This window comes from Bacillus sp. IS1 (genome assembly GCF_032461585.1).
Taxonomy (GTDB): Bacteria; Bacillota; Bacilli; order Bacillales; family Bacillaceae; genus Bacillus; species Bacillus velezensis.
Genome location: NZ_JAWCWR010000001.1, coordinates 746,867 through 804,537, shown reverse-complemented (window position 1 = coordinate 804,537; position 57,671 = coordinate 746,867). Strand labels below are relative to the sequence as shown.

General features: G+C 48.5%; 28 protein-coding genes (2 of these 28 running past the window's edge). 25 read left to right on the top strand and 3 right to left on the bottom strand.

The features are described 5' to 3' along the window. The 12 genes from RUW00_RS03415 to RUW00_RS03360 all read left to right on the top strand — a co-directional run. Positions 1-876, top strand: partial view of a non-ribosomal peptide synthetase gene (locus tag RUW00_RS03415; protein WP_280145144.1) — the end only. Its footprint begins 6,774 nt before the window's first position; 876 of the gene's 7,650 nt are visible here — the last part of the coding sequence; its start codon lies beyond the left edge, outside the window; it ends in the stop codon at positions 874-876. A gap of 25 nt (positions 877-901) precedes the next feature. Beyond that, positions 902-11,677, top strand: a complete 10,776-nt coding sequence (locus RUW00_RS03410) for a non-ribosomal peptide synthetase (RefSeq protein WP_315956492.1) — start codon at positions 902-904, stop codon at positions 11,675-11,677. Between the two features lie 18 nt (positions 11,678-11,695). Next, a complete protein-coding gene (locus RUW00_RS03405) occupies positions 11,696-15,499 on the top strand; it encodes a non-ribosomal peptide synthetase (protein ID WP_280145142.1) in 3,804 nt (1,267 codons plus the stop codon). A gap of 74 nt (positions 15,500-15,573) precedes the next feature. Then, on the top strand, positions 15,574-15,954 hold the full coding sequence (locus RUW00_RS03400) for a DUF1360 domain-containing protein (RefSeq protein ID WP_007410116.1): 381 nt from the start codon (positions 15,574-15,576) through the stop codon (positions 15,952-15,954). A 120-nt stretch (positions 15,955-16,074) separates the two neighbouring features. Further along, positions 16,075-17,613, top strand: coding sequence for a glycoside hydrolase family 10-like protein (locus RUW00_RS03395; RefSeq protein WP_280145141.1), 1,539 nt, complete (start codon positions 16,075-16,077; stop codon positions 17,611-17,613). 139 nt (positions 17,614-17,752) lie between these two features. Continuing rightward, complete coding sequence (locus tag RUW00_RS03390; RefSeq protein ID WP_003153894.1) at positions 17,753-18,895, top strand: acyl-CoA dehydrogenase family protein; 1,143 nt, start codon at positions 17,753-17,755, stop codon at positions 18,893-18,895. Positions 18,896-18,939: 44 nt separating this feature from the next. Further along, entirely contained in the window at positions 18,940-20,580 is a 1,641-nt protein-coding gene (locus RUW00_RS03385) for an AMP-binding protein (protein ID WP_280145140.1), read from the top strand. A gap of 21 nt (positions 20,581-20,601) precedes the next feature. Continuing rightward, positions 20,602-21,951: an acetyl-CoA carboxylase biotin carboxylase subunit gene (locus tag RUW00_RS03380; RefSeq protein ID WP_022553258.1), complete on the top strand. Its 1,350-nt coding sequence runs from the start codon at positions 20,602-20,604 to the stop codon at positions 21,949-21,951. Next, a complete protein-coding gene (locus tag RUW00_RS03375) occupies positions 21,948-22,160 on the top strand; it encodes an acetyl-CoA carboxylase biotin carboxyl carrier protein subunit (protein ID WP_236837362.1) in 213 nt (70 codons plus the stop codon). Before RUW00_RS03380 ends, RUW00_RS03375 begins: the two co-directional genes overlap by 4 nt. A 15-nt stretch (positions 22,161-22,175) precedes the next feature. Beyond that, positions 22,176-23,075 carry a hydroxymethylglutaryl-CoA lyase gene (locus RUW00_RS03370; RefSeq protein ID WP_007410122.1) on the top strand — a complete coding sequence of 300 codons (900 nt, stop codon included), beginning with the start codon at positions 22,176-22,178 and terminating at the stop codon, positions 23,073-23,075. A gap of 13 nt (positions 23,076-23,088) precedes the next feature. Continuing rightward, positions 23,089-23,868, top strand: coding sequence for an enoyl-CoA hydratase (locus RUW00_RS03365; protein ID WP_103526838.1), 780 nt, complete (start codon positions 23,089-23,091; stop codon positions 23,866-23,868). A gap of 17 nt (positions 23,869-23,885) precedes the next feature. Further along, entirely contained in the window at positions 23,886-25,415 is a 1,530-nt protein-coding gene (locus RUW00_RS03360; RefSeq protein ID WP_061862263.1) for an acyl-CoA carboxylase subunit beta, read from the top strand. Between the two features lie 54 nt (positions 25,416-25,469). On the opposite strand, the gene uptA is transcribed toward RUW00_RS03360, so the two are convergent. The 3 genes from uptA to RUW00_RS03345 all read right to left on the bottom strand — a co-directional run bounded on the left by uptA (position 25,470) and on the right by RUW00_RS03345 (position 27,442). Continuing rightward, a complete protein-coding gene (gene uptA / locus RUW00_RS03355) occupies positions 25,470-26,060 on the bottom strand; it encodes an undecaprenyl phosphate transporter UptA (RefSeq protein WP_007410125.1) in 591 nt (196 codons plus the stop codon). Positions 26,061-26,134: 74 nt separating this feature from the next. Further along, positions 26,135-27,028 carry a UTP--glucose-1-phosphate uridylyltransferase GalU gene (gene galU / locus RUW00_RS03350; protein ID WP_280145139.1) on the bottom strand — a complete coding sequence of 298 codons (894 nt, stop codon included), beginning with the start codon at positions 27,026-27,028 and terminating at the stop codon, positions 26,135-26,137. Positions 27,029-27,034: 6 nt separating this feature from the next. Next, the gene (locus tag RUW00_RS03345) at positions 27,035-27,442 is read right to left on the bottom strand and encodes a GtrA family protein (RefSeq protein ID WP_017417912.1); all 408 of its coding nucleotides are present in this window, start codon (positions 27,440-27,442) and stop codon (positions 27,035-27,037) included. A gap of 277 nt (positions 27,443-27,719) precedes the next feature. Between RUW00_RS03345 and RUW00_RS03340 the strand changes: the two genes are divergently transcribed. From RUW00_RS03340 to bamB, 13 genes are all read left to right on the top strand, one after another. Continuing rightward, the gene (locus RUW00_RS03340) at positions 27,720-28,487 is read left to right on the top strand and encodes a 6-carboxyhexanoate--CoA ligase (protein WP_022553261.1); all 768 of its coding nucleotides are present in this window, start codon (positions 27,720-27,722) and stop codon (positions 28,485-28,487) included. Then, positions 28,487-29,833, top strand: a complete 1,347-nt coding sequence (gene bioA, locus RUW00_RS03335) for an adenosylmethionine--8-amino-7-oxononanoate transaminase (protein ID WP_280145442.1) — start codon at positions 28,487-28,489, stop codon at positions 29,831-29,833. Before RUW00_RS03340 ends, bioA begins: the two co-directional genes overlap by 1 nt. Then, complete coding sequence (bioF, locus tag RUW00_RS03330) at positions 29,823-30,983, top strand: 8-amino-7-oxononanoate synthase (protein WP_280145138.1); 1,161 nt, start codon at positions 29,823-29,825, stop codon at positions 30,981-30,983. The genes bioA and bioF overlap by 11 nt, the downstream gene beginning before the upstream one ends. Further along, a complete protein-coding gene (bioD, locus tag RUW00_RS03325) occupies positions 30,980-31,681 on the top strand; it encodes a dethiobiotin synthase (protein WP_209388302.1) in 702 nt (233 codons plus the stop codon). The genes bioF and bioD overlap by 4 nt, the downstream gene beginning before the upstream one ends. Before the next feature lie 2 nt (positions 31,682-31,683). After that, positions 31,684-32,703, top strand: coding sequence for a biotin synthase BioB (gene bioB / locus RUW00_RS03320; protein WP_007410132.1), 1,020 nt, complete (start codon positions 31,684-31,686; stop codon positions 32,701-32,703). A gap of 1 nt (position 32,704) precedes the next feature. Next, positions 32,705-33,901, top strand: a complete 1,197-nt coding sequence (locus tag RUW00_RS03315) for a cytochrome P450 (RefSeq protein WP_022553266.1) — start codon at positions 32,705-32,707, stop codon at positions 33,899-33,901. A gap of 303 nt (positions 33,902-34,204) precedes the next feature. Further along, entirely contained in the window at positions 34,205-35,650 is a 1,446-nt protein-coding gene (locus RUW00_RS03310; protein ID WP_280145137.1) for a GntP family permease, read from the top strand. A 24-nt stretch (positions 35,651-35,674) separates the two neighbouring features. Beyond that, positions 35,675-36,376: a CoA transferase subunit A gene (locus tag RUW00_RS03305; protein WP_280145136.1), complete on the top strand. Its 702-nt coding sequence runs from the start codon at positions 35,675-35,677 to the stop codon at positions 36,374-36,376. Between the two features lie 17 nt (positions 36,377-36,393). Continuing rightward, positions 36,394-37,056, top strand: a complete 663-nt coding sequence (locus RUW00_RS03300; protein ID WP_007410136.1) for a CoA transferase subunit B — start codon at positions 36,394-36,396, stop codon at positions 37,054-37,056. A 12-nt stretch (positions 37,057-37,068) separates the two neighbouring features. Further along, a complete protein-coding gene (locus tag RUW00_RS03295) occupies positions 37,069-37,854 on the top strand; it encodes a 3-hydroxybutyrate dehydrogenase (protein WP_014418050.1) in 786 nt (261 codons plus the stop codon). 559 nt (positions 37,855-38,413) lie between these two features. Next, positions 38,414-39,616 carry a bacillomycin D biosynthesis malonyl-CoA transacylase BamD gene (bamD, locus tag RUW00_RS03290; RefSeq protein ID WP_270354188.1) on the top strand — a complete coding sequence of 401 codons (1,203 nt, stop codon included), beginning with the start codon at positions 38,414-38,416 and terminating at the stop codon, positions 39,614-39,616. A gap of 19 nt (positions 39,617-39,635) precedes the next feature. Next, positions 39,636-51,584 (top strand): bacillomycin D hybrid PKS/NRPS BamA, encoded by an 11,949-nt coding sequence (gene bamA / locus RUW00_RS03285; RefSeq protein ID WP_315956490.1) that lies wholly within the window; start codon positions 39,636-39,638, stop codon positions 51,582-51,584. A 44-nt stretch (positions 51,585-51,628) separates the two neighbouring features. After that, positions 51,629-57,671, top strand: the beginning of a protein-coding gene (gene bamB / locus RUW00_RS03280; RefSeq protein ID WP_315956489.1) for a bacillomycin D non-ribosomal peptide synthetase BamB. It continues 10,049 nt past the right edge of the window; only the first 6,043 of its 16,092 coding nucleotides appear in the window; the start codon lies at positions 51,629-51,631; the stop codon falls past the right edge of the window.

Here is a 57,671-nt window from a genome sequence, read left to right as displayed (position 1 = left end):
TCGGAATACGCAAAAAGCAGCAAGCTGATGCGTGAAGAAGAATATTGGCGTTTTATTGAAGAAGAAACAGCCGCCGAACTTCCTTATGAAAAACCGCAGCATCAGACGGGAGCCGACAGCATTCGGCAAACGGTAAGCTTTACGCTTACAGAAGAAGAAACGTCCGTTTTGCTTCAGCAGGTCAACCGGGCCTACCATACCGATACGCAAGATATTCTTCTGACTGCCGCAGCTTTGGCTTTACGGGACTGGACAGGGGGCGGCAGACTGTGCATCGCGATGGAAGGGCACGGGAGAGAGCACATCATGCCGGAGCTCGACATCAGCCGCACCGTAGGCTGGTTTACCTCCATGTATCCGGTGCTCATTGACTTGAATACAGCAGGCTCAGAACTTGGGACGGCGGTAAAAACGGTCAAAGACACACTCGGAAGAATACCGGATAAAGGAATAGGCTACGGCATTTTAAAATACATGACACCGCCTGAACAAAAAACAATCCGCTTCAGACAAGCGCCTGAAATCAGCTTTAACTATTTAGGGCAATTCAACGATACAGAAGATCAGCACACGTTCAGTCTGTCCGGTCTTGCAAGCGGGCACGACATCACGCCGACATGGCAGCGGGAACAAGCGGTGGAAATGAGCGCGATGGCCGCACAACATAAACTTCACTTCAGTTTGAGCTATCCGCCGAGCCGCTTCCGCAAAGAAACGATGGAACAGCTGCTGCAAACTTTACAGCAATATTTGCGTGATATTATGGCGCACTGCACCGGCAAAGAGGAATCAGAAAAAACCGTTAGTGATTTTAGCAGCAAAACGTTAACATCTGATGATTTGGACAGCATAGCGAGTTTTGTCGAGGAACTGTAGAAAAAGGCGACGGGGAGATTATAACATGACAAAAAAGAATGCAATTCAGGATATTTATCCGCTGTCTTATATGCAGGAAGGAATGCTTTTTCATTCCCTCCTGCAAAAGGAATCACAGGCTTACGCCGAGCAGGCCTCCTTTTCAATAACGGGGAAGGTTGACACCCGCGTGTTTGAAGAGAGCGTTCATGCCCTTTTTGAAAGACATGATATTTTCAGAACGATCTTTATCAGCCAGAACGTGTCAGTGCCGCAGCAGGTCGTATTAAAAGAGCGGAACGTCAGCATTATTGAGGAAAATCTCACTAATTTAAATAAGGCTGATCAAATCAAGTATATCGAAGAAGCCAAACGAAGAGACCGTGAGAAAGGGTTTCATCTGCAAAAAGACATGCTGATGCGGGTGACGCTGCTTCAAACCGGAGAATGTGAATATACGTGCATATGGAGTTTCCATCACATCATTATGGATGGCTGGTGTCTCGGAATCGTGCTGAAAGAGTTCTTCCAGATATACGCCTCACGGCTCCGCCGGACACCATTAACGCTTGAGCCCGCTGTGCCGTACGGGACCTACATCAAGTGGCTGATGGAGCAAGATAAAGAAAAAGCCGCTTCGTACTGGGAGCGGTATCTTGAAGGCTTTGAACAGCAGACTGTACTGCCGAAGCAGAAAAAAGCCGGTAAAAGCAGACAAGAGGAAGTGACGTTTTCCTTTTCAAAAGAGGACACTGCTAAGCTGAAAGAGCTGGCCGTGAAAGAAGAGGTCACGCTGAGCACCATTTTCCACACGCTCTGGGGCATTTTGCTTCAGGCGTATAACCAGACAGAAGATGCGGTTTTTGGTTCTGTCATTTCCGGAAGGCCGTCTGAAATCGAAGGCATCGAGCGAATGATCGGCCTGTTCATTAATACCGTGCCTGTCCGGATCAGCAGGGCGGACATCCCGTTTCAAAAGCTGATCAAAAACGTGCAAAAGGACGCTTTGAAAGGACAGGCTTACAGCTATCATCCGCTTTATGACATACAGGCGAATTCACAGGTAAAACAAGGCTTAATTGACCACATTCTTGTCTTTGAGAATTATCCGATTGAACAGGAGCTTGATGTGCTGAACAGCAAGGGGGACACGAAAGACCTTTTTCACATCCATGATTTCAGCATGGAAGACGAAACCAATTACAGTTTTTACCTGATGGTGGCGCCGGGTGACGAGATTCATTTAAAAATGAGATACGATTCAAGCGTGTATGACCGCCAATTTATCGAAAATATCAAAGGCCATTTGGCACACATCGTCTCCCAAGTTCTCGACAAACCGGACATCACGCCGGACAAGCTTGAAATCATCACTCCAGGGGAAAAAGCGCAGCTGCTTGCGCCGATTTCTGAAGAGACCGAAAAGCCTGAATATGCCACGGTTCATGCAATGTTTGAACGGCAGGCCGCAAAAACACCGGATCAAATCGCGATTCGGTATGAAGGTGAGTCAGTGACGTACAAAGAGCTGAACGAATCGGCTAATAAGCTGGCACGCCTGCTGAAAAAACGCGGTTTAAAGCGGGAGGAGCCGGTAGGCGTCATGCTCGGCCGTTCCCCTTCTTTAGCGGCGGCCGTTCTCGGTATTTTAAAAGCGGGCGGCGCCTTTGTCCCGATAGATCCGGGCAGTCCAAAGGAGCGTATCCGATATGTTATTGAAAACAGCGGCTGCGTCCATGTTGTAACAGAGCGGCATCAGTCAGTCCCCGCGGAACAAGCGCTGCAAGTTACATACATAGAAGACGCCGGGACGGAAGCGGACGGAAGCAATGTGCAATCCATTAATACGGCGGACGACCTCCTTTATATGATTTATACATCCGGTACGACAGGGAAACCGAAGGGTGTGCTGCTCGAACATAAAAATATGGCCAACCTGCTTTCTCACCAATTGACGAACACAGACATTGATTTTTGCACAAATGTGCTGCAGTACGCATCTTTGGCGTTTGACGTCTGCTATCAGGAGTTATTTTCAGTACTCTTGAGCGGCGGCACCCTTTGTATCGTGCCGGAATCAATCAAACGGGATGTTTCTCAGCTGTTTTCGTTTATTGATCAGCACAACACGGAAGTTGTGTTTTTCCCGACTGCGTTTGTCAAGATGCTTTTCAATGAAGAAGGTTATGCACAGTCTTTTCCCCGCTGTGTGAAGCATGTCATTACGGCCGGGGAGCAGCTGACCGTTTCGCGTTTGTTCAGGCAGACGCTCCGTTTACACGGTATGCATCTGCATAATCATTACGGCCCGTCAGAAACTCATGTGGTTTCAACGTATACGATTTCTGCGGGAGATGACATACCTGAACATCCGCCGATCGGGAAACCGATCCATCATAACAAGATGTATATTCTCAGCAAAAACAGGCAGCTTCAGCCTCTCGGAATTGCGGGAGAATTGTATATTTCCGGAGCGAATACAGGAAGAGGCTATGTGAACAATCCGGCGCTGACCGAAGAGAAATTTTTGCCTGATCCGTTCAGAACAGACGCCGTCATGTACCGGACCGGAGATTTGGCAAGACTGCGTGCGGACGGCCAAATTGAATACATCGGCCGGACAGATGATCAAGTGAAGATCAGAGGGTACCGGATTGAACCGAAGGAAATTGAAACCGTCCTGGCAAATCATCATGCCGTGAAAGAAGCTGCCGTTCTGATTCAAACGAATGAGTCGGGCGAAAATGAATTATGCGCTTACTGCAGCGTCTCACAAGCGACTGATCCTTCTCAGCTGCGAAGAGATTTGGCTAAAGAGCTGCCTGATTATATGATTCCGGTCAAATGGGCTTTCGTTGACTCGATTCCGCTCACTGCGAACGGAAAAGTCGATCAGCGGGCCCTTCCAGAAGCTTCGGCGTACGCAGCGGGCCGTCGATATACAGCTCCTCGGAATGTGACCGAGCTGAAGCTTACCCGTATATGGGAAGAAGTGCTTCAAACCGGCCCGATCGGCGTTCACGATCACTTTTTCGAGCTTGGCGGCCATTCATTAAAGGCGACGGCACTCGTTGCAAAAATAGCTAAAGAGTGCAGTGTGCAAATCCCGCTGAGCGATGTCTTCAGCCATCCGACTGTAGAAGAACTCGCCAAAATCATCAGTGAAGCAGAAGAGAACCCGTTCGCATCCATAGAAAAGACAGAAACGAAAGAAACATATCCTGTCTCATCCGCCCAAAAACGGATGTACGTCCTTCACCAGCTTGAAAATGGCGGTGTCAGCTATAACATTCCAGCCGTTTTAGAGGTGAAGGGGCCGTTTGACCGAGACAGGATGGAAGCCGTGTTCAAGGAATTGATCCGGCGGCATGAACCGCTCAGAACGTCCTTTGAAGAAAAAAACGGCCTGCCCGTGCAGAGGATTCATGACGAAGTGCCGTTTGCATTTACAAAAGAACAATCAGCCGAAGCGTTTATCCGGCCGTTCGATCTCGGCAAAGCGCCCCTTTTCCGGGCGGGATTTGTCCAAATAGAAATAGACCGGCATCTGCTTTTAGCTGACATGCATCATATTATTTCAGACGGCGTATCCGTCAATCTTTTGATACGTGAATTCAGTGAGCTGTATGCTGAGAGAAGTCTGCCGCCGTTACGGATTCAATACAAAGATTATGCCGTCTGGCAGCAATCATTTATGGCGGGCGCCGCATATCGGAAACAAGAGGAGTACTGGCTGAACCGGCTTGCCGGTGAGATTCCCGTGCTTGAATTGCCGGCTGATAAGCCGCGTCCCCCGGTGCGGAGCTTTTCCGGAGACCGGGTGTCATTTGTCATCAGCGAAAAACATACAGCACAGTTGAAAAAGCTGGCGAAAGAAAACAAATGCACACTGTATATGACGCTGCTTGGTGTGTACACGGTTCTGTTAGCCCGTTTAAGCGGACAGGAAGATATGATCGTCGGGTCTCCGATTGCAGGAAGGCCTCATGCCGACCTTGACGCCGTTCTGGGCATGTTTGTCAATACGCTTGCTTTCAGGACGCGTCCCGACGGAAGCATGACATTCAAAGAATATTTAAAGGAAATTCGCCAAACAGCGCTTGAGGCTTACGAACATCAGGATTACCCGTTAGAAGAGCTCGTCGATAAGCTCGGTGTGCCGCGGGACATGTCCCGAAATCCGCTGTTTGACACAACATTTGCGCTGCAAAATATGGAACAGCAGAAGCTTAGGGCAGCCGGACTTGAACTGCAGCCTGCAGACGTCAGCCTGCCGATTTCTAAATTTGACTTATCGCTGTACATCTCTGAAAACGCCGGTGAATTGTACTGCCAGTTTGAATACAGCACCGATTTGTTTAAGAGAAAAACGATTCAAAAATGGGCGGGATTTTTTACGACACTTGCCGAAAACGCCGCGGCTGATCCGGGCTTGGATTTAGACGATATTTCTGTTTTGACAGAAAAAGAAGAAGCGTCTCTGCTTCAAGATTTCAGCCCCTTGCAGAAAACAGCGTTTCCGCTTCATCAGCCTCTTCATGATCTGCTGGAACAGCAGGCGGAAAAAACGCCGGACCGTCCGGCGATTTTAACTGATGACATTTCGATTACGTATCAGGAACTGAACGAAAGGGCAAACGAGCTTGCGCATCAGCTGATCAAGCGGGGGATAAGGCTGGAGGATAAAACTGCCATTATGGGCCGGCGTTCTCCTGACATGCTGATCGGCATTTACGCTGTCTTAAAAGCAGGCGGTGCATATCTGCCGATTGATCCGGATTACCCCAAAGAGCGGATTCGTTTTTTACTGAAAGACAGCGGCGTGAGATTCTTACTGGCAGAACCAGAACTTTTGGCCGCAGATCTTTTTGAGGGAGAAATGATCTCTCTGAAAAGCGGACAAACAGGAAACCCGGAAGCTGCGGCCAACCCTAACGTTCCGGTAAAACCTGATTCATTGGCTTATATCATCTATACATCCGGTTCTACGGGACGCCCAAAAGGCGTGCAGGTTGAACATCGGTCAGCCGTAAACTTTTTATACTCACTGCAAACGCGTTATGGATTAAGTGATTCTGACATCATTTTGCATAAAACATCATATTCTTTCGACGCTTCGATTTGGGAGCTGTTTTGGTGGCCGATCGCGGGAGCTTCTGTTTTCCTCCTTCCGCAAGGCGGCGAGAAAGACCCTGAAATGATACTGAACGCATTGGAGAATAACCGCATAACGGCGGCCCATTTTGTGCCATCCATGCTTCATGCTTTCTTGGAATATATAAATTCCAGAAAACAGCCGATCAAAAAGACCTGCTTAAAAAGGGTTTTTGCCGGCGGCGAACAATTGGGCCCGCACCTGGCTTCCCGTTTTTATGACCTTCTGCCGGGAACGGAATTGACAAATTCCTACGGTCCGACGGAAGCGACAGTAGAAGCGGCGTACTTTGATTTGCCGCAAGGAAAAGAATTTCACAATGTTCCGATCGGCATTTCCGGACATAACATGCGGCTGTATATTTTAAATCAAAAGAAACAGCTTCTGCCGCCGGGCTGTATCGGAGAGCTGTACATCGCGGGGACAGGGGTGGCCCGCGGCTATCTGAACCGGCCTGAGCTGACGGAGGAGCGTTTTCTCGATGATCCGTTTTATCCGGGAGAACGCATGTATCAGACGGGAGATATCGCACGCTGGACAGAAGACGGCCTTGTTGAATGGCTCGGACGTTCAGACGGACAGGTGAAAGTCCGCGGCTACCGGATTGAACCGGGGGAAATCGAAGCGGCGATCCGGCGCATCGACGGCATTCGTGAGGCGGCGGTCACCGCCCGGACCGAACACGGAGATACCGCGCTTTACGCCTATATCGAAGGACGGGAAAGCGATGACGTGCGGGCGGAGCTTGCGACACGCCTTCCGGCCTACATGATGCCGGCTCAGTTCATAGAGATGAGCGAATGGCCGGTCACGCCGAGCGGAAAGCTTGACCGCCGCGCGCTGCCGGCTCCCGGCGGAGCGGCAGACAGACAGGCGTACACCGCCCCGCGGAACGTCACGGAAATGAAGCTTTGCGCCCTTTGGGAAGAGGTGCTGAAAAACGGCCCCGTCGGCATCCGGGATCACTTTTTTGAGCGGGGCGGCCATTCGTTAAAAGCGACAGCTCTTGTCTCCCGCATCGCCAAAGAGTTCGGTGTTCAGGTGCCGTTACAGGACATCTTCGCCCGGCCGACGGTGGAAGAGCTCGCTTCGGTTATTCAGGACTTGGAAGAGAGCCCGTATGAAGCGATTCAGCCTGCGCAAACTCAGGACACCTACCCGGTGTCTTCGGCGCAGAAACGGATGTATGTGCTCCAGCAGCTTGAAGACGGCGGTGTCGGCTACAATATGCCGGCTGTGCTGGAACTGACGGGCCCGCTTGACCGCGGCCGGCTGGAGGAGACGTTCCGGCAGCTTGTGGAGCGGCATGAGTCGCTCAGAACGTCCTTTGAAACGGGGCCTGACGGCGAACCGGTGCAGCGCATCCATGACAGCGTACCGTTTCAGCTGGATGAGGCCGAGTCAGCTGACGCATTCGTCCGGCCGTTTTGTCTGGAGGAAGCGCCGCTCTTCCGTGCGGCCCTCGTGAAAGAATCGGATGAACGTCATCTTTTATTAACGGATATGCATCATATTATTTCTGACGGTGTGTCCGTCAACACCTTGATTAAAGAATTCGGCGAGCTGTACGCAGGCCGTTCGCTTGCGCCGATGCGCCTTCAATATAAAGACTATGCCGTCTGGCAGCGGTCGTTTCAGGAGAAAGAAGGGTACCAGAAGCAGGAAGCCTACTGGCTGAAGCGGCTTGAAGGCGAGCTTCCGGTGCTTGAGCTTCCGGCTGACAAGCCCCGTCCGGCTGTCAGAAGCTTTGCGGGCGGCAATGTATCGTGCACGCTTGACGCCGAAACGGCATCCGGCCTTCACCGCATCGCCCGGGATCACGGCTCCACTTTGTATATGGTGCTTCTCGCCGCGTACAATACGTTACTCGCGCGCCTAAGCGGGCAGGAAGACATCATCGTCGGCTCGCCGATTGCCGGGCGTCCGCACAAAGACCTTGAACCGATTCTCGGCATGTTCGTCAACACGCTCGCCATCAGAACGGAGCCGAAAGGAGACAAACGGTTCACCGATTACTTGGCGGAAGTCCGCCAGGCGGCGCTTGAGGCGTATGAGCATCAGGACTATCCGTTTGAAGAGCTTGTGGAACGGCTCGGCGTACAGCGGGACACAAGCCGCAATCCGCTGTTTGACGCCATGCTTGTCGTTCAGAATATGGAGCATGAGGAACTGCTGTTGGACGGTTTGCATATTCAGAATGCGGACGTGTCCCGTCCGGTTTCCAAATTTGATGTCACTTTGCAGGCTTCTGAAGGCGGGGGACAGATTCATTTTCTGTTTGAATATGCGGCGTCATTATTCCGGAAAGAAACGATGCAGCGCTGGGCTTCCCACTTTATGACGATGCTTGAACACATTGTCCGTGAACCGGAAACTTCTATACAAGCGATCAGCATGCTGACTGCTCCGGAACGGAACCGGATTCTTTCGGACTTTAACGGCATGGCGGATCAACAGCTGCCTGAAAAAACAGTTCATGAACTGTTCATCACCCAGGCGCGAAAAACACCGGATGCGGCAGCCCTTATCAGCGGGGAAACTTTAATCACATATAAAGAATTAGATGAATGGTCGAATAAAATCGCCAGAGCTCTGCAAAAACGGCAGATCGGACCGGATGCCGCCGTCGGCATTGTGATACCAAGATCACCGGAACAAGTCGCGGCAGTCTTCGGGGTTTGGAAAGCCGGGGGCGCCTACGTCCCGATAGACCCTGAATATCCGGAGGAACGCAAGCAATATATCATCTCAGACAGCGGCACAGCGCTTCTCCTTACCGTACACGGCGCAATAGATCAAGTGCCTGATCATTTTAAAGGTGAAGTGCTCGCACTGGAGGATATCCAAGAACAAGACGCATCACCGGTTCAGTCATTATCAGCACCGGAAGATTTGGCTTACATCATTTACACGTCCGGGACGACAGGCAAGCCGAAAGGGGTTATGGTCGAACATCGTTCCGTCAGCCAAACCCTTCAATGGCGGAGCGGATTTTATGATCTGAATGAGAAAGATACGATTCTTCAGCTCTTTTCATTTTCCTTTGACGGGTTTGTAACAAGCATGTTCACACCGCTGATTTCCGGTGCGAAAGCGGCCGTTTTAGCTGAAGATGAAGTGAAAGATATTCTTGCTATTAAACACTATCTTGCATCTTACCGCATCACTCACATGATCATTGTTCCCGTGCTGTATCGCACACTGCTTGACGTACTGGAGCCGGGTGATGCCGAGTCTCTCCGGATTGTCACATTAGCGGGAGAAGCCGTCGACCAAAACGTTATCAGCCGCAGTTTATCAGTTTGTCCACACACTGAGCTTGCCAATGAGTACGGCCCGACGGAAAACAGCGTCGCCACTACAGCGGCAAGACATATAGAACAAAGTGAGAACATCACGATCGGCCGTCCGATTGAGCATTCACACGTTTATATTTTAAACGGAGATCACCCGCAGCCGATCGGTGTAACGGGAGAACTTTGCATCTCGGGTTCCGGCCTTGCAAGAGGATACCGCAATCTTCCTAAGCAAACGGCCCAATCCTTTGTCCAAGACCCGTTCCGGAAGAACCGGCGCATGTACCGCACGGGCGACCTGGCAAAATGGCTGCCGGACGGCACGCTGCAATATATCGGCCGAATGGACGAGCAAGTCAAAATCAGAGGCTACCGGGTGGAACTGAAAGAAATTGAATCCGCCTTAACAGGCATAAAAGGTGTCAAAGAAGCAGTCGTCACCGCTCTGCCCGCATCAGCAGGCCAAACGGAACTATGCGCTTATATCGTGACAGAAGAAGGAACGGAAAGTGAAACCGTGCAGCAGGCGCTCAGAAATGAAATGCCCGCTTATATGGTGCCGGCGTTCTTTGAAACACTTGAAGCCCTGCCTGTCACACCGAACGGGAAGCTTGACCGCCGCGCGCTTCCTGAGCCGCAGAAAAAAGCGCACACCGGACGGGCATTTACCGAGCCTGAAAGCGACATGGAAAAAGAGCTTTCCGCGATTTGGAGCGAAGTGCTCGGGACTGAAAATATTGCCGCGGATCAATCATTTTTTGAACTGGGCGGCGATTCCATCAAAGCCCTGCAAGTATCAGCCCGATTACATCAGGCAGGAAAACAGATCGCCGTAAAAGATATTTTCAGCCGGCCGACAATTAGAGAGCTGGCGCCTTATGTCCGTACAGAGCGGCAGCCGGTCAGCCAAGCTCCTGCAGAAGGAGAAGTGAAGTGGTCGCCGGTTCACAAATGGTTCTTCACACAAGACATGAAGGAAGCAAACCATTTTAACCAGTCCGTCATGCTGACGAGAACAAATTCAATAGATGAAGAGGCCCTGAGGAAAACGTTAAAAGCCATTACCGTTCATCATGATGCCTTGCGCCTTGTCTGCAAAAAAGACGAAGAGAAAGGTCTTCTCCTCTTCAACAGACCGGCTGACCTCGCAGATGAGCAGCTTTACAGCCTGACCATTTTAGAAACGGAAGGCGATGAGCATGAGAAGGAACGTTTTGTAAAACGCCGCGTCGCAGAGCTTCAGAGAAACATGGATTTGGAGAACGGGCCGCTTGTACAGGCGGGGCTGTTCCGCTCTGAAGCAGAAGATTACTTGTTTCTGACGGTCCATCATCTCGCTGTCGACGGGATATCATGGCGGATTTTATTGGAAGACTTGGCTTCTGCTTATGAGCAGGCCGTCTCTGGACAGGAAATCAAACTCCCTCCGAAAACCATGTCATTCAAAACATATACGGAGCAGCTGGCCGATTATGCCGAAAGCAGACAGCTTCTTCAGCAGGCGGAGTATTGGCGGGAGATTGAACACTATGAAACAGAAAGTCTTCCTTACGAGCAGGCAGATTTATCTCAAACTCCTGCAAAAAAACGGAACACGGTATCCTTCACTCTGACAGAAAGTGAAACGGACGCCCTGTTGAAAGATGTGCACAGCGCCTACAATACGGATACGCAAGATGTGCTTTTGGCTTCCGCCGTGCTTGCCGTTCAAAAGTGGTCGCCGCGGCACGCGTTGAAAATCGCCCTTGAAGGACACGGACGCCAATCGGAGCAGGCAGGTGCGGACATCAGCAGGACGGTGGGGTGGTTCACTTCCATTTACCCGGTGCTTTTACGGAGCGGAGTTTATGAACCTCATGAAGAATATGAAATTCGCACATTGAAAACCGTCAAAGACACATTGCGGCGCATTCCGGATAAAGGGAACGGATACGGCGTCCTCAAATATTTGACACCGCCGGAGCTTGCCGGGATGACTTTCGGGAAAGCACCGGAGATCAGCTTTAATTATCTCGGACAATTCGATGCGCCCGGCGGGAATCCGGCAGAAACGGAACAGCCTGACGCGTTTCAGTTTTCTCCTTTGGGAGGCGGAGATGATGTGACAGATACATGGAAACGGGAGCAGTCACTTGAAATCAGCGCGATTGCGGCAAAAGGCCGGATGACCGTCAGCATTTCCTATGAAACGGAGCGCTTCCGGCAAGATACGATCGAACGGCTGTCCGAAAGCTGCCGGTATTATCTCCTGAAACTGTCGGAACACTGCCTCAGCAAAACCGATACGGAGAAGACCGTCAGTGACTTTGATGATCGGGAGCTGACTGAGGAAGCATTGCAGGATATTGCCGACTTACTCAGCTTCCACTAAACCGAGCGGGAGGAACACATGGACAAAACGAAAAATATCCAAAATATTTATCCCCTCAGCCGAATGCAGGAAGGAATGCTTTTTCATTCCTTTCTGCAAAAGGAGGGGGCTGCATATATCGAGCAATCCGTCTTCACCATAAAAGGCCGGCTTCGTCCGGAATTGTTTGAGCAAAGCGTACAGTCTGTCATCAGCCGCCACGATATTTTCAGAACGGTTTTTTTACCTCATGTCGCTCAGCTGAACGGCCCCCGCCAAGTTGTGCTGCGTGAGAGGGAATTCCGGCTGCACCGCGAAGATCTTACACATTTGGACGAAGCGGGACAGAGCGCCTATTTACAGCGATTTAAGGAACGTGACCGCTTAAAAGGCTTTGACTTGCAAAAGGATATGCTGATGCGTGTTTCTTTGTTTAAAACGGCAGACGAGGAATATGTATGCGTCTGGAGCCACCATCACATCCTTATGGACGGCTGGTGCCTCGGCATCGTCCTTCAGGAATTCATGCATATGTACCGGACGATTGAATCAGGCTCACCCGTCACACTGGCGCCCGCAAAGCCTTACAGCACTTATATTACATGGCTGACTGATCAGGACAAAGACGCGGCTTCTGAGTATTGGAAAGGATATTTAGCAGGCTGCGAGACACCCTCAGGACTCCCGAAAATACCGGCCCGTCCTCAGGAAAAAGGCTACCGTAAGAAAGAGCTGCTGTTTTCTTTAGATCAAAATCTGACAGACAGGCTGAAAACCATCGCCAAAGAAGAGGGCGCTACGCTCGCGGTTCTTATGCAGACTGTATGGGGCCTGATGCTGCAGCGCTACAACCGGACGGACGATGCCGTATTCGGCGCCGTTGTATCAGGGCGGCCTTCCGTCATTGACGGCGTGGAAAGCATGATCGGGCTGTTTATCAATACCGTGCCGGTACGCATTAAAACGGGTGACGAAAGCTTTAGAGAACTGCTGGGCCGCTGCCAGAAAGAAATGCTTGACTCAGAGGCGTTCAGCTACCATCCGCTTGCTGACATCCAATCTCAGACTGAGCTGAAACAGGATTTAATCGACCATATCATCGTGTTTGAAAATTATCCGATTCAGCAGCAGATGAAAGACGCGGAAAAGGAATCGGATGCACCGTTCCGGATCGGGAATGTCAACGTGTCGGAACAATCGGGCTACGATTTTAACCTCATCATAGCGCCCGGCGATGAGCTGCTCATCAAATTCAGCTACAATGCGAACGTTTATGACGAAGTATGGATAGAGAGCGTAAAAGGACACTTGGAAGAAGCTCTGCGCGGCGCCGCCTTCAATCCCGATGTTCCCGCTGATCGGCTACCGATGCTCGGACAAAAGGAAAAATCAAGAATAATCGGCGAATTTAATGACACGAAAACAACTTATGAAAGAGACGAAAGCATCATCAGCCTATTCAGCCGACAGGTGAAGAAAACCCCGGACCATCAAGCGCTTCACGCCGGCGGGCTGACGATGACGTACCGGGAGCTCGATGAACGGTCAACTGCATTCGCCCGCACCCTGCTGGAAAACGGTTTGGCGCCAAAGGGAATTGCCGGGATTCTGGCCGAACGCTCACCGGAATTTATCATCGCTGTTCTCGCTGTATTGAAAGCGGGAGGGACGTACCTTCCTCTTGATGCAGAACTGCCAACCGACAGGATCGCCGATATGCTCACTGAGAGCGGAGCACAGCTGTTAACGGTGCAAAAAGGGATTGAGACTGACTTTGACTTTTCTCACATCATCTCTATCCCGGCTGCCGCAGAGAAACAAACCGCTGATGCGGGAAAACTGAATACCGATACAGCACCTGATGACCTTGCCTATATTATGTATACATCCGGTTCAACAGGAAAACCGAAGGGCGTGATGATTTCCAACCGAAACGTCGTATCGCTCGTGTCAAACAGCAATTACACGTCGGCCGGCATGACGGACCGTCTCATTCTGACAGGGTCCATCGGTTTCGACGCAGTGACGTTTGAAATTTTCGGTGCGCTTTTGAACGGAGCATGCCTTCATGTGGTTGACCGCTCGACAATGCTTGCGCCTGAGAGGTTCGGCAATTATCTTTCTTCCAACCGGATTACGATTTTGTTTTTGACGACGGCGCTCTTTAACCAGTTTGCCCAGGCAGATTCGGAGATGTTTTCCGGATTGCACACCTTATATGTCGGCGGAGAAGCATTGTCCCCGGCGCTCATCAATAAGGTCAGACACCGCTGTCCGAATCTCAGCCTTTATAACATATACGGACCGACGGAAAATACGACATTTTCTACCTTTTACGAAATCAGGCACGATTTTTCTCAGCCGATCCCAATCGGAAAACCGATCAGCAATTCAACCGCGTATATCATTGATAAAAACGGCGGACTTGCGCCGATCGGCGTGCCCGGTGAGCTTTGTGTCGGCGGTGACGGGGTTGCCAAAGGCTATTTAAACAGGCCTGACTTAACAAGTGAAGCATTTGTCAGCCACCCGATTCATCCTGAAGAAAAGATCTACAAAACAGGCGACTTGGCACACTGGATGCCTGATGGAAGCATCGGATACATCAGCCGTATCGACCGTCAATTCAAGATTCGCGGGAAGCGGATTGAGCCGGCCGAAATTGAAGCACGCTTGACCGAAATAGATGGAATCAGGGAATCGGCAGTCATCGTAGCAAAAGAAGGACAAGAAGCAATCCTTTGTGCGTATTATACGGGCGCGCATGTTGAAGAAAAAACCATTCGATCTCTATTGGCCAGGTCGCTTCCCGACTATATGATCCCGCAGTATGTGATTAAGCTTGACCGTATGCCGCTTACCGCAAACGGCAAAGTGGACCGCCGCGGGCTGCCTGCGCCAGAACGGAAAAAAACGTCATCAAAAGCCGTTCCGCCACGAAACTGGGTGGAGCGTGAGCTGATCGACATTTGGACGCCGATCCTCGGCTGCGGGGAGCTGGGCATACAGGATGACTTCTTTGAGCTGGGCGGCCATTCATTGAAAGCATTGCAAGTGATTCATCAGCTGAAGACCAGGCAGCAGATGGATGTGCCGATTGAAATGATATTTGAATATCCGACAATTGAACAATTGGCTGAAAAGCTGTATTCAAACACACTGTCAGAAGCTGCAGAGCAGCATATCAGCAGACTGAACCAGCCGAAAGGCCGCAATCTTTTCTGTTTTCCGCCTATCTCGGGTTTCGGCATTTTCTTTAAAGATCTTGCGGCGGCATTAAACGGACGGGCTGCTGTGTACGGTTTTAACTTTATTGAAGAAGACAGCAGAATGGAACAATACATTGATAAAATGCTGGAAATCCAGCCGGAAGGCCCTTATATCCTCTTCGGATATTCAGCGGGCGGCAATACGGCATTCGAGGCGGCAAAAGCGATGGAAAAGCGCGGCTTAGAAATCAGTGACGTCATTATCGCAGACGCGTACAGAAAGCTTGACGCACTGCCTCAGCAGCCAACAAACGCAACAGCCGACAACATCCCGGAAGCCGTCAGAGAAGCGGTCATCAAAAAGACAGAGCGCTATCAAACGTACTGGGCGGAACTGATAAATGACGGCCAAATCGCGGCAAACCTCCATTTTATTGAGGCCGGCATAAAGGAAGAACACAGTGATAAGACCGAGCCGATGAAATGGGAAGGCGCCACAACGGGACTCTATCAGGAATATCAAGGCGGGGGCGCCCATAAAGATATGTTTGAACCCGCCTTTGCACAGCAAAATGCTGAGGTCATACTGGACATCATTGCAAACAGCGGAAGACGCTTGGCGCGGAATCTGTAACATCCGGCAGAATGGCTGAAGAAGACAAAGGGCAAGATAGGGGAATCAAACTCAGTTTTTTTGGAGGCTTTGACATGACGAACCTATCTTGGCTTACGTATGTAATGATTATTCTTGCCAGCTACCGGCTGACCCATTTGATCGTATTTGATAAGATTACGGAATTCATAAGAAAACCCTTTATAAAGCAAGAAAAAACCGTCGATCAAAACGGGCGCGCCGTCCAAAAAAAAGTCCCTTCCTCCGCATTCGGTTATATGCTGCAATGTTATTGGTGTGCGGGCGTCTGGTGCGCCATATTGATCGGCATCTGCTATTTGGTCTGGCCCCGCTATGCACATCCGGTTATTTTCATTTTGTCCATCGCCGGAGCGCAGGCCATTCTTGAAACATGTGTCGGCGTCGGAACGAAGGTCATTGACGTGCTCGCCGCCATGAAACATAAAAAGTCCTGAAGCGTTTTATTCGCTTTAGGACTTTTTTCTTTCCCTTTTAGGCTGAGAGGAGCAAAGCAGGCTTTCTGATTCACCGCCCGGAATGCTTCGGAATACCGTAAAGCAGAGAGGGGGAAAAATATGAAAAGCTGCCGTTTTAGCATGATATGGTTTTTGGCCGTTGTACTGACAGCCGGCATCTTTACATTCTCAGCATCCGCACAAGCAAGCGGCACTCAGCCGGAGAGAGAAATGAGAGCCGTATGGATCGCGTCTGTCACCAATATCGACTGGCCCTCTAAAAAAGGGCTGTCACCGGAAGAGCAAAAAAGAGAATACAGCAAGCTGCTGGATGACGTTCAGGAGATGGGAATGAATGCCGTTATCGTCCAAATTAAGCCTGCGGCTGATGCTTTTTATCCATCAGATTACGGGCCTTGGTCAGAGTATCTGACAGGAACACAAGGCAAAAATCCCGGCTACGATCCGCTTGCTTTTTTAGTTGAAGAGACACATAAACGGAATCTTGAATTTCACGCTTGGTTCAATCCTTACCGGATCACGATGAATCATACAAATTTGAATGCGCTTTCAGATGATCATCCCGCGCGTTCCCATCCGGACTGGGTCGCTGCATACGGAAAACAGCTGTACTATAATCCGGGCATTCCGGAAGTAAGACAATTTATAACGGATGGAATCAAAGAGGTGGTCAGCCGTTATGACATTGATGCGGTTCATATGGATGATTATTTTTATCCTTATAAAATTGCCGGACAGGAATTCCCCGATCAGGCGGAATACGAACGGTACGGAAAAGCTCACTTTGCATCAGTTGATGACTGGCGCAGGGATAACGTCAACCGGCTTGTAAAAGAAATCAACCAAACCATCAAACGAGAAAAACCTTATGTCAAATTCGGAATCAGCCCGTTCGGCGTATGGAGAAATGCCGCAGATGACCCGACAGGCTCCGAAACGGCCGCAGGGGTGCGGAACTACGATGATTTATATGCTGATACGAGAGAATGGATCCAAAAAGGATACATTGATTACATCGCACCGCAAATTTACTGGAGCATCGGATTTAAAGCGGCGGCATATGACGTCTTAGCGGATTGGTGGGGAAAAGAAGTGAACAATCGGCCGGTGCATTTATATATCGGGCAGGCAGCTTATAAAATCAACAACAATGCTGATCCGGCCTGGGCCGACCCGGGGGAATACGGAAGACAGATTGCTCTTAACAGGGGATCAGCATGGATAAAAGGCAGCATGCATTTCAGTTTAAAGGATTTAAACCGTAATCCGCTCGATGTGAAAAACCGTTTGATCAAAGACATGTACAGCTGGCCCGCATTAATTCCCGAGATGCCTTGGCTCGGACATTCCGCTTTAAAAAAACCGGCTGTCAAACGGGCGGAGAAGAACGATTCAGGCCATACACTCTATATTGAAGATGCGAAATCCAACGGTAAAAAAACGGCTTATTACGCCATTTACCGCGCAGAAAAGGGAAAGCAGCCTTATTTAGTGGATACAGTCAGAAAAACATCCTCACGGACGCAGACATTTTCAGATACTGATATTCGGGCGGAAGAAGCCTGCACTTATATCGTTACTTCCGTTGACAGGCTACACCATGAGAGCCTTCCCTCCGCAAAACGGACGATTAAATAGCCATTATTAATAAACTGACAGTTGCGGCGCTGTCAGTTTTTTTGCGGCAGATGAGTCCGAATGTTCAGACTTCATTTGGATGGAATGAATAAAGACCCCCATTAATAAAATGTAGAAAGCAGCAGAAGGAGGAAGGTTAATGAATTTTCAACTGACAAAAGAACAGCAGATGGTGCGCGAAATGGTCAGAGATTTCGCCAAAAATGAAATTGCCCCGAAAGCCCATGAGGTTGATCAATCAGCCGTCTTCCCGATAGACACATTTAAAAAAATAGGCGAACTCGGGCTGCTCGGAATTCCGTTTCCGGAAGAATACGGCGGGGCGGGCGGTGATACCATTTCATATGCAGCAGCGGTCGAAGAAATCGGAAAAGCCTGCGGCAGCACGGGGCTGAGCTACGCGGCAGCCGTGTCACTCGGCGCAAGCCCATTATACTATTTCGGTACTGAACAGCAAAAGCAAGAACATCTTATTCCGCTTGCTTCGGGAAAAGCGCTCGGATCATTCGGGCTGACAGAGCCGAATGCCGGTTCAGATGCCGGCGGTACCCAGACAAAAGCCGAGAAAAAGGGCGATGACTATGTGATAAACGGAGAGAAATGCTGGATCACTAACGCAAATTACGCCCGCACGGTCATTGTCACCGCCGTTACGGGAAAGAACTCCGCCGGAAAACCGATCATTTCAGCTCTCATCGTCCCCACAGACACACCGGGATTTACGATCACAAATCCGTACGACAAGATGGGTGTGAGAGGGTCGGATACGGCCGAGCTTGTGCTTGAGGATGTCAGGGTGCCTGCCGATAACCTGCTCGGTGATCCTGAAAAAGGTTTTAAACAATTTTTATATACATTAGACGGCGGGCGGATCTCGATTGCGGCACTGGCTGTCGGTATCGCTCAAGGCGCGCTGGAGGCGTCGCTGTCATATGCGAAGGAACGCAAGCAGTTCGGCAGTCCGATATCGTCATTTCAAGCCATTCAATTTAAGCTGGCCGATATGGCGATGGAAATTGACCTTGCCAGACAGATGGTGCTTAAAGCGGCATGGCTGAAGGATCAAAACCTGCCATTTACGAAAGAAGCGGCATTCGCCAAGCTTTATGCTTCAGAAATGGCCGTCAGAACGTGCCTTCAGGCCATCCAAATTCATGGCGGTTCCGGTTATATGAAGGAATGCGGTGTCGAACGTATGCTTCGTGACGCAAAGCTGATGGAGATTGGCGAAGGAACGTCAGAAATTCAAAGAATGGTCATCGCAAGACAGCTTTTGAAGTGAAATGAAAACGTTTACCAAGACAGGGATGGAAGGGGGCAGGTCATATGGCTGAACTTATCCATTTAACAGCCGGAAAGCTGCTTGAGCGGACCGCGAAGCTTTTTCCGGATCATGAAGCGGTTGTTTACCCTGAGCGCAGCCTTCGTTATACGTATGCCGAGTTTGACCGGTTATGCCGGCAAACCGCAAAAGGGCTGATGAAGCTGGGAGTTGAAAAAGGAGATCATGTGGCCATATGGGCATCCAACATTCCGGAATGGCTCGCGGCGCAATTTGCAACGGCGAAAATCGGCGCCGTTCTGGTCACCATTAATACCAATTTTCAAATCGCAGAGCTCGATTACCTGCTGGCACATTCAGACGTCTCGGCCTTGATAATCATGGATTCCTACCGGCAGACATCTTATGTTGAGATGGTGAATAAGCTGATTCCCGAACTGAAAACTTGTGAGCGCGGCAGGCTGCGTTCGAAACGTTATCCATTTTTACGGACGGTGTTATATATCGGTGATAAAAGCCCGTCCGGGATGCACCGTTGGGATTCTTTGCTGAAGGATGCCGAGTCTGTAACGGATGCAGAGCTTGACGGAAGGATGGACAGCCTGAAAAAGGATGATTGCATTCATATGCAATATACATCAGGTACGACCGGATTTCCGAAAGGCGTCATGCTCTCACATTTTAATATCGTAAATAACGCGGCCAATATCGCAGAATGCATGAAGCTTACTTCATGTGACCGTTTATGTATTCCCGTGCCGTTTTTCCACTGCTTTGGGTGTGTGCTCGGCGTGCTGGCATGTGTTTCCGCGGGTGCGGCGATGATTCCGATCGAACAGTTTTCTCCGCCGGCCGTTCTGAAAACGGTGGAGAAAGAAGCCTGCACGGCTCTGCACGGTGTACCGACGATGTTTATCGCCCTCCTAAATGACAGCCGTTTTTCTGAATATGATCTTTCCCACGTCCGAACCGGGATTATGGCAGGCTCGCCATGCCCGGCGGAAGTCATGAGAGAAGTGATCGGCAAAATGGGGATGACCGACATTACCATTGCCTACGGACAGACCGAAGCATCACCTGTTATTACGCAGACAAGAACGGATGATTCATTTGAAAGAAGAGTGGAAACAGCTGGGCGCGCGCTTCCCCATATCGAAGTCAGAATCGTTCGGCCCGGAACATCCCAAGAAGCCGCCCGGGGCGAACAAGGAGAGCTCTGCACCCGCGGATATCATGTCATGAAAGGCTATTATAAAAATCAAGAAGCGACCGAAGAAGCGATAGACAAAGACGGCTGGCTGCATACCGGTGATTTGGCGGTCATGGACGAGGACGGGTACTGCAAAATCACGGGCCGTCTGAAAGACATGCTGATCAGGGGCGGCGAAAATATCTATCCGCGCGAGATTGAGGAAATGTTATATCGGCATCCCGCGGTAGCAGACGTTCAGGTCGTCGGCGTGCCTGATCCGAAATACGGAGAAGAGGCCGCGGCATGGATCAGGCTCAAAGACGGACAAACCGCTTCCGCAGAAGACATCAGAGCCTTTTGCAAAGAACATATCGCCCGCTATAAAGTCCCCAGGTATGTTTTGTTTACAGATGAATATCCAATGACAGCCTCCGGAAAAATTCAGAAATTCAAGCTGCGGGAAAAAACGATTGAAGAGCTCAAGTTAACTTAATGAAAAAGGAGTGCTTCACATTTGTTTAAAAAAGTCCTGATTGCCAACAGAGGAGAAATCGCCTTAAGAATTATCCGCACCTGCAAACGTCTCGGCATCCCCTCGGCAGCTGTGTATTCAGAAGCCGACCGGGACGCGCTGCATGTAAAAGCGGCTGATGAGGCCTATCCGATCGGTAAATCGAGAGTAAATGAAAGCTATTTACATATCGACAGAATCATAGAAGCCGCTAAATCCGCCGGAGCGGACGCCATTCATCCGGGCTACGGGCTGCTGTCAGAAAACAGCCTGTTCGCCGAACGCTGCCGGAAGGAACAAATCACATTTATCGGTCCGCCCGGTGATATCATTGCCAAGATGGGCAGCAAGATAGAAGCCCGAAAAACGATGCAAAAAGCAAAGGTCCCGATCGTTCCCGGTGTTTCAGAGCCATTGCCCGATGTTCACTCCGCCTTAGCCGAAGCCCGTGCCATCGGTTTTCCGGTCATGCTGAAAGCGTCCGCAGGTGGCGGCGGAATCGGCATGCAGATCGTACATTCAGAAGAAGAGCTGGCCAAAGCGTTCGAAGGTAATCAAAAGCGGGCCGCCTCCTTTTTTGGAGACGGCGCAATGTACATGGAAAAGGTCATTGAAAATGCCCGTCATATTGAAATTCAGATACTCGCAGATTCTTTCGGCAACACCGTTCATCTGTTTGAACGTGACTGTTCAGTCCAAAGGCGCCACCAAAAAGTGATAGAAGAAGCGCCGTCACCGTTTGTTGACGATGAATTAAGACAAAGACTCGGTGAAACCGCCGTTAAAGCCGCAAAATCGATCGGCTACCAAAATGCAGGCACAATAGAATTTCTCGTCGACCAAAAGAAACAAATCTATTTTTTAGAGATGAACACAAGACTGCAGGTGGAGCATCCGGTGACAGAAGAAATTACAGGACTGGATCTTGTGGAAGAACAGCTGAAAATTGCCGCTGGGCAGGCGCTGACTTTCTCGCAGAAAGATATCAACCACCGCGGTCATGCGATAGAAGTGCGGATCTATGCGGAAGATCCGGTCACCTTTTACCCGTCACCCGGTACCATCTCGTCTTTTTCCGTTTTAAGACACCCGTCAGTGCGACACGAATGCGCCGTCGAAAAGGGAAGCGTCATTTCTCCGTTTTACGATCCGATGATTGCCAAAATGATCGTCACGGCGAATACGAGAAAACAAGCCATTGAACAACTGAAAACCGCCCTTGGCGAATATCATGTAGAAGGGATTAAAACCAACATTCCGCTGCTGACAAAAATTGCCTATTCAGAAGTGTTTGAAAAGGGTGAGGCGACAACCGGCTTTTTACAAACAATGAACGAGGGGGCGTCAAAATGAGCGTCATAAAAATTCAGATGGCGGGAAACCTGTGGAAAATTCATGTGAAGCCGGGTGATGTCATTGAAGAAGGACAGGAAGTGGCCATCTTGGAATCTATGAAAATGGAAATTCCGATTATCGCTGATACAGCGGGTACGGTGAAAGAAGTGAAAAAATCAGAAGGTGATTTCACTGATGAAGGAGAGGTCCTGATTGAACTTCAATAAAACGGGAGGTGCAGCATGAACTGTCCGAAACATGTCCGCATCAATGAAGTAGGACCGCGTGACGGCTTGCAGAATGAATCGGCGTGGGTGGATACAGAAGATAAGATTGAGTGGATCAATATGCTTTCAAAAACAGGCCTTCCCTATATCGAAGTGACATCATTCGTGCATCCGAGATGGATTCCGGCTCTTCGTGACAGCCTGGACGTCGCAAAAGGCATTGCCAGATCTGAACATACGGTCTACGCGGCTCTCGTTCCGAACCTCATCGGGCTGGAGCATGCGGCAGAAGGCGGAATCGATCAGGCATGTGTATTTTTATCTGCAAGCGAAACCCATAACCAAAAAAACGTAAACAAACCGATTGACCGGACCGTTCAAGAGCTCAGGCGGGTTATTACTGAAGCAAAAGCTGAAAAAATGGCGACGAGAGCTTATCTGTCCACTGTGTTCGGCTGTCCGTACGAACAGAACGTGCCGGTCGAACAAGTCATCCGCCTGTCAGACACCCTGCTCGAAATGGGCGTTGATGAAATATCGCTCGGCGACACGATCGGCGCGGCAAACCCCTTGCAGGTCATAGCCGTGCTTGAAGCCCTTTTGCCGAGAATTCCCGCCTCAAAAATCGCACTCCATTTCCATGATACAAGAGGAACGGCTCTAGCGAATATCATTCCCGCTCTTGATATGGGCATCACATCCTTTGATACTTCCTCAGGCGGGCTTGGCGGCTGCCCGTACGCCCCTGGATCAGCAGGCAACGCTGCCACAGAAGACGTCATTTATATGCTCGAACAAATGGGGATTGATACCGGGACGGACATGAATAAACTTCTTTATGCCGCCGGCTGGATCGCGGATAAAATAGGCAAAGACCTGCCAAGCAGAAACCTGCAGGCATTCAGAACGAAATGAGAAAGGAGAAGCCATGGAAGATTGCGTCTTGTATTCCGTCTGTCAAGAAACGATCGGTCTGATCACGCTGAACCGCCCGCATGCGGCCAACTCGCTGTCTTCAGAAATGATTGATCATTTACAGCGTGTGATTGAAGACATCAAAAACTCGCCATCCATTCGTTGTGTCATTCTCACCGGCACCGGGAACACATTTTGCGCCGGTGCTGATTTAAAAGAAAGAGCGGGGATGGACCATGAACAAGTCAAACAAAGCGTCAGGCGTATCGGTGAAACGGCCGCATCCATTGAAGCTCTCCCGCAGCCGGTCATTGCAGCGCTGAACGGCACCGCTGTCGGAGGAGGCCTTGAACTCGCTCTTGCCTGCGATATCAGAATCGCCGTCAGCCGGGCGGGCCTCGGCCTTCCTGAAACAGGGCTTGCGATCATTCCCGGAGCGGGCGGAACGCAGAGACTGCCCCGGCTTATCGGCCCCGGCGCGGCAAAAGAATTGATCTATACCGGCCGAAGGCTTTCTGCCGAAGAGGGAAAAGACATGAAGCTGATCGAGCATGTTTGTGAAGCCGATGAACTTATGGAAAAAGCAAAAGCACTGGCCGGCCGCATCGCCGCTAATGGGCCGATCGCCGTCAGACAAGCAAAATCCGCGATAAACAAGGGTCTGGAGACAGATCTCAATACAGGGCTCGAAATCGAACGAAAAGCATATGAACAAGTCATCCCCACACTTGACAGAGAAGAGGGCCTGCGCGCTTTTAAAGAAAAAAGACCCCCTGAATACAAAGGAAAATAAAACATGGAGGGACTCGAATGGATTACGAAAAAGAACGGCAGACACGCAGCAAAACGATTGAAAAGGGAGGAGCCGCGAAATATCACGCAAGCAACGAAAAGAAGGGAAAACTTTTTGTAAGAGACAGGCTGAAGCTTTTATTCGATGACGGCATATCCGTTGAAGACGCTTTTTTCGCCGAGTGCATGTCAGACGGACTGCCGGCTGACGGGGTCGTTACCGGGATCGGAACCATCGGCGGCAGAACCGTTTGTGTGATGGCAAACGACTCAACCGTAAAGGCGGGCTCGTGGGGCGCGAAAACGGTGGAAAAGATCATCCGCATTCAGGAGACGGCGGAAAAGCTTCAGTGTCCGCTCTTGTACTTAGTCGATTCCGCAGGTGCGAGAATTACGGATCAGGTCGACATGTTCCCGGGCAGAAGGGGAGCCGGCCGCATCTTTTATAATCAAGTAAAGCTGTCGGGCCGCATTCCGCAAATCTGTTTATTGTTCGGCCCTTCCGCTGCGGGCGGCGCTTACATTCCGGCCTTTTGCGACATTGTCATTATGGTCGAAGGCAATGCATCCATGTACTTAGGCTCCCCGCGTATGGCGGAAATGGTGATTGGCGAGAAAGTATCGCTTGAAGAAATGGGCGGCGCCCGTATGCATTGTTCCGTATCAGGCTGCGGTGATCTCCTCGCCCCGACGGAACAGGAAGCAATCACGATGGCGCAGACATACCTCAGCTATTTTCCGGCAAATTATACTGAAAAAGCGCCCGTCAACAAATCTAAGAACCCGAAAGCTTTTGAAAAACCGCTCTCAGATGTCATCCCGGCACATCAAAACGCACCGTTCAACATGATGGATTTAATTGAACGTGTCATTGATGAAGACTCATTTTTTGAGATTAAACCGTTATTTGCGCAGGAATTAATAACGGGGCTTGCGCGGATTCACGGACAGCCGGTCGGCATTATCGCCAATCAGCCGCGTGTCAAAGGCGGGGTTTTATTTCTCGATTCGGCGGATAAAGCCGCAAAATTTATCGCTTTGTGCGACGCATTCCATATTCCGCTTCTGTTTTTAGCAGACATTCCCGGATTCATGATCGGAACGAAGGTTGAGCAGGCGGGCATCATCAGGCATGGCGCAAAAATGATCTCCGCAATGGCGGAAGCGACTGTTCCGAAGCTTTCCGTTATCGTCAGAAAAGCCTACGGTGCCGGATTATACGCGATGGCGGGGCCTGCTTTTGAACCGGACTGCTGTTTAGCGCTTCCGACTGCGCAAATTGCCGTAATGGGTCCTGAAGCAGCGGTGAATGCGGTCTACGCAAACAAAATCAGCGAGCTAGCCCCTGAAGAAAGGCCGGCTTTTATTCAAGAAAAGCGTGATGAATATAAGGAAGACATTAACCTTTACCGGCTTGCCTCTGAAATGGTGATTGACGGCATTGTTCCTGCTGATTCCTTGCGGGAAGAACTCAATAAACGCCTCACTGCTTACATGTCCAAACAACTGACATTCACACACCGGAAACACCCCGTATACCCGGTATAAATAAAAAAAAGACTGCATAGATCCGGCTCACAGCCGTTCTTATGCAGTCTTTTTTCACAGTCTTGATCTCATTTTCTTCACAACAAAATAAACAACAATAAATACGAGAGCCAAGATAATGATCGGAGTTGTATACATTCCGGCATAGCTGTCTACGTCTTTCCACTGTCCCCCGAGCTGATACCCGAGATAAACGAAAATGACAGACCACGGAATAATGGCAAGCGTCGTCAATATGACAAACTTGGAAAGAGGCATTTTCGCAAGGCCGGCCGGGATGGAAATCGCATGTCTGACGACCGGGATAAACCGCGCCGAAAACACAACGCCGGCGCCGTAACGGCGAAACCAGTTTTCCGCAACATCAACATGATGCTTTTTCAGAAGTAAGTACTTGCCGTACTTGTCCAAAAACGGCCGTCCCCCATAACGGGCGATCCAGTAAATAAAGCACTGCGCGATCGTTCCCCCGATCACACCGGCGACAATGGCGCCGATAAAGCTGATCGTGCCTTCTGACACCATATAGCCTCCGTAAGCCAGAACGATTTCACTCGGAATGATTTCGATCATTAATCCGAGCGCAATCCCTAAATAGCCCATACTTGTCAGCCAGGATAATATTTCACTAATAAAATTGCCCACACTGTTCACAACCTCTTTATCTTTTTACCCAATTATATGACTGATTGACAAGCAAAATGGTTACAAATTATTTTTTAGCGCACGATTTCTTCAGATTCTCTTTTTAACACCTCTTCTAAATAAGCTAAAAGTTTCGGTCTCATTTCTTCCCGCAGAAGCCCGATCTCCGTGCCGGCCTTAAAACAGCCGAACTTATCTCCTATATCAAACCGGCTTCCTTCAAGCTCCCGCGCATAAATGCTTCGGGTGCGGCACACTTCGCGCAGCGCGTCTGTCAATTGGATTTCGTTGCCCGCGCCTCTTCCGATCGTCTTCAGCGTTTTAAAAATGGCAGGGGTTAATATGTAACGGCCCATCACGGCAATATGAGAGGGTGCCTTTTCAACAGCCGGCTTCTCAATCAGATCCTCAACCTCGTACACATGACCGCTCTGCCGCCCCGTCTGTATAATACCATATTTGCTGACATCAGCAGGATCGACGGGCTGTACGCCGATCGTTTCTGTGCCGTGTTGGTTATAGACGTCTATGAGCTGTGAAAGAGCGGGAGTGTCAGATACCATAATATCATCACCTAAGAGAACGGCAAAAGGCTCATCTCCGATAAAATGCTCCGCACACAGTACCGCATGGCCTAATCCGAGCGGTTCTTTCTGGCGGATGTAATGAATGTTGGCCAAATCGGCGATCTGCTGCATTTCTTCAAGTGTCTCCGTCTTGCCTTTTTCCCGCAGATTGAATTCCAATTCCGCCGACCGGTCAAAATGATCTTCAATCGAGCGTTTGTTTCTCCCTGTAATAATCAGTATATCTTCAATTCCTGACGCTGCGGCCTCTTCGACAATATATTGGATGGCCGGTTTGTCGACAATCGGCAGCATTTCTTTCGGCTGCGCCTTTGTCGCCGGCAGAAATCTCGTTCCTAAACCTGCTGCGGGAATGACCGCTTTTCTCACTTTTTTTCTCATTCATCTTCACTCCTGATCCTGTATGTTTTTCAGCGAATCTCCAAATACCCAGATTCGGTTTCCGATAAAATTCATCATCATTCCGCCGATAGTGGCGGCTAACTTACTCACCAATAGCGAACAGCCGCCTTTTTGAAACGCGTAAAGCAGCAAAAAGGTGATTCCCGACGCGGCAAGATTAATCATGAGAAATCGCATGATCTCTTTCCCGTCAGCCTTGCGTTTTACACGAAACGTCCACTTCCGGTTCCATACATAGCTGTTGATGATCCCTGCCGAATAGGAGCAGATCTGCGCCGGAAGATAGGGGACATGACAAGCGGCGAGAAGAAAGAAGACACCAAAATCAATCAGCGTATTGCCGACGCCTACAGTGCAAAAACGGCCTGCTGTCTTTACTTTTTCTTTCAGCATAACGGCATCCGGCTTTGACCTCCCTTCATAAGTAAGATGCGGATCGCTGTCCTATTTGTTGATATGGATTACTTTAACGGACAGTGTTGAATAAACAATTACTAAAATATGAACAAAACATGAAAACGTAATGAGGCTTTGCAAAACTCATTACGTTAACAGTTTGATAGTTTAGGTTGACATATTCCGTGAGGGGCACTAATATTCTGTATAAGTGTTAACCTTTAATCATTTTGGTTAACATTAATTTTCAAAGTAAGAGAAAGGAGGGGAATATATGCGGGAAGAAACCTATTACAGCGTCAGAATGAGAGCTTCCCGAAACGCCCCCCATGAGCAGGGCGGAAAACACATTTCCGGCGGAGAACGGCTCATCACTTACGGTGGTTTACAGGAAGCGGTAGATGGCTTATTACATAAAGGCTTCTCGCACTCAAGAGGGATACCTGATTTTATGCAGATTCAGCTTGAAAGCGTTAATGAACCGATCGAAACGATCCGCCCTTTGCCGGTTGCTTTCCATCAAACAGACACGCCGGAAAAAGGACAAGCGATCGCCCGCAAGCTTCTGCAAAAGGCGGGGATTCTCCCGCACATGATAGAGAAAGCGTACGAAAACATTGCGGAATATGCAGACGCAAGAGGAGCGGTCCTGTTTGATATCCGGGCAGGAAAACGCATTGACGGCAGAGGAAATAGAGGTGTGCGGGTATCCCGAGTGGATTGGCCGTCACATGATTTTCAAAAATGGGCTTTTACTCACAACATGCCGGAAAATTCACGAATAAAAGAAGCACATGCCATCGCGGCAAAAGTTTGCGCATATCCGGGGATTATTGCTGAATTGTGCTGGTCGGATGATCCTGATTACATAACAGGCTACGTTGCCGCAAAGAAGCTGGGATATCAGCGGATTGCCAAGATGAAAAATGCCGGAGATGAAAGCGGCTGCCGGATTTTCTTTACAGATGGCTCCATAGATACAGAGAGCTGTATCCATTTTTTGGAGAAGCAGCCTGTATTCATTCAGCGGGAGGAGAAATGATGAAACAATCAATGATTGAAAAAAGCAAACAGCATCTTTGGCTGCCTTTCACACAAATGAAAGATTACGATGAAGATCCGTTAATCATTGAAAGCGGAAACGGGATCATGCTGAAAGACATCAGCGGCAAAGAATATTATGACGGCTTTTCTTCAGTATGGCTCAATGTACACGGCCACCGCAAAAAAGAAATGGATGAAGCGATTCAAAAACAGCTTGAAAAAATCGCTCATTCGACTTTGCTGGGTATGACGAACGTTCCCGCAACAGAACTTGCCGAGATGCTGACAGGCATCACACCGGAAAAGCTGACACGTGTTTTTTACTCCGACAGCGGAGCGGAAGCAATGGAAATCGCTCTGAAAATGGCCTTTCAATACTGGAAAAACATAGGGAGACCCGAGAAACAGACGTTTATTTCTATGCAGAACGGCTATCACGGCGATACGATCGGAGCCGTCAGCGTCGGCTCCATTGAACTCTTCCACCATGTGTACGGCCCGCTGATGTTTGAAAGCTACAAAGCCCCGATTCCATATGTATACAGATCTGAAAGCGGCGACCCCGTACAGTGCCGGGATGAATGCCTTCACGCGCTCGAACAGCTGCTTGCAAAGCACCACGAAGAGATTGCCGCACTTACGATTGAATCGATGGTGCAAGGCGCATCCGGGATGATCGTCATGCCTGAAGGCTTTCTGGCAGGCGTACGAAAGCTGTGTACGGCATATGATGTGTTAATGATCGTTGACGAAGTGGCGACGGGGTTCGGCCGCACCGGAAAAATGTTTGCCTGTGAGCATGAAAATGTCCAGCCGGACTTGATGGCGGCAGGGAAAGGCATTACGGGAGGCTATTTGCCGATCGCTGTGACGTTTGCCACAGAAGCCATTTATGAAGCCTTCTACGATGACTACGACAAAATGAAAACATTTTTCCACGGCCATTCCTATACAGGAAATCAGCTTGGCTGTGCCGCGGCAATTGAAAATCTGCGATTATTCGAATCAGAACGCATCGTTGAACGAGTCGCCGAAAAATCAAAAACGGCAGCGAAATTTCTTCATGATCTGAAGCAGCTTCCCCATGTCGGCGATGTCCGCCAGCTCGGTTTCATGTGCGGCATAGAGCTTGTGCAGGATAAGGGGACAAAACAGCCTTATCCGCCTGAAAAGCGGATGGGATACAAGGTGTCCTTGAAAATGAGAGAGCTTGGTATGCTGACACGGCCGCTCGGAGACGTCATCGCCTTTCTGCCGCCGCTTGCCAGCACAACCGATCAGTTACAAGCCATGATCTCCATTATGAAAGAAGCGATAGCCAAGGTGACCGGCCGTGGATTTTAACGGATGGCTCCTCAAAAGGCTCGATGCGGTGAAAAGAGACGGGCTGTATCGGACGCTGCGAATACAGGAAACCGCTCTCAAAACCAAGGGGCAAAAGCGGCAGACCTGGGCGTCCAATGACTATTTAGGCCTGTCAAAAGATGAGCGGCTGATCACAGCCGCGCAAACGGCGCTGAGCCGGTTCGGGGCAGGAAGCGGCGGCTCACGGTTAACGACAGGAAATACTGTGTGGCACGAAAAACTTGAACAAACAATCGCGGACTTTAAACAGACGGAAGCGGCTTTATTGTTTTCAAGCGGTTACTTGGCAAATATCGGCGTGCTTGCCTCACTGCCTCAAAAAGGCGATGTCATTTTAAGCGATCAACTGAACCATGCGAGCATTGTTGACGGCTGCCGTTTATCAAAAGCGGAAACCATCGTTTACCGCCATATTGATATGGCTGATCTTGAGAAAAAACTTGCCTCCGTCCAGGCTCGGAACCGCCGCTTTATCGTCACAGACGGCGTCTTCAGCATGGACGGCACCATCGCGCCTCTTGACCGCATAATGGCGCTTGCAAAGCAGTACCAGGCATTTGTGATAGCAGATGACGCGCATGCAACCGGTGTACTCGGGGAAAACGGCGGGGGAACCAGTGACTATTTCGGTGTTTGTCCTGATGTTGTCATCGGCACATTAAGCAAAGCGGTCGGAACGGAAGGCGGTTTTGCCGCGGGATCAAACATTTTCATTGATTTTTTGCTGAATCAGGCGCGGACGTTTATTTTTCAGACGGCCCTCCCGCCGTCAATTTGTGCGGCTTCGCATACGGCACTTGACATCATATCAGATATGCACGATACGCGCCGTGAGCTGCAGTCGTCTGTCAAAACGATAAAAACGCGTCTGGCCGATATGGGCTTTACCGTAAGAGGCGGAGAAACACCGATTATCCCCGTTATCATCGGTGATGCAAAAACAGCGGTTTCAGCCGCTGCGCTGCTGGAGAAAAAGGGAATCTGCGCCCCGGCCATCCGCCCGCCCGCCGTTCCGGAAGGCGAAAGCAGAATCAGGCTGACCGTTACGGCGGATCGCAGCTTACAGGACATAGACGAGCTGACAGAAGCATTTGATTCCATTAGAAAAGAGCTGAATATAAACAAATGAGAAGTTTTTTTGTTACAGGAACAGATACCGGCGTCGGAAAAACCATCGTTTCTTGCGGACTTGCCGCGGCATTCCGGCAGAAACAGGCGGATATCGGAGTGTTTAAGCCGTTTTTAAGCGGCGTGCCGCGGACTCATCCGGAAAGTGACACCTCGCTGTTGAAAGACATGTCACAAACCGCACTGTCTCATGAAGAAATTACGCCATTTGAATGGAAAGAGCCGCTTGCGCCGTACACGGCCGCCATGCTTGAGGGGAAATCCGTGAGCATGGATGAAGTCATGGCCCACTGGAGTAAGATCAAAAATCGTCATGAGTGTTTCATCGTCGAGGGGGCAGGCGGCATTTCCGTCCCGCTTGGTGAAAATTACTTAGTCAGTGATCTGATAAAAGCCTTGGAATTGCCGGCAGTGATTGTCACCAGGCCTGATCTCGGAACCATCAACCACACATATTTAACCGTTGAATATGCGAAAAACATGGGGATAGAGGTTCTCGGCATTATTATCAACGGCATAAGGAGCAGGCCGGGGCTGGACGAAAAGACGAACCCGAGCATGATTGAAACATTATGCAAAGTTCCGATTTTGGGAATCACACCGAAGCTGGATCACGTTTCACCGGAAAACATTCAACACATGATTGAGAAACATATAGATGTTACCTCTTTCATGAATCTGACACAAATGGGGAGATAAACATGAATCAATGGATGGATCTTGCAGAGAGAGTGCTGGACGGGGCGGAAGTAACGAATCAAGAAGCGCTGGCCATTTTAAATTGTCCTGATGAGGATCTTTTATTGCTGATGCATGCCGCTTTTCATATCAGAAAACGATTTTACGGAAAAAAAGTAAAGCTGAATATGATTATGAATGCAAAATCAGGCCTGTGTCCGGAAAATTGCGGGTACTGTTCACAATCTTCAATATCAAAAGCGCCGATCGAGTCTTATCGGATGGTGGATAAGCATATATTGCTGAAGGGGGCAAAACGCGCCCACGACCTGAATATAGGGACATACTGTATCGTCGCCAGCGGGCGGGGACCGTCGAACAGAGAAGTAGATCAAGTTGTTGATGCTGTCAAAGAAATTAAAGAAACGTACGGTTTGAAAATCTGCGCATGCCTCGGTCTGCTGAAGCCCGAACAGGCAGAGCGGCTGAAACAAGCAGGAGTAGACCGGTACAATCATAACATCAATACATCACAAAGGAATCACTCAAACATTACGACCTCCCACACGTATGACGACAGGGTCAACACAGTGGAAACGGCGAAACAATCGGGGATGTCACCTTGTTCTGGTGTCATCGTCGGCATGAAAGAGACGAAACAGGACGTCATTGATATGGCGAACAGCCTAAAAGCGCTTGACGCCGACAGCATCCCGGTTAATTTTCTGCATGCGATTGACGGAACTCCGTTAGAAGGGGTAAGCGAATTACATCCGGTGTATTGCCTGAAAGTGCTCGCCTTGTTCCGTTTTATCAATCCGTCAAAAGAAATCCGTATCTCAGGAGGCCGGGAAGTCAACCTTCGTTCGCTGCAGCCGCTGGGACTTTACGCCGCAAATTCGATTTTCGTCGGAGATTACTTAACGACAGCAGGGCAGCAAGAAACAGAGGATCATCAAATGCTCCATGATTTAGGTTTTGAAGTCGAATCCGTTGAAGAAATGAAAGCCGGCCTGCAATCCGCCTGCAATACGGAGGTATAAGATGACGGCGGGCCTATCGATTGCACATCCGTCTCTCCATGCGGATTCGGATTTTTGGAATGACCCTTACCCGTTTTATGACAAACTGCGATCCATTGATCCTGTTTATAAAGGGACCGTATTAAAATATCCGGGCTGGTATGTCACCGGGTACAAAGAGGCGGCAGCGATTCTGAAAGACACCCGATTTAAAAACCGCATTCCTCTTCCGGAAGCTTCAACGAAATATCAAAATCTATCGCATATCCAGCACGATATGCTGTTATTTAAAAATCAATCAGACCATAAGCGGATGCGGATGCTTATCGGTAAAGAATTTACCGCAAAGACGGCGGAATCACTTCGCCCTTGTATAAAAGAAACGGTTCATGACTTGTTGGATCAAGTCCAAATCAAAAAAAACGCTGACCTTGTTTCAGAGTTTGCCTTTCCATTGGCAAGCCTTATCATTGCGGAGATACTCGGAGTGCCGAAAGAGGAGAGATATCAATTCAGACAATGGACGGCAGACGTCATTCAGGCCATTGATCTTACCCGATCAAGAAAGACGTTAGTCAGAGCCAGCGACACCGCAGGCAGGCTGACGTCATACTTCAGAGATTTGATTCACAAGCGGAAAGCTCACCCTCAGCAAGACTTGATCAGCAGGTTTATTATGGAGGAACAGCTTTCAAAAGAGGAAGTGCTCGCGACATGTATCTTACTTGTCATAGCCGGACACGAGACGACGGTAAACCTCATGTGCAACGGTGTGTTTACTTTATTGAAACACCCTGAACAGCTTAGCGCACTGAGAGAAAACCCCTCTCTTATTGAAACTGCAGTTGAGGAATGTTTGCGCTACGACAGCCCCGCGCAGCTGACGGCACGCACCGCCTCAGAAGACTGCGAAATAAATGGGAAGACCATAAAAAAAGGAGAGCAGGTATATATCCTTTTAGGAGCAGCCAATCGCGATCCAAGCATATTCGATCAACCTCACAAAATGGATATCCAAAGAAAACCGAATCCGCATCTTGCATTCGGAAAGAACGCCCATTTTTGTATAGGCTCCTCATTAGCGCGTATCGAAGCACAAATTGCAATTCTCACACTGTTTGAGCGGATGCCTAAGCTTCGGCTGGCCGCACACCGCCTTGAATACCGCAAGCTCATTGGTTTTAGGTCGCTCAAAGAGCTTCCGGTTGTTATTGGCTGAATGACCATGCAGGAGGGCCGGATTTTATCGGTTCCTCTTGCAGGAAATAAATGAAAGAAAAAAGAATACATATTTATAAAGCAAAAATCCTCTCTGATCCATCTCACTATCCCTAAAAAAACTCACTGCTCAGCCAATCAATATAATGCAGCAAGGGTCTCCTTTTCTTTCGCCAAAACGGAGAATTCACCATGATGCACATTTTTTCAGCCTCAGAAACTGTGCAAAACCGGCATGTTTTTTGCTTTATTTTCTCGATTTTTTGTAAGCGCTTACTAATATGAGCAGAAAAGAGGGGGATTTGTGGACATTGTTATTATTTTATTGGCATTAGGCATGCTGATGTTTGCGGCTTACCGGGGCTTTTCAGTCATTTTATTCGCCCCGATTTGTGCGCTGTTTGCTGTGCTCCTGACAGATCCAAGCTTCGTACTTCCTTTCTTCTCGAATATATTTATGGAGAAGATGGTAGGATTTATTAAGCTGTATTTTCCCGTATTTCTTTTAGGAGCCGTTTTTGGCAAGGTTGTTGAAATATCAGGGCTCGCTGAGTCGATTGCAAAAACAATCGTCAAGCTTGTGGGAGCAAAAAGAGCCATTCTCGCCATCGTCTTAATGGGTGCGATTTTAACGTACAGCGGCGTCAGTCTCTTCGTAGCGGTGTTTGCCATTTATCCGTTTGCTAAAAACCTATTTATGAAAGCTGATATTCCCAAGCGTCTGATACCCGGTACGATTGCATTGGGCGCCTTTACATTTACAATGGATGCGCTTCCCGGCACACCGCAAATTCAAAATGTCATTCCGACAGCATTTTTTAAAACAAACATTTATGCCGCTCCCTGGCTCGGACTGATTGGTGCAGCATTTGTGCTTACGGCCGGAATGATTTATTTAGAATCCCGGCGCAAAAAAGCGGCCAATGCCGGAGAAGGCTATGCTGGATTTCAATCTGAAGTTTCCGCTGCAGAGGAATCCTCAGGTCTGGCTAATGAAAAACATACGCCTGTTTTACCGCAGAAGGCAGAACCCAGCCCCGCGCGGCAAGTGCTCGCCTTTGTTCCGCTTATCCTTGTGGGAGTCATGAACAAATGCTTCACGATGTGGCTCCCGCATTGGTACCCTGACGGATTTGATTTTGCGCCGCTCGGTTTAGAAGCGTTCGGGAAGATTGACCTTTCCTCCGTCACTGCGATCTGGTCAGTAGAACTCGCACTGTTCATCGGAATCATGACAACGATTTTGTTCGATTGGAAAAAAGTCCTCTTCAATTTGAAAGAAGGACTGAATGAGGGCATCGGGGGCGCCTTGCTGGCGTCGATGAATACAGGAGCCGAATACGGATTTGGCGGCATCATTGCGGCGCTTCCCGGCTTTAAAATGGTCAGCAGCGGCATATCGCAGACGTTTACTGATCCGCTCGTCAACGGAGCGGTGACGACCACTGCGCTTGCCGGGATTACAGGATCGGCATCAGGAGGAATGGGCATCGCTTTAAGCACGATGTCAGCAGCGTATACAGAAGCAATCAATACATTCCACATCCCGCCGGAGGTCATGCACCGGGTAATTTCGATGGCCTCCGGCGGGATGGACACTCTTCCGCATAATGGCGCCGTCATTACGCTGCTCGCGGTCACCGGGTTGACCCACCGCCAATCCTACAGGGATATCTTTGCCATTACCGTCATTAAAACAGCCGCTGTGTTTGTCATCATCGCCATTTTCAGTCTGACGGGCCTTGTGTAGCCAAAACAGAAAGGGGAAACGAATATGGGAAAAGGAAAAGTGATGGACTCTTATCAAGATGCTGCTGCACTGATCAAGGACGGAGACACCCTCATCGCAGGAGGCTTCGGCCTGTGCGGCATTCCGGAACAATTAATTCTCGCGATCAGGGACAGCGGCGTAAAAAACTTGACCGTTGTCAGTAATAACTGCGGTGTTGATGATTGGGGGTTAGGCCTCTTGCTTGCAAACCGGCAGATCAAAAAAATGATCGCATCCTATGTGGGAGAAAACAAAACCTTTGAACGGCAGTTTTTAAGCGGAGAGCTGGAAGTCGAATTGGTGCCCCAAGGAACGCTCGCAGAAAGAATTCGCGCGGGAGGGGCGGGCATTCCGGCGTTTTATACACCTGCAGGCGTCGGAACATCAGTAGCCGAGGGAAAAGAACATAAGACATTTGACGGACGCACCTATCTTCTGGAGAAAGGGATTACAGGGAACGCCGCCATCGTAAAGGCCTGGAAAGCCGATCCTCTGGGCAACCTGATGTTCAGAAAGACGGCGAGAAATTTCAATCCGCTCGCTGCAATGGCAGGCAAAGTGACGATTGCAGAGGCTGAAGAAATCGTCGATGCCGGAGAGCTTGATCCGGATCAAATTCATACGCCGGGTATTTTTGTGCAGCACGTGCTGCCCGGCGGGATTCATGAAAAACGGATTGAACGCCGCACCGTCCGGCAAGCATGATAAAGGAGGCTGACAGAATGAGAGATAGCAGAAAACGAATGATCAAACGGGCTGTAAAGGAAATAAAGGACGGAATGAATGTGAACTTGGGGATAGGGATGCCGACGCTTGTAGCCAATGAGATACCGAATGATTATAACGTCCTGCTTCAGTCTGAAAACGGCTTGCTCGGGATCGGGCCTTATCCGGCGGAAGGAACGGAGGACCCCGATCTGATCAATGCGGGAAAAGAAACCATTACTGAGGTAAAGGGAGCCTCGTATTTTGACAGTGCCGAATCCTTTGCCATGATTCGCGGCGGCCACATTGATGTAGCGATCCTCGGCGGGATGGAAGTTTCCGAACGGGGAGATTTGGCGAACTGGATGATCCCCGGAAAAATGATCAAAGGAATGGGCGGAGCCATGGACTTGGTCCACGGAGCAAAACGGATTATTGTCATCATGGAGCACGTTAATAAATATGGGGAATCTAAAGTGAGAACGGAATGTACGCTTCCTTTAACCGGCAGGCAGGTGGTCGATCGGCTGATCACAGATTTGGCTGTTTTCGATTTTCATGATGGCCGTATGACGCTCACCGAACTGCAGGAAGGTGTAACAATGGAGGAGGTCTTTGAGAAAACAGAAGGTCATTTTACTGTCAGCCAGTCGTTAAAAAACGGGGTCAGACCAAAATGAGGAGGTGCCGTCATGCATTCATTGCTTATTGAAAAAACAGCCGTTGTAACAGGAGCAGCCGGAGGAATCGGGCTTGAAATCGCAAAAGAATTCGCCCGTGAAGGAGCAGCCGTCATCATCTCTGATGTAAACGAACAAGCGGGGAAAGAAGCGGCGGCAAGACTGAAAGATGAAGGCTGTGAAGCAGTCAGCATCACATGCGATGTAACAAATGAAAAACAAGTGGCCGACATGCTGCAGACGGTCGAGAAACAATTCGGACGTCTCGATATCCTTGTGAATAATGCGGGCATTCAGCATGTCGCGCCCATCGAGGAATTTCCCACCGAACAGTTTGAACGGCTCATTCGTCTCATGCTGACTGCGCCATTTATCGCAATGAAGCATGCATTCCCCATTATGAAAAAACAGCAATTCGGTCGAATCATTAATATGGCGTCTGTCAACGGACTGATCGGTTTTCACGGGAAAGCGGCATATAACAGCGCCAAGCACGGCGTCATCGGTTTAACGAAAGTCGGCGCACTTGAAGGCGCGGCTGACGGCATTACCGTCAATGCGCTTTGTCCGGGATATGTGGACACTCAGCTTGTCCGCAATCAGTTAAAGGACATTTCCGCAACAAGGAATGTACCGTACGAACGGGTGCTTGAGGACGTGATCTTTCCGCTCGTTCCCCAAAAACGGCTGCTGTCAGTGAAGGAAATCGCTGATTACGCCGTATTTTTGGCCAGCGACAAAGCAAAAGGGGTCACAGGTCAGGCCGTAGTCATGGACGGCGGGTATACCGCTCAATAGTTCTTATACTTTTTAAAAAAACAGCCGCTCTGAACGGCTGTTTTTTTATGCCTGAAAACCTTGTTCACTCAATAGGCCGATTTACTGCGTCAATCGGTATCCGGGCTGGGTCATTCACATGTTCTGCGGCGTATTTCGCCCTTGCAGATTTTCCCCATCCAGATCCATCTCTTGCGCCACATTTATAATCAAGCGCAATCAGTTTACAATCCTTCACAGATATACAAATGAATTTTTACAATAAACAGAAAATATGTAATTTCTGACACAATTATGCCGATAGCCCTAAAACATATGAAACATAAAGAGCGCGTTCTAAGTGAAGAAGAGCCGGTAACAGGCTCCACGCCGGCTTTCATCATCTCTCTTTAAGACTGATTTTCGGTGAAACCTCCATGTTTTATTTTATGAATAAATATATCTAATTCGTTTGTAAAATCGAACAATAACTCCTCCGAAAGTATTCTATACACATTTGTTATAATCATGCTAGGATGTTAGATAAAGGGATATTTTGTAGGATATTGTATTCCCTGTTCAATATGATCGGAGGAATCTCATGAACAATCTTGCCTTTTTATTTCCTGGACAAGGGTCTCAATTTGTAGGAATGGGCAAACAATTTTGGAATGATTTTGTGCTCGCAAAGAGATTGTTTGAAGAAGCGAGCGATGCGATCTCCTTGGATGTAAAAAAACTGTGTTTTAACGGAGATATGAATGAATTGACAAAGACAATGAACGCGCAGCCCGCTATTTTAACGGTCAGTGTTATTGCTTTTCAAGTGTATATGCAGGAAATAGGGGTGAAGCCCCGCTTCCTGGCAGGCCATAGCTTAGGCGAATATTCAGCGCTTGTCTGTGCCGGCGCCCTTTCTTTTCAGGATGCCGTTACACTTGTAAGGGAGCGGGGAATTCTTATGCAAAATGCGGATCCCAAGCAGCAGGGGGCGATGGCCGCCGTGACTCACCTCTCTCTTCAAACGTTGCAGGAAATATGTTCGAAAGTGTCGACGGAAGACTTTCCGGCAGGAGTAGCCTGCATGAATTCAGAACAGCAGCATGTGATTTCCGGACACCGGCAAGCTGTGGAACGTGTCATCAAGATGGCGGAGGAAAAGGGTGCGGCATACACTTATTTGAATGTCAGTGCGCCTTTTCACAGTTCGATGATACGATCCGCCTCCGAACAATTCCAGACTGTATTACACCGGTATTCCTTCCGGGATGCCGCATGGCCGATCATTTCAAATGTCACCGCGCGCCCTTACAGCAGCGGAAATTTGATCAGCGAACACCTCAAACAGCACATGACGATGCCGGTAAGATGGACAGAATCGATGCATTACTTGCTTTTACACGGAGTGACGGAAGTCATCGAAATGGGTCCGAACAATGTCCTAGCCGGTCTGCTGAGAAAAACAACGAATCACATTGTACCTTATCCCTTAGGACAGACATCTGATGTTCCCCCGCTTTCCAATTCAGCGGAAAGAAAGAAACATATTGTCCATTTACGCAAAAAACAACTGAATAAATTGATGATTCAATCCGTCATTGCGCGAAATTACAACAAGGATTCAGCGGCTTATTCCAATATGACGACGCCATTATTTACGCAAATCCAAGAGCTGAAAGAGAGAATGAAAAGGCATGAAGACGTGCTTTCAGAACAAGAACTCGAACATTCGATCCATTTATGCAAATTAATTTGTGAAGCTAAACAGCTTCCGGCTTGGGAAGAATTGCGGATTTTAAAATAAAGCGCCCAGGAGGGGACCTATGTATACCAGTCAATTCCAAACCTTAGTAGATGTCATTCGGGAAAGAAGCAATATCTCTGATCGCGGGATCCGTTTTATCGAATCCGATAAAAACGAGACGGTTGTCTCTTATCGCCAATTGTTTGAAGAGGCGCAAGGGTATCTTGGCTATTTACAGCATCTCGGCATTCAGCCGAAGCAGGAAATTGTATTTCAAATCCAAGAAAACAAATCATTTGTCGTTGCTTTTTGGGCCTGTATATTAGGAGGAATGATCCCGGTGCCGGTCAGTATCGGAGAAGATGATGACCATAAGCTGAAGGTCTGGCGCATTTGGAATATATTAAATCATCCGTTTCTGATTGCCTCTGAAAAAGTATTGGACAAAATAAAGAAATACGCTGCAGAACACGATTTACAGGATTTCCATCATCAATTAAACGAAAAATCTGACGTCATTCAAGATCAAACCTACGATTACCCCGCTTCGTTTTATGAACCTGATGCGGATGAACTCGCCTTTATCCAATTTTCTTCCGGATCGACAGGAGATCCAAAAGGAGTCATGTTAACGCATCACAACTTAATACATAACACGTGCGCCATTGGGAATGCCCTACACGTTCATTCGAAAGACTCTTTCTTATCATGGATGCCTTTAACGCATGATATGGGGCTCATCGCCTGCCACCTTGTTCCCTTCATAACCGGAATCAATCAAAATCTAATGCCTACAGAGTTATTTATTCGCAGACCTATTCTTTGGATGAAAAAAGCTCATGAACATAAAGCCAGTATTCTATCATCTCCTAATTTCGGGTACAACTACTTCCTTAAATTTCTGAAAAACGAACCAGACTGGGATTTATCCCACATCAAGGTCATCGCAAACGGTGCAGAACCGATATTGCCGGAGCTGTGTGACGAATTTTTGAAAAGATGCGCAGCATTCAATCTGAAAAGATCCGCCATTTTGAATGTTTACGGTTTAGCGGAAGCTTCGGTTGGCGCAGCGTTCTCTAAAATAGGTAAAGAATTCGTTCCCGTTTATTTGCATCGTGACTATTTAAATCTTGGTGAAAGAGCTGTAAAAGTCAGCAAAGAGGACCAAAATTGCGCTTCATTCGTCGAGGTGGGACAACCTATTGACTATTGTCAGCTTCGGATCTCCGATGAAACAAATGAAAGAGTAGAAGACGGAATCATCGGCCATATCCAGATCAAAGGAGACAATGTGACGCAAGGGTATTACAACAACCCCGAGAGTACGGAAAAAGCGCTGACTTCTGACGGCTGGGTAAAAACAGGAGACCTCGGATTCATTAGTGAAAGTGGTAACTTAGTCGTAACCGGAAGAGAAAAGGACATTATTTTCGTGAACGGAAAAAATATCTACCCGCACGATATTGAACGGGTCGCGATTGAAATGGAAGAGGTTGACTTAGGAAGGGTTGCCGCCTGCGGTGTATATGATCAAAAGACACAAAGCGGAGAAATCGTGCTCTTTGTTGTTTACAAAAAATCACCTGAAAAATTTGCGCCGCTTGTCAAAGAGATAAAAAAACATTTGTACAAGCGGGGCGGCTGGAGCATAAAAGAAGTCCTTCCGATCCGAAAACTCCCTAAAACAACCAGCGGAAAGGTTAAACGCTACGAACTTGCCAGACAGTATGAGGCAGGGAATTTTTCAACAGAGTCCGCCGCCATCAATGAATGTTTGGAGAGCAGCACGGAAACATCCGGACAGACACCCATTCATGAGATAGAAACGGAATTGCTGTCTATCTTTTCCGAAGTGCTCGATGGAAAAAAGGTTCACCTCGCTGACAGTTATTTTGATATGGGAGCAAATTCATTACAGTTATCGCAGATTGCCGAGCGCATAGAACAGAAATTCGGACGCGAGCTTTCCGTTTCAGATCTCTTTACGTATCCTTCTATCACTGATTTAGCGGTATATCTGTCTGAAAGCCGTGCTGAAATCAAGCAGGACGCGGCAGCGAAACCAAGCCATGTGACACCGAAAGATATCGCCATTATCGGGATGTCGCTCAATGTCCCGGGAGCGTCGACGAAAAGTGATTTTTGGAATCTGCTTGAAAAAGGTGAGCACAGCATTCGAGAATACCCCGAATCCCGGCTGAAAGATGCGGCGGATTATTTAAAGTCCATCCAAAGCGAGTTCAATGAGAATCAGTTTGTGAAGGGCGGCTATTTAGATGAAATCGACCGCTTTGATTATTCGTTCTTCGGTTTAGCTCCTAAAACGGCTCAGTTTATGGACCCTAACCAAAGACTGTTTTTGCAGTCTGCATGGCATGCGATTGAAGATGCGGGCTATGCCGGCGGCAGCATGAACGGGAGCCGTGTCGGGGTATATGCAGGGTACTCGAAGGTGGGCTACGATTATGAACGTCTCCTTTCTGCGAATTATCCGGAGGAACTTCATCAATATATCGTGGGCAATCTCCCTTCCGTGCTAGCCAGCCGAATCGCTTATTTCTTAAATTTAAAAGGGCCGGCGGTCACAGTGGATACGGCATGCTCCTCATCGCTTGCCGCCGTTCATATGGCATGTAAATCTTTAATGTCCGGCGATTGTGAAATGGCTCTTGCGGGCGGTATCCGGACATCGCTCTTGCCGATCTGTATCGGACTTGATATGGAATCTTCGGACGGGTACACGAAAACGTTCAGCAAAGATTCAGACGGCACGGGCACAGGTGAAGGCGCGGCCGCAGTCCTGCTAAAACCTTTGCAGGATGCTGTTCGCGACGGAGACCATATTTACGGCGTAATCAAGGGAAGCGCGCTGAATCAAGACGGAACAACCGCCGGGATTACAGCGCCGAATCCGGCAGCTCAGACTGAGGTCATTGAGACGGCTTGGAAAGACGCGGGTATTGCTCCTGAAACACTGTCTTTCATCGAAGCGCATGGCACCGGAACGAAGCTCGGCGATCCGGTTGAATTTAACGGGCTTTGTAAAGCGTTTGAAAAGTATACGGCAAAAAAACAATTTTGTGCGATTGGTTCTGTTAAATCGAACATCGGTCATTTGTTTGAAGCGGCAGGCATCGTCGGGCTGATCAAATCTGTCCTCATGCTGAATCACAAGAAAAATCCGCCGTTAGCGCACTTTAATGAACCTAATCCGCTCATTCATTTTCACTCATCACCATTTTATGTGAATCAGGAAGTTTCGGAGTTCACATCGGGTGATGAGCCGCTGCGAGGCGGAGTCAGCTCATTTGGCTTTAGCGGAACGAACGCTCATGTGGTACTGGAAGAATATATTTCTCAAAGTGAGTATGCGCCTGAGGATGAACATGGGCCGCACCTATTTGTTTTATCCGCTCATACTGAAAAATCACTCTATGAACTCGCACAGCAGTACCAGCAATATGTATCGGATGACAGCCAAGCTTCATTAAAGTCCATTTGCTATACAGCAAGTACGGGCAGGGCTCATTTGGATCATGGCATTGCCATGATTGTATCCGGTAAGCAAGAATTATCGGATAAGCTGACCCGCCTGATTCAGGGAGACAGAAATCTTCCCGGTGTATACATCGGTTACAAGAATATGAAGGAAATGCTGCCTGCTCATAAAGAAGAGCTGAATCAACAAGCAGCCGCTCTGATTAAGCAGCGTTTACGTACGCAAGATGAACGGATCACATGGATGCATCGCGCAGCCGAATTATTTGTGCAAGGAGCCGTTATCGATTGGCGCGCGCTGTATTCCGGTGAAACTGTACAAAAGACGCCATTGCCCCTGTATCCGTTTGAACGGAGCCGATGCTGGGCTGAAGCTGACCAGTTGCGCTTAAACGAGGGCGAAAAGAGAGGAGAAGCGGCATTGAATATCAATCAATCGAAGGCGCATATTGAATCCTTCCTGAAAACTGTAATCAGCAATGCTTCGGGGATCAGGGGAGAGGAACTCGATCTGAATGCTCATTTTATCGGGCTCGGAATGGATTCTATCATGCTGTCACAGGTCAAAAAAGCCATCGCGGACGAATTTGGGGTAGATATCCCGATGGATCGTTTTTTTGATACGTTGACCAACCTTCAAAGTGTCATAGATTACTTGGCTGATACCGTTCCATCGTCCTTTGCAGCCGCTCCGCCCCAAGAGAATGTTCCAGCGCAGGAAATACAGGTCATTTCAGAAGCGCAGCCTGAATCGGATCGCAGAGAAGGTCATCAAGAACATATGCTCGAAAAAATCATCGCTTCTCAGAATCAATTAATTCAGGATACCTTGCAAGCTCAATTAAATAGCTTTAATTTGTTGAGAAACAGCGGACATCATTCCGGTGAGAAAGAATACGCTAAAGCGCAAGAGAAATCAATTCCTTCTGTCAAGCAGGGGCCTCCGACCGTCACTGCAGAACAGAAAGCGGCTCAAGAAGCGAAACCCTATGTTCCTTTCCAGCCTCAGAACCTGAATGATCAGGGACACTATACCGCACGGCAAAAACAATACTTAGAAGATTTCATCAAGAAATACGCAGATAAAACGAAAGGTTCCAAACAATATACGGATAATACCCGATTTGCTCATGCAAACAACCGCAATTTGTCCAGCTTCCGTTCGTATTGGAAGGAAATCGTATACCCGATTATCGCCGAACGTTCTGACGGTTCTAAAATGTGGGATATTGACGGAAATGAATATATCGATATCACCATGGGATTCGGGGTTAACCTTTTCGGGCATCATCCTTCCTTTATTACACAGGTTATCGATGATTCAACCCGTTCATCATTGCCTCCGCTCGGCCCGATGTCAGATGTCGCCGGTGAAGTTGCCGACCGGATCCGCACATGTACCGGAGTGGAAAGGGTCGCTTTCTATAATTCCGGAACAGAGGCCGTCATGGTTGCCCTGCGTTTGGCGCGGGCGGCAACAGGAAGAAAGAAAGTCGTGGCGTTCTCAGGATCTTATCACGGGACGTTTGACGGCGTATTAGGGGTTGCCGGCACAAAAGGCGGGGCTGCGTCTGCGAATCCGCTGGCTCCGGGTATACTGCAGAGCTTTATGGATGATTTGATTATTTTACATTACAACAATCCCGATTCGCTGGATGTGATCCGCAGTCTTGGTGATGAATTGGCAGCCGTACTGGTGGAACCGGTACAAAGCCGCAGACCGGATTTGCAGCCGCAGGCATTTTTGAAAGAATTGCGGGCGATCACGCAGCAATCCGGAACAGCTCTGATTATGGATGAAATTATTACCGGATTTCGGATCGGTCTTGGCGGCGCACAGGAATGGTTCGGCATTCAGGCTGATTTAGTGACCTACGGAAAAATCATCGGCGGCGGACAGCCGTTAGGGGTAGTTTCCGGAAAAGCTGAGTTCATGAATGCGATCGACGGGGGTACCTGGCAGTATGGGGACGATTCCTACCCGCAAGACGAGGCGAAGCGCACGTTTGTGGCCGGCACCTTCAATACTCACCCGCTTACCATGAGGATGTCATTAGCCGTCCTTCGCCATTTACAAACCGAGGGAGAACATCTGTATGAGCAGCTTAATCAACAAACAGCCTACCTGGTCGATGAGCTGAATCGCTGCTTCGAACAAGCGCAAGTGCCTATCCGCATGGTTCGATTCGGTTCTTTATTCCGGTTTGTCTCATCGCTTGATAATGACTTGTTCTTTTACCATCTCAATTATAAAGGGGTCTATGTGTGGGAAGGACGCAACTGCTTCTTGTCTGCGGCGCATACCGCGGATGATATCGAAAATATTATTCAAGCGGTGAAAGACACGGTGGAGGATCTTCGCCGAGGCGGATTTATTCCGGAAGGTCCGGATTCCCCTGATGGCGGAGGCCGTAAAAAGTCCGGGACGCGCGAGCTTTCACCTGAACAAAAGCAGTTGGTTATGGCATCCCATTACGGGAATGAAGCTTCCGCGGCTTTAAACCAGTCCATTATGCTGAAAGTGAAGGGCGAACTGCAGCATACACCATTAAAACAAGCCGTCCGGCATATCGTTGACCGTCATGAAGCTTTACGTACGGTGATTCATCCCGATGACGAGGTACAGCAAGTGCAGGAACGGATGAATATAGATATACCCGTCATTGATTTTACCGGTCTCCCGCATGAACATCGGGAGCCGGAAATCCAAAAATGGCTGACAGAAGATGCCAAGCGGCCGTTTCATTTCCATGAACAAAAGCCTTTGTTTAGAATCCATGTGCTTACATCGGCTCACAATGAACATCTGATTGTGCTCACGTTCCATCATATCATTGCCGATGGATGGTCAATCGCCGTTTTTGTTCAAGAACTGGAGAGCAACTACGCGGCAATAGTACAAGGAAAACCGATTTCGCCGAAAGAGGCAGATGTTTCGTTTCGCCAATACTTAGACTGGCAGCAGGCACAGATTGACAGCGGCCATTATGAAGAAGGGGTCCGTTATTGGCGGCGTCATTTCTCTGAACCGATACAGCAGCCAATTCTGCCAAGCACAGCTTCTGTCCGTTATCCGAACGGGTATGAGGGAGACCGGTGTACCGTCAGGCTTGGACGGCCATTGAGCGAGGCTTTAAGGTCATTAAGCATTCAGATGAAAAATAGCGTATTTGTGACGATGCTGGGTGCATTTCATCTTTTTCTGCACCGGCTTACCAAACAGTCAGGCCTTGTGATCGGGGTCCCCGCAGCAGGTCAATCGCATATGAAACAGCATGATCTGATTGGAAATTGCGTTAATATGATTCCGGTGAAGAACACGTCTTCTTCAGAAAGCACTTTATCCGGTTATCTTGGCAGTATGAAAGAAAGCGTGAATCTTGCAATGCGGCACCAAGCCGTCCCGATGACACTGGTGGCCAGAGAGCTTCCGCACGATCAAGTGCCGGATATGCGTATTATCTTTAATTTAGACAGGCCTTTTCGAAAGCTGCATTTCGGAAAGGCGGAAGCGGAGCCCGTTGCATACCCGGTAAAATGCACCCTTTACGATTTATTTCTTAACATAACAGACGCGCATCAAGAATATGTTCTTGATTTCGACTTTAATACGAACGTCATCAGTCCGGAAATCATGAAAAAGTGGGGAGCGGGTTTTACAAAATTGCTGCAAAAAATGGTTGAGGGAGATTCAATCCCTCTTGATGCCATGATGATGTTTTCCGATGAAGAACAGCATGATTTACAAGCACTTTACGCCGAACACCAGAAGCGGGTCTCTTCAATAGGAAGCAATACGGCAAATTTTACTGAAGCCTATGAGGCGCCGGTAAATGAAACGGAGCGGCAGCTGGCGCGGATTTGGGAGGAACTTTTCGGCCTTGAACGGGTTGGCAGATCAGATCGCTTCCTGGCTCTGGGAGGAAACTCACTCCAGGCGACGCTTATGCTTTCCAAAATTCAGAAGACATTTCATCAAAAGGTTTCCATCGGACAATTTTTCAATCACCAGACTGTTAAGGAATTAGCACGTTTCATTCAGAACGAAACGAAAGTCGTGCACCTCCCGATGAAGGCTGCCGAGAAAAAAACGTATTACCCGACATCACCGGCGCAGCAAAGAGTATATTTCCTGCACCAACTGGAACCGGATCAGCTGGCGCAAAATATGTTCGGCCACATATCAATAACAGGGAAGTACGATGAGCAAGCCCTGATCTCATCTCTTCAACAAGTGATGCAGCGGCACGAAGCGTTTCGCACGTATTTCGACATTATAGATGGCGATATCGTTCAGAAACTTGAAAACGAAGTTGATTTTAACGTTCATGTCCGGACAATGAGCCGGGACGAATTTGATGCCTATTCAGAAGGGTTTGTAAAACCGTTCCGCCTGGACCAAGCTCCGTTAGTTCGTGCGGAGCTGATCAAGATTGAAAACGAGCAGGCCGAACTGCTCATCGATATGCATCATATCATTTCGGACGGTTATTCCGTCAACATCCTGACAAATGAATTGCTGGCTTTATATCATCAGAAACCATTACCGGACATTGAATTTGAATATAAAGATTTCGCAGAATGGCAAAACCAACGGCTGAATGACGATGCCATGAAGCGGCAGGAGACATATTGGCTGGAACAATTTCAAGACGAAATTCCCATCCTTGACCTGCCGACAGACGGTTCCAAAGCGGCAGAACGGTCTTCTAAGGGACAGCGTGTGACATGCTCCTTACAGCCGGATGTCATCCGTTCGCTTCAAGATTTAGCACAAAAGGCGGAAACGACTCTCTATACGGTGCTTCTGGCCGCCTATAATGTGCTGCTTCATAAATATACGGGACAAGAAGACATTGTCGTAGGCACGCCTGCTTCAGGAAGAAATCATCCGGATATCGAAAAAATCATCGGTATTTTCATACAAACCATCGGAATCCGGACGAAGCCGCACGCCAATAGAACGTTTACGGATTATCTGGAAGAAGTAAAGCAGCAGACGCTTGACGCTTTCGAAAACCAAGACTATCCATTCGACCGGCTTGTGGAGAAATTAAATGTGCAGCGGGAAACAACCGGAAAGTCTCTGTTTAACACGATGTTTGTGTTTCAAAACATTGAATTTCATGAAATCCGGCACGATGAATGTACATTTAAAGTGAAAGAACGAAATCCAGGGGTCTCTTTATATGATTTGATGCTCACGATCGAAGATGCCGGTCAACAGATAGAGATGCATTTTGATTATAAACCGGGACGATTCACAAAAGACACCATTGAACAGATCACCAGACACTATACCGCCATTTTAAACAGTCTTGTTGAGCAGCCGGAGATGACATTGTCTTCCGTTCCTATGCTGTCTGAAACCGAACGGCATCAACTGCTGACGGAGTGTAATGGCACAAAGACGCCGTATCCGCATAAGGAAACGGTATATCGGTGGTTTGAAATGCAGGCGGAACAGAGTCCCGATCATGAAGCCGTTATTTTTGGCAATGAGCGGTATACGTACAGACAGCTCAATGAACGGGCGAACCGATTGGCGCGGACGTTACGGACAAAAGGCGTACAAGCGGATCAATTCGTTGCCATCATCTGCCCGCATCGGATCGAGCTGATTGTCGGAATTTTGGCTGTTCTGAAAGCCGGCGGCGCATACGTGCCCATTGATCCTGAATATCCGGAAGATCGGATTCAATATATGCTGAGAGATTCAAGAGCGGAGGTTGTGATGACACAGCGCAGCCTGCTGGATCAATTACCGTATGATGGTGACGTTGTGCTTTTGGATGAGGAAAACTCATACCATGAGGATCACTCGAATCTTGAATCGGACAGCGATGCGCATGATTTGGCCTACATGATCTATACGTCAGGTTCCACGGGAAATCCAAAAGGTGTACTCATTGAGCATCAGGGACTGGCTGATTATATTTGGTGGGCGAAAGAGGTTTATGTAAGAGGTGAGAAAACCAACTTCCCATTATACTCTTCCATCTCTTTCGATCTGACTGTGACCTCGATATTTACACCGCTGGTTACGGGAAATACCATCATTGTCTTTGACGGCGAAGACAAAAGCGCTGTGCTTTCTGAGATTATGCGGGACTCAAGAATAGACATGATCAAATTGACCCCGGCACACCTGCACGTCATCAAAGAGATGAATATCGCTGGCGGCACCGCAATACGGAAAATGATTGTCGGCGGAGAAAATTTAAGCACCCGTCTGGCCAAAAGTGTCAGCGAGCAGTTTAAAGGCCGGCTGGACATTTTCAATGAATACGGACCGACGGAAGCTGTCGTCGGATGTATGATTTATCACTTCGACGCAGAACGGGACAAGCGGGAATTTGTCCCGATCGGCACTCCGGCTGCCAACACGGATATTTATGTGGCCGATGCAAGCAGAAACCTGGTTCCGTTCGGGGTAATCGGCGAAATATATATCAGCGGACCGGGTGTTGCCAGAGGGTATTGGAACCGCCCGGATTTAACGGCAGAGAAATTTGTTGAAAACCCGTATGTCCCGGGAGCGAAGATGTACAAATCAGGGGATTTGGCTAAGCGATTGAAGGACGGAAATCTTGTATATATTGGGCGCGTTGATGAACAAGTCAAAATCAGGGGACACCGAATCGAGCTTGGTGAAATTGAAGCAGCAATGCATAACGCGGAAGCGGTGCAAAAAGCCGCGGTTACAGTGAAAGAAGAAGAAGACGGCTTAAAACAATTATGCGCGTATTACGTAAGCGACAAGCCTATAGCGGCTGCGCAGCTTAGGGAACAATTGTCATCGCAGCTTCCGGACTACATGGTTCCGTCCTATTTTGTCCATCTGGAGCATATGCCGTTAACATCTAACGGGAAAATAAACCGTAAGGCCCTGCCTGCACCAGAAGCGAGTCTGCAGCAGACAGCTGAATATGTACCGCCGGGTAATGAGACGGAGTCCAAACTGACAGATTTATGGAAGGAAGTGCTCGGAATAAGCCATGCGGGGATCAAACATAATTTCTTTGATCTCGGAGGCAACTCCATCCGAGCGGCTGCCTTAGCCGCCAGAATTCACAAAGAGCTGGATGTGAATCTGTCTCTCAAAGACATATTCAAGTTTCCTACCATTGAACAATTGGCTGACAAGGCGTTACACATGGACAAAAATCGATATGTACCGATTCCGGCTGCAAAGGAAATGCCATATTATCCGGTTTCTTCAGCTCAGAGGCGGATGTATTTGTTAAGTCACACAGAAGGCGGCGAGCTGACTTACAATATGACGGGTGCCATGAATGTGGAAGGGACGATCGATCCCGAACGGTTAAACGCCGCTTTCCGAAAATTAATCGCGCGTCATGAAGCGTTGCGGACCAGCTTTGATTTATATGAAGGCGAGCCGGCACAGCGTATTCATCAGAACGTCGACTTTACGATAGAACGAATTCAAGCAAGCGAAGAAGAAGCGGAAGACCGTGTGCTTGATTTCATCAAAGCGTTTGACTTAGCCAAACCGCCCCTGATGCGGGCCGGACTGATTGAAATTGAACCTGCGCGGCACGTGCTTGTGGTTGATATGCATCATATCATTTCTGACGGCGTGTCCGTCAATATTCTGATGAAAGATTTAAGCCGAATCTACGAGGGGAACGAACCGGACCCGCTCTCTATTCAATATAAAGACTTTGCAGTTTGGCAGCAATCGGACATTCAGAAACGGAACATCAAGAGCCAGGAAGCGTATTGGCTGGATCAGTTTCACGGTGATATTCCTGTACTGGATATGCCTGCGGATTATGAGCGGCCTGCCATACGCGATTACGAAGGCGAATCATTTGAATTTCTTATACCCGAACACTTGAAACAGCGTTTAAGCCAAATGGAAGAAGACACAGGAGCAACACTGTATATGATTTTATTGGCAGCCTATACGATTCTTTTATCCAAATACAGCGGACAAGAAGATATTATCGTAGGAACGCCATCTGCCGGGCGGACTCATTTGGATGTAGAGCCGGTCGTGGGAATGTTCGTCAATACGTTAGTCATTCGCAATCACCCGGCGGGCCGTAAAACATTTGATGCCTACTTAAACGAAGTAAAAGAAAACATGCTGAACGCCTATAAAAATCAAGACTATCCATTGGAAGAATTAATTCAGCATCTGCATCTTCCAAAAGATTCAAGCCGTAATCCTTTATTCGATACGATGTTTGTGCTGCAAAATCTTGATCATGCTGAATTGACTTTCGATTCCCTTCAACTCAAGCCGTATCCATTTCATCATCCGGTTGCCAAATTCGATTTGACCTTGTCGATTCAGGCGGACCGCGACAACTATCACGGACTGTTTGAATATTCGAAAAAACTGTTTAAGAAAAGCAGAATCGAGGTTTTATCAAACGACTACTTACACATCCTATCGGCGATTTTGGAACAGCCTAGCATTCTAATCGAACATATCGGATTGAGCGGCAGCAATGAGGAAGAAGAGAACGCGCTTGATTCTATTCAATTGAACTTTTAGGGAAAAGCATTATTTCTTTAAATTATATAAAATGAGGTGCTCCAATGTCGGTATTTAAAAACCAAGAAACGTACTGGGAAAACCTGTTTGATGAAGAAGACGGCCTAAGCGCATTCCCTTACTTTAAAGCAGCGGATAAAGCATCGTTGGCCCGTACCGGCTACCAGGAAAAATGCATCTGCCGTTCCTTATCTCCGGAAGTATCTCAAAGAATCATGACAATGGCGAATCATTCCGATATGGCGGCCTATCTGATTTTATTGGCGGGTATTGAATGCTTGTTATATAAATATACGGATCAAACGAGCCTGATTCTTGGCATTCCAACGGTATCGAAGCAAAAAGCCGGCCAGTCAGCCGTTAACAACATTGTCCTCTTAAAAAATACGCTTTCAAACGAGAGCACATTTAAAACCGTATTCGGGCAGCTGAAAGAAGCCGTTAATGATTCTCTGAAAAATCAAAACCTGCCGTTTAGAAAAATGGTCCGGCATCTGAGCGTGCAATACAATGACGAGCATATGCCTTTGATTCATACCGTCGTTTCGCTTAACGAAATTCATTCCTTGCAATTTAAAGAAGATACTGCAGCCGATACGCTGTTTCACTTTGATTTGGAGAACAACGGGATTCATTTGAAGCTTTTTTATAACGGCAATCTGTACGATGAGCGCTATATCAATCAAATTGTATCCCATTTGGATCAGCTGCTGTCTGTGATCCTGTTTCAGCCTCAAGCCGCGATCCATACGGCAGAGATCTTACCGGAAGCGGAAAAACAGAAGCTATTGTTTGATTTTAACGACACCGGCGCAGATTTCTCCGGGAACAGAACAGTCTATCAATTATTTGAAGAGCAGGCAGAAAGAACGCCTGAGCATGCGGCCGTCAAGTTTAAAAACGACCATTTGACGTACAGGGAACTGAATGAGAAGGCGAGCCGTTTGGCAAGAACATTGCGTAATTGCGGGGTTCAACCCGATACGTTAGTCGCCATTCTCGCTGATCGTTCTTTAGAGATGATCGTATCCATTATAGCCGTTTGGAAGGCAGGGGGCGCTTATGTGCCCCTGGACCCTGAATATCCAACAGAGCGGCTTCAATATTTGCTTCATGATGCGGATGCAGACGTTCTCCTTGTTCAGCATCATTTAAAAAACAGTCTCGCCTTTGACGGCCCGGTGATTGATTTGAATGATGAAACATCATACCATGCCGATTCCTCATTGTTATCACCAGTAGCGGGACACAGCCATTTAGCCTATGTCATTTATACGTCGGGTACAACAGGAAAGCCGAAAGGGGTCATGGTTGAACACGGCGGCATTGTAAACTCGCTTCAGTGGAAGAAGGCGTTTTTTAAGCATTCTCCGGCGGATCGCGTGCTTGTCTTGTACCCGTATGTTTTTGATGCGTTCATTTTAAATTTCTTCGGCCCGCTCATCTCGGGGGCAACTTTGCACCTTTTGCCTAATGAAGAGAATAAAGAAACTTTCGCCATTCAAAATGCCATAAAACAAGAAAGAATTACCCATTTCTCAACTTCTCCCCGTCTTCTGAAAACGATGATCGAACAGATGAACAGAGAGGATTTCATCCATGTTCAGCATGTTGTTGTAGGCGGTGAGCAGCTGGAAACAGATACAGTTGAGAAGCTGCATTCTCTGCAGCCTCGCATTCGGATCAATAATGAATACGGACCGACAGAAAACAGCGTGGTATCTACATTTCACCCTGTTCAGTCCGCTGATGAACAGATCACAATCGGCAGCCCGGTGGCCAACCATCAAGCTTATATTTTAGGAGCGCACCATCAAATCCAGCCGATCGGCGTACCGGGAGAGCTGTATGTCGGAGGAGCGGGAGTGGCCCGCGGCTACCTCAATCGGCCTGAATTGACAGAGGAAAAATTTGTGGAGCATCTGCATGTCCCTGGTCAAAAGATGTATAAAACGGGGGATCTCGCCAGATGGATGCCAGATGGACGGATTGAATATTTAGGGCGGATTGATCATCAAGTGAAAATTCGCGGCTACCGGATTGAGATCGGCGAGGTAGAGGCAGCCATGTTCAACCTGGAAAACGTTCGTGAAGCCGCAGTCGTCGCGCGGGAAGACGCAGACGGGGCCAAACAATTGTATGCCTATTATGTCGGCGAGGCTTCTTTGACCGCTGCGCAGTTCAGAGAAGACTTATCCCGGGAACTGCCGAATTATATGATTCCCTCCCGTTTTATCCCTTTGGAACGCATTCCGCTCACTTCCAATGGAAAGATTGATCTGAAAGCTTTGCCTGCTGCTGACGAAAATACGCGGACGGAAAACGAATACATACCCCCGCGGAACACAATAGAAGAACTGCTGGCGTCCATCTGGCAAGAAGTATTAGGAGCAGAACGTATAGGAATTCTGGATAATTTCTTTGATTTTGGCGGAGATTCGATTAAATCAATTCAGGTGTCATCCAGATTGTATCAAGCGGGATACAAGGTTGATATGAAGCATTTGTTTAAACACCCCTCGATTGCTGAACTTAGTCAGTTTGTAGCACCGGTCAGCAGAGTGGCTGATCAAGGAGAAGTGAATGGCGGAACCAAGCTGACCCCGATACAGCATTGGTTTTTTGAGCAAAAAATGCCACATGCACACCATTACAATCAGGCCGTCATGTTATATTCGGCGGAAGGCTTTCAAGAGGCTCCGCTTCGCCGGACGATGGAACGGATCGCGTCGCATCACGATGCCTTGAGGATGATCTTTGAAAAAACGCCGGATGGATACGCTCCGCGAATTACAGGAACAGATGAAAGTGAACTATACCATCTGGAAGTGATGAATTATAAAGGGGAAACCGAACCGGCTCAAGCGATTGCCGATAAAGCGAATGAGATTCAAAGCAGCATGGTATTAGACAAAGGGCCATTGATGAAGCTCGGTTTGTTCCAATGTCCGGACGGAGATCATTTGCTGATTGCAATTCATCATTTGCTGATTGACGGAGTATCCTGGCGTATTTTACTCGAAGATTTTGCAAGCGGTTATGAGCAGGCAGAACGCGGACAAACGATCCAGCTCCCGCAAAAAACAGACTCGTTTCCATTCTGGGCCGATCAATTGTCCAAATATGCGGCAAAAACCGATATGGAAGAGGAGATTGCGTATTGGACTGAGCTTTCAAGTATAAAGCCTCAGCCATTGCCTAAGGACACTATCAGCGAAGGATCGTTATTAAAAGACAGCGAAGAAGTGACGATTCAATGGACAAAAGAGGAAACGGAGCAATTATTAAAACATGCGAACCGCGCCTACAACACGGATATCAACGATCTGCTGCTGACTTCGTTAGGGCTGGCCGTTCACAAGTGGACAGGCACGGAAGACATTGTCGTGAATTTGGAAGGCCACGGGAGAGAACCGATTATTCCGGATGCTGACATTTCCCGCACGATAGGATGGTTCACAAGCCAGTACCCTGTCGTCCTGAGGATGGAAGCCGGAAAAAACCTGTCGCAGCGGATCAAGAACGTGAAAGAAGGGCTGCGCCGCATCCCTGATAAAGGAATGAATTACAGCATTATCAAATATATATCCGGGCATTCGGAAGCCGACAGCCTGCGGCTGAATCCGGAGATATCGTTTAACTATTTGGGACAATTTGACCAAGACCTGAAGCATCAGGCTTTACGCATCTCGCCTTTTTCCACAGGGTTATCAATGAACGAAAACCAAGAGAGAACGGCCGTGCTTGATTTGAACGGCATGATTGCCGAAGGGACATTATCACTGACACTGAGCTACAGCAGCAAACAATACGAAAGATCTACTATGGCGCAATTTGCCCGGGGGTTGAAAGAAAGTCTGCAAGAAGTCATTGCGCATTGCGTAAGCCGGCAGCAGACTTCTCTCACACCAAGTGACATCCTGTTAAAAGACATCTCAATCGACGAACTGGAACAGCTTTTGGAGCAGACGCGTGAATTAGGCGAAGCGGAAAATATTTATCCATTAACGCCGATGCAGAAGGGCATGCTGTTTCACAGCTTATTTGATCCGAATTCAGGTGCTTATTTTCAGCAAACGATGTTTGATCTGCATGGAGATCTGGAGATTGATTCATTTTCAAAAACCTTGGACGGCTTATCGCAAAAATATGACATTTTCCGCACGAATTTTTACAGAGGCTGGAAAGATCAGCCGCTCCAAATCATATTCAAAACGAAAAAAATCGGTTTTCAATTCAATGACTTACGAGAGATGAAGGAATCACAAAAAGAAGCGATGATTCAGGAATATGCCAGAGAAGATAAGATGCGGGGGTTCGACTTAGAAAAAGGCGCGTTAATGCGGTTATTCATCCTTCGTACGGATGAAAAGACATACCGTTTTATCTGGAGTTTCCACCATATTTTGATGGACGGCTGGTGCCTGCCGCTGATTACAAAAGAAATATTCGAGAATTACTTTGCCTTGCTTCAGCAAAAGCAGCCTGAACAATCATCAATTACTCCGTACAGTCAATATATTGAATGGCTCGGCCGGCAAGATGCGAAAGAGGCCACGGCTTATTGGGATCAGTACTTGGAGGGATATGAGGAGCAAACCGGCCTTCCTAAGGATCACCATGCAGCGGAAGACGGACGATACGTTCCTGAAAAAGTGACGTGTGACATAAGCTCCGATCTCACTTCGAAAATGAAGCGGACGGCAGGCAAGCATCATGTCACGCTGAACACGCTGCTGCAGACGGCATGGGCGGTTTTGCTGCAGAAATATAACCGAAGCCGGGACGTTGTGTTTGGAAGTGTTGTATCCGGAAGACCTGCTGGAATTCCAAACGTGGAAACCATGATTGGCTTATTCATTAACACCATTCCCGTCCGGTTCCGATGTGAAGCCGGGACAACGTTTGCCGGGCTTATGAAAGAGGCGCAGGAAAGGGCTGTAGCGTCTCAACAATTTGAGACGCACCCGCTGTACGATATTCAAGCGCGTACAACGCAAAAGCAAGATTTAATTACACATTTAATGATATTCGAAAATTATCCGGTTGATCAGCATATGGAAAGTATAGGCCGCCAAAACGGAACATCCATCACGATTTCCAACGTACAAATGGAAGAACAGACCAACTATGATTTTAATTTGACCGTTATACCGGGCGACGAGATGAACATCTCTTTTGAATACAATGCAAATGTGTATGATCGGGCAAGCATAGAGCGGGTTCGGGAACATTTCATGCAAATCCTGCATCAAGTCGTGACAGATGCGGATATCCGGGTGGATCAAGCGGAATTGTTAACGGAAGGCGAAAGAAAAAACCTTCTGCAGACGCTTAACGACACGGCCGCGCCGTTTCCGCAGACGCCGGTTCATCAATTATTTGAAGAGCAATCGCAGCGTACGCCCGATCAAGCAGCCGTCATTGATAAGGACAGGCAGCTCACGTACGGAGAGCTCAATAAGCGGGCCAACCGCCTGGCGCGAACGTTAAGAGCGAAAGGAGTGCAGGCGGATCAGCCTGTAGCCATCATCACAAGAAACAGCATCGAATCGGTGGTCGGAATCCTTGCCGTTTTAAAATCAGGCGGAGCCTATGTCCCTATAGATCCGGAATATCCGCAAGACCGCATCCGGTATATGCTGGATGACTCCCAAGCCGGAATCGTTTTAATGCAGCGGGACGTCAGGAAACAGCTTGCCTATGAAGGCGTCACGGTTTTACTTGATGATGAAAGTTCTTATCACCAAGATGGCTCTGACCTTGCTCCGATAAATAATGCGAGCCATTTGGCATATGTCATTTATACGTCAGGTTCCACAGGCCGGCCAAAAGGCGTACTAATCGAGCACCGAGGCTTGACCAATTATATTTGGTGGGCGAAAGAGGTTTATGTAAAAGGCGAGAAAGCCAACTTCCCATTGTATTCGTCAATTTCTTTTGATCTGACGGTGACTTCTATTTTCACGCCGCTTGTCACAGGCAATGCAATCATCGTCTATGACGGAGAGGATAAAACAGCTCTGCTTGAATCGATTGTGCGGGACCCAAGGGTGGATATCATTAAATTGACCCCGGCCCATTTGC

What these genes read in the sequence shown, in the direction of transcription:
- RUW00_RS03410 (WP_315956492.1), top strand. Translation starts at nt 902, where the DNA reads ATGACAAAAAAGAATGCAATTCAGGATATTTATCCGCTGTCTTATATG.
- RUW00_RS03405 (WP_280145142.1), top strand. Translation starts at nt 11,696, where the DNA reads ATGGACAAAACGAAAAATATCCAAAATATTTATCCCCTCAGCCGAATG.
- RUW00_RS03400 (WP_007410116.1), top strand. Translation starts at nt 15,574, where the DNA reads ATGACGAACCTATCTTGGCTTACGTATGTAATGATTATTCTTGCCAGC.
- RUW00_RS03395 (WP_280145141.1), top strand. Translation starts at nt 16,075, where the DNA reads ATGAAAAGCTGCCGTTTTAGCATGATATGGTTTTTGGCCGTTGTACTG.
- RUW00_RS03390 (WP_003153894.1), top strand. Translation starts at nt 17,753, where the DNA reads ATGAATTTTCAACTGACAAAAGAACAGCAGATGGTGCGCGAAATGGTC.
- RUW00_RS03385 (WP_280145140.1), top strand. Translation starts at nt 18,940, where the DNA reads ATGGCTGAACTTATCCATTTAACAGCCGGAAAGCTGCTTGAGCGGACC.
- RUW00_RS03375 (WP_236837362.1), top strand. Translation starts at nt 21,948, where the DNA reads ATGAGCGTCATAAAAATTCAGATGGCGGGAAACCTGTGGAAAATTCAT.
- RUW00_RS03370 (WP_007410122.1), top strand. Translation starts at nt 22,176, where the DNA reads ATGAACTGTCCGAAACATGTCCGCATCAATGAAGTAGGACCGCGTGAC.
- RUW00_RS03365 (WP_103526838.1), top strand. Translation starts at nt 23,089, where the DNA reads ATGGAAGATTGCGTCTTGTATTCCGTCTGTCAAGAAACGATCGGTCTG.
- RUW00_RS03360 (WP_061862263.1), top strand. Translation starts at nt 23,886, where the DNA reads ATGGATTACGAAAAAGAACGGCAGACACGCAGCAAAACGATTGAAAAG.
- galU (WP_280145139.1), bottom strand. Translation starts at nt 27,028, where the DNA reads ATGAGAAAAAAAGTGAGAAAAGCGGTCATTCCCGCAGCAGGTTTAGGA.
- RUW00_RS03345 (WP_017417912.1), bottom strand. Translation starts at nt 27,442, where the DNA reads ATGCTGAAAGAAAAAGTAAAGACAGCAGGCCGTTTTTGCACTGTAGGC.
- RUW00_RS03340 (WP_022553261.1), top strand. Translation starts at nt 27,720, where the DNA reads ATGCGGGAAGAAACCTATTACAGCGTCAGAATGAGAGCTTCCCGAAAC.
- bioA (WP_280145442.1), top strand. Translation starts at nt 28,487, where the DNA reads ATGAAACAATCAATGATTGAAAAAAGCAAACAGCATCTTTGGCTGCCT.
- bioD (WP_209388302.1), top strand. Translation starts at nt 30,980, where the DNA reads ATGAGAAGTTTTTTTGTTACAGGAACAGATACCGGCGTCGGAAAAACC.
- bioB (WP_007410132.1), top strand. Translation starts at nt 31,684, where the DNA reads ATGAATCAATGGATGGATCTTGCAGAGAGAGTGCTGGACGGGGCGGAA.
- RUW00_RS03315 (WP_022553266.1), top strand. Translation starts at nt 32,705, where the DNA reads ATGACGGCGGGCCTATCGATTGCACATCCGTCTCTCCATGCGGATTCG.
- RUW00_RS03305 (WP_280145136.1), top strand. Translation starts at nt 35,675, where the DNA reads ATGGGAAAAGGAAAAGTGATGGACTCTTATCAAGATGCTGCTGCACTG.
- RUW00_RS03300 (WP_007410136.1), top strand. Translation starts at nt 36,394, where the DNA reads ATGAGAGATAGCAGAAAACGAATGATCAAACGGGCTGTAAAGGAAATA.
- RUW00_RS03295 (WP_014418050.1), top strand. Translation starts at nt 37,069, where the DNA reads ATGCATTCATTGCTTATTGAAAAAACAGCCGTTGTAACAGGAGCAGCC.
- bamD (WP_270354188.1), top strand. Translation starts at nt 38,414, where the DNA reads ATGAACAATCTTGCCTTTTTATTTCCTGGACAAGGGTCTCAATTTGTA.
- bamA (WP_315956490.1), top strand. Translation starts at nt 39,636, where the DNA reads ATGTATACCAGTCAATTCCAAACCTTAGTAGATGTCATTCGGGAAAGA.